The following is a 53517-nucleotide window of genomic DNA, read 5'->3' as shown; positions in this document are numbered from 1 at the left end:
CTTCAATCGTAGCTACTAAGCGCTAACAATACCGCTTCTAGCGGTTCAAGCGCAGCGTTTCAAACCTCCACCTCTGGTGGAGGTCATGACTTTTCAGCGAATTAGGATGGTGGGCGTGACAGGGATTGAACCTGTGACCCCTACGATGTCAACGTAGTGCTCTCCCGCTGAGCTACACGCCCATCCGATGGCGGCGCATAGATCACAAAACCTTGGTGGCCGTCAATAGGCTTTTTTTCGGTTTTGTGACGTGGCCGCCGAAAGCCTTACGCGGCAAGGAGTTTGTTGACTTCGTCGACGAGTTCCCGAAGGTGGAAAGGCTTGGAAAGAACCTTGGCATCCTTCGGCGCCTTCGAATCGGGATTCAGCGCGACGGCGGCAAAGCCGGTGATGAACATCACTTTCAGGTCCGGATCGAGTTCGGTAGCGCGGCGCGCCAGCTCGATACCGTCCATCTCGGGCATGACGATGTCGGTCAAAAGCAGCGAGAACGGCTCTTCGCGCAGCCGGTCGTAAGCGCTGGCTCCATTGTCAAAGGACAAGACCTTGTAGCCGGCTTTTTCGAGTGCCTTCACGAGAAAGCGACGCATGTCGTTGTCGTCTTCGGCAAGAAGTATCTTCTGGGTCATCATCTCTATCGCTAATCAACTTTGTCTGTTGGACTTGTCCAGCTTTTAGGTTAGCGCAGCGCCGTAAACAAGCCGTGAATAGTCGGCCAAAACGCGCCAATCCTGCTTTTGTTCAAAGCATGACTTCGTTCTGCGAAAACGCCCTGCGTTTCCGCCGAGCGGACATCGGGAGATTTCGAATACGGCGCTTTGGATTAAGGCCATTTCGGTCAAGTTACTATGGACTTGCGGTCATGCAACTGGCAACATGATTACTGCGACAAGTTGTTGACATGGTAAAGACGTTGATGTCCGCGGAAATGCGTAGTTTCGAGATTTTCGAGGTATCGGAGCCCGCCTCCCAGACCATACCGTTTGTCTACAGCTCGCCCCATAGCGGTCGCATTTATCCCCCCGATTTCATCGCCCAGTCCCGCCTGCAGGGCATCGCCATCCGCCGCTCGGAAGACCATTATGTCGACGAGCTTTTTTCGGCGGCAAGTTCCCTCGGCGCACCGTTGCTGCTTGCCAATTTTCCGCGCGCCTATATCGACGTCAATCGCGAGCCCTATGAGCTCGATCCGCGCATGTTCGACGGCGCCTTGCCGCCTTACGCGAACATCAATTCGCTGCGGGTCGCCGGCGGGCTCGGGACGATCCCGCGAATCGTCGCCGAGAATATGGAAATCTATGCGCGGCGCGTGCCGGTCGAGGATGCGTTGAAGCGCATCGACACGATCTACAAGCCCTATCATGCAACGCTTCGGCGGCTGATTGCGCGCACCCATGTCAAGTTCGGCTTCGGCGTGCTGGTCGATTGTCATTCCATGCCAGGCAATATCCGCATCGCCGGCAGCAATATGCGGCCCGATTTCATCCTCGGCGATCGCTATGGCACCAGCGCCTCGGCAGAGCTTTCGCGTGCCGCCATGCAGATCCTCGAGGAACTCGGCTTCAACGCCGTGCGCAACAAGCCCTATGCCGGCGGCTTCATCACCGAGCATTACGGCCGTCCCTCGCGCGGGCTGCATGCGCTGCAGATCGAGGTCAACCGGTCGCTCTATGTCGACGAGACGACGCTGGAGAAACGGCCGGATTTCAACGAGGTCGCGGCTGCCATTACGCTTTTCATGAAGCGCATGGCCGAGCATGTGGAATCCTATACGGGCGATCCGGCGTTGGCTGCCGAGTAGGGATATCTTGCCCTTGGCGGGCGAGAAAGCAAAATTAGCATGTAGCTTCAGCCAAGTGCTGGATTTTGCAAGAGAGAGGGTAGGCGGGAGCGCTCGCAATCTCCGAATTGGGCGAGCAAGAAACGGACCCTCGCTCTTGCAATTTCAATGGCTTAGAAATTGCGTCAGACTTTTGAAGGCGACACGTCCGGTATCGCAATTCCTACACCAGTGAAATTGCTTTCTCGCCCGCCAAGGGCGAGATGCCCCTGCGCTTGCCGCTCCATCCCACAAAACAAATATAGCCTTAGCAAAAAAGAACCGCGCTCGTGGCGCGGCTAAGTCTAGGGAGGAAACACCCAAGGAGGGTATTTACAGTCAGAAGACTGTAGCTGGATACTGATATCGCATTGCACAAATGTCAAGCACTTTATTGCACTGCAAAATATTTGGGCAGATTCAAAAATCCTGCCTGATTGGCGGGCAGGGCGCCTGTTGCATCATCATCCGGTTTGCTTCAGGGCCTATATGGGATATGACATCGCCCATCCTGTCATTTACGTGGATTGACCATGCTTCCCGATCGCTCGTTCTTCTATCGTCTGGCCGAGGCGGCCAAGGCCGAAACCCTGCCGCGCTTTCGTACCGGTGTCGATGTGGTCAACAAGGAAGCCAAGGGCTTCGATCCGGTGACGGAAGGGGACCGCGCCGCCGAAGAGGCGATTCGCGCATTGATCGAGGCCGAATTTCCCGACCATGGCATTCTGGGCGAGGAGCACGGCAGCGTCGGGCTCGATCGCGAGCATATATGGGTCATCGATCCGATCGACGGCACGCGCGCTTTCATCTCTGGCGTTCCGGTATGGGGAACGCTGATCGGCCTGCAGAAGAACGGCCGCGCCCTCATGGGGATGATCGACCAACCTTTTACGGGCGAGCGCTATTTTGCCGATGGCAATGGTTCCACCTATTCGGGGCCGGATGGCGAAAAGCGGCTGCAGGTCCGCGATTGCGGCAGCCTTTCGAACGCCATCCTCTTCACCACCTCGCCGCATCTGTTCGTCGGCGAGGAGCTTGCCAAATATCGCGAGATCGAAAGCCAGGTCCGGCTTTTCCGTTATGGCACGGATTGCTATGCCTATGCGCTGCTGGCCGCAGGCCATATCGATCTCGTCATCGAGAATTCGCTGAAACCCTATGATGTCGGCGGCATCATTCCTGTCGTTGAGCAGGCCGGCGGCATCATGACCACCTGGGATGGCGGTCGGCCGGAAATGGGTGGAACGATCATCGCCGCAGGCAGCCGCGCTGTTTATGAACAGGCTTTGGCTGTGCTGTCTCGCTAGAGCAGCTCAACTTTCACGGAGTTTCTAAGCCGCTCAGGCTTCCGCTTCGATCTCATAGGCATTGGTTTCGGCGTCGCTGCCGGGGATGAAGGCGTGGATCGCGGCGAGTGCCTGATTGCGATAGATGTCCCGTTCCTGCAGGATTTCATGCTTGGCGCCGTGAATGGGAACGAGCTGGGCGGCACGGAAATAGCGTGACAGCCGTTCCTGATCGGCATAGGGCACGACGCCGTCGCGCGTCGGCGCGATCAGGACGGTGGGGACGTGGATTGAAAACAGGTGTTCGGGCTTATTGACCCGTTCGATCGCCCGCAAAGCCTGCGATAGCCAGCGCGCCGTCGGCGGACCCAGGCAAAGCTGCGGATAAGCCGCGCCGATGCCGATGTTGCGGCGGTAGCGCTGCTCGTCTGTCGTCAACGGGTTGTCGGCGAAGGGTCTTTCCTTGAATTTCTTGCTGAACTGCATGCGGCCCAGGCCGATGCCGCTGACCGCACCGGAGAGGAAGCGGATAAAGCCGGGTGAGACGCCGTGCCCGGTCAAGCCGATGAAGGGGGCAGACAGCACCATGCGCTCAATTCGGCTCGCAAGCCTCGGCGCGGCAGACAGGGCAATCAGCCCGCCCGTCGAATGAGCAAGGAGAAAAAAGGGCAGACGTGTATCCGGCAGGACGATCTTGTCGAGGAAGGCGGTCAGATCCCGCTCGTAATCGGAAAAATGGCGGATATGGCCGCGCAACGGGTCTTTCAGCAGTCGCTCGGATCCGCCCTGGCCGCGCAGATCGAAGGTCGCAACCCACAGGCCCTTGGCCGTGAGGTTACGGATCGTCTCGAAATATTTCTCGATGAATTCGTTGCGGCCCTGTAGCAGGACAACGGTTCCCTTCGCGACCGGCTGCTCGCAGCGGAAGACGGCGTAGCGCAGCTTGCGTCCGTCGAAACTTTCGAAGAAGCCTTCGGTGCGGTTTTCCGGTACCGGATTGTCTGCCGTGGAATAGAGGATCGAATCCATGACGGTGTCGCGCCTCGCTGACCAATGTTTCATCTCAAGGGGATAGCGCAGGCTGGGGGAATTGCAACAGGTTTGTTGGCGGCTCCGGCAATCGATTCCGTGCTCCTAAAGACGATAATCCTCAATCGGCGATTCCGATGGCACTATCGTTTTTCTCCGTTTCATCTTCTTGCGCAGCTTTGCGAATGTTCGGCCGTTGATATCACCTGCGGGAATGGAAGACATGGCAATCACCGAAATTGCGGATTCAAGAATTCTTATTGTCGGCGGCAGCTCCGGAATGGGGTTGGCGTTGGCGAAACGCGCGCTCGCAGCCGGGGCGGAGGTCATCGTCGCTGGACGGAACGCGGATAAGCTCAAGCGCGTTTCAACGGAACTTCAAAGCCCATCGCTTTTCGTCGAGACGGTCGATATCACGCAAGAAAGCCAAGTCGCCGGTCTGTTTGAGCGCATCGGCCGGCTCGACCATATCGTAAGCACCGCCGCCGATATCGAAGGCGCTTATGAGCTGCTGCCTTCGCTGGACCTCAGGGCTGCGCAGAGGGTCGTGGAAAGTAAATTCTACGGCCCGTTGCTGCTTGCGAAATATGGGTCGCCCTTACTCTCTGCCACTGGCTCCATTACGTTCACGTCAGGCATTGCCGCTTATCGTCCGGCCACCCGGGGGTCGGTGGTCGCTGCGGTCAATGCTGGCCTGGAAGGGCTGGTTCGCGCGCTTGCAGTCGAGTTGGCGCCCATTCGGGTGAATGCCGTTTCACCGGGGTGGGTCGATACGCCCATCTGGACGTTCGTTGCCGGCGACCAAAAAGAAGAAACCTTAGGTGCCATGGCAAAACGGCTGTTGGTCGGACGGGTGGGCCAACCGGAAGACATCGCCGACGCTATCAGCTTCCTGATGGGCAACGCCTTTACAACGGGGACGGTACTGCATGTCGAGGGCGGGCATCGGCTGATTTAGCGGACGCAAAGCCGGTGCTTGCGAACGCCAGGAACAGCTTCAAAGCTGGCGGCTGAACACGCCTGCGCCGCCAGATCATCACAAGCGAAGCTGTCCGCATCGGCCCCGGCCAGGGCATTTCGTCGAGTTCGCCACGATGGAGTGCGTCCGCGACGGCAAACCACGGAACCAAGCTCGATCCTGTACCGGCAGCCACGAGGCGAGCAATGGTACCGATGCTGCCGACTTCGGCGGCGAGCTTTGGTGCTGCCATCCCTGCCGCCTCGAATGCCTTGTCGAACAGGTGCCGGTAGACGCAGCCGGCTTCGGTTGCCACGAAGTTCATCGAAGCAAGTGCTGCCAGATCGCTTGTCTTCGATGATGCCTCCTGTGCGGGAGGGGTGATGAGGATCAACGGCTCCGTCGATATCACCCGCTTTGCGAGGCGTTCATCAACCTCGCCCCTGTCAAAACAGAAGGCGACGTCGATCTCACCGGTTTCGAGCTTGCGCAACAGGTCGCCACTGCCCGCTACCTTCACCCGCAGATCGATATCGGGATGATCGCGCTGAAGGGCCGGCAGCCATTGCGGAAGCTTCATGGAAGCAATGGTCTCAAGCGCGCCGATCGTCACCGTGCCAGCCGCAGCCGCCGAGGCTGCTTCAACGGTAGCGCGCGCCTCGTTGGCGATTGCCAATAATTCCTCGGCATAGGGTTTCAGTGCCTCGCCAGCCGCCGTCAGCTCCAGGCCCGATCTCGACCGGATAAAAAGCGCAGTGCCCAATTCGGCTTCAAGCGACTGGATCTGGTCGCTCACGCTCGATTGCGCGAGATGGACCTCTTCGGCTGCGCGGGTGAAATTCCGGTTCCGCGCGACCGCCAGAAATGTCTTGAGTAATCGGGGGTGCATCGAGCCGTGCCGAACCAAAATGACAAGCGCCATTTAAAGCTGGACGGCGCTCAATATTCGTCAGGCTGCCACATCCCTTGTATCGACGTCAATGCACGACGGGATGGCCGTCGGAAGATCAGAAAAAGCGGGCCAGCGGTGTCGGCAATTCGTGGTGCCCTTGAAGGCGCCTGCGGTATGACGTCGATCGCGATGCCTTTCCGTCAAGCCTTCGGTGTCGCTCCGCGCCGCTCCAGCGCGGTTTTGCGAATGATGTCTGCGATCTCCGGGCTGCTGCTCGATAGCATCTGGAAATCCGACGCATAGAGCGACAGCAGGGAGACTTCGGTCGCGGCGCTGACGGTTGCCGAGCGGGGCTCGCCGGTGATCAGCGCCATCTCACCGAAGAAACTGCCGGAGCCGAGTTCCACCGGGTTCGGCGTCGCGACGCTGACGCGGCCCTCGACGATGAAGTACATCTGGTCGCCGGCCTCGCCCTTGCGGCAGATGATGCCGCCTGCCGGCACGACACGCGGTCTCAGCGCTCTGACAATCTCAATAAGCGCGGCCGAACCAAGTTTCTGGAAGAGCGGCACCGCGGCAACCAGTTGCCAGTTGCGCACGAAATCCTGGCGGCGAACCTCTTCGTAGAAGCCGGTGGCGAGGATGCCGGCCCAGAGCGCGAAAATGCCGATTCCGCTCATCATGACCAGGCCTGCGAGGACGCGGCCGGCGAAACTTTGCGGAATCTCGTCGCCATACCCTGTCGTCGACAGCGTCACCACCGCCCACCACATCGCCAGCGGGATGCTGCCGAACTTGTCGGGCTGAACGTCGCGCTCGATGATATAAGCTACGAGCGCCGCGCCGAACAGAACGATGCCGAAGATCGAGGTGACGCCGATCAGGTTGCGCGCTTCCTTGGTCAGGACCCTGCCGAGCAGCCGGAAGAAGATCGAGCCGCGCAGTGGCTTCAAAAGCCAGATGGCGCAATAGAGGCTTTGGTCGCGGCCGCGGACGAGAAGGAAGGCGGCCAGAGGGACCAGAACAGCCAATATGTCGACGGCGATTTCCGGTGCGCTGCCGCGAACGCCTTTCGTCCGCTGCACGATCAGCGTCTCGATCAGTTGCAGACCGTAGGCAGCCCAGATGCCGGCGAGCAGAACTTGCAGGATGAGCCTGGTCTGTCCAGTTATATCAGGCGTCGTGAGTGCCGCCACGGTCAACAGGCCGATTGCAGCGAGCACCGCGTTCAGCGATGCGGAAATCTTCGAAAAAGGGAGCGCCGACATTCAATACCCCGGGGTGGGTCGCCACTTACCTGCAACAGGATGAACTAGAATAGGATGGCTTCAATCCAAACGTAAAGGGCTCGCAGGATATGCGTGGCCGCCAAGTGTCGTCGGCTATCGCTGCCCGACCTCAAGCGGAAGGCCCTTGAAAGGCTTGATTTCCTTGAGTACGAAGGTCGTCTGCATTTCCTTGATGCGTGGCAGCCGGCGAACGACCGCCATGGCGAAATCCGCATAGCTGTCGAGATCGGTCGCCACCACTTGCAGCAGGAAATCCGCGTCGCCGGCGATGCTGTAGCAGGCTACGACTTCGTTGAGCTTCAAGACGTCGCGTGAGAATTCCTCGGCCTCCGCTTCGCTGTGGCTGTCGATCTTCACTCTGATGAAGGCGAGAACGCCGAGACCGATCCGCCGTCTGTCCAATGTTGCCGCATAACCCTGGATCACACCTGTTTCCTCCAGCTCGCGCACGCGCCGCCAGCATGGCGACGTCGAGAGCCCGACTTTCGAGGAAAGCGCCTGATTCGTCAGGCGTCCGTCCTTCTGAAGCGCTTCGAGGATACGCAGATCGACGGGCTCAAGGGGCTTAGGCATATCCGACCTCAAATTCAACGGAATTTGGTACTCTCTACCATATTCACGTTATTATTTGCAACGAAAGGTAAGAATTCCCCTGATCTCGGAGATATCCTGTACGCCCATAACTCAATAGCAGCAGGTCGCCATGCTTCCCGATATTCGTGTTGCCATCATCATCAATCCGGCATTGCCGCTCGGTCTGATCGCCAATACCACCGGTGCCATCTCGATCGGGTTGGGTGCAAAGTTTCCCGCGCTCGCGGCCAGGCAATTGACCGACAAGGAGGAGCGTACGATCGACATCAGCTCGAACATGCCCGTTCCGATACTGCAGGCGGATGCGGAGACCATACGATCTCTTGTGTTGAAGACCTTGCCGGTGGAAAACGACCGCGCGATCGTTCCGTTTCCTGCCTTTGCCCGAGCGCTGCACGATTATAGGGACTATGAGGCGACGTTTCCGGATCGCGATCTCGCCGGCGAGGCGATCGACGGCCTGGGGCTGGCGGGGCCTTCGAAATGGGTGAAGTCGTTGACCGGTTCGCTGAAGCTTTTGCGGTAGGGTCGTCGCTAGGTCGCTGCGTAGCGAGGCATGGTTTTCGGCATCGGCGAGCTTGTCGTCCTCGTCCCATGCTGGTAACGGCTATAGGATGAAACTCCCTCAACCACCCCGTGCAGTCGTGTTCGACATGGATGGACTGCTCTTTGACACCGAGTCGCTCTACATACGTTCGCTGATCACGGCGACTGCGGAGTATGGCTATGAAATGACATGGGATTTGTACCGTCCCATGATTGGTTCGCCTTGGCATGTGAACCGCCATTCGCTGCTTCTTCTCTATGGCTCCTCTTTTCCGGTCGACGATGTGCGATCTCTCTGGCTCAAGCATTTCAGCGTCTTGGGCGAAACGGAGCTTGCTCTGAAAGCAGGGGTTTCGGAATTGCTGGATCTTCTGGACGAACTCGATATTCCACGAGCGATAGCGACGTCCTCATTCCGTCATAGCGTCGATCATCATCTCGAAGCCCACGGCTTGACGCATCGTTTCCATCAGATTGTCGCGTATGGCGACTATGCGGAAAGTAAGCCCGCTCCCGATCCATTTCTGGCGGCTGCCGCCCGGCTAGGTATCGAGCCATCTTCCTGTCTCGCTCTGGAAAATTCACATAACGGAATAAGATCTGCCTCCGGAGCCGGCATGATGACAATCATGGTGCCGGATCAGATGGAACCCAATGAGGAAATCCTGAAACTTTGCTTGGGCTCGGCTTCCAGCCTGCATGAAGTACATCGGCTCATAGCCGCGGCGAACGGACGACTTTCGATCTAAGCAATCAGTCTCGGTGGATTTCCATTCAAGACGGGCTGCTATCGCTCTCGTTCTGCGAAAAAAGGCCGGCTTGCGGAGATAGAGAGATCCGCTTCGCCGGCCGAGCAAGGACTGAAGAAGAAGGGACGATACACTTCAGTCATCGGACGATGGTTGTTCCGATGATTTGAAGATATGGCCGCCAGCCTGAACGGGTTCCGAACCATGCGTTCATCTGCGGTTCACGCAGGGTTTTTCTTGGAATTTCCTCAACCGCGCGGGGTCTTGAACTCCGCAAAAGCGATCACCATCTCTTTTTCGCGGGTGCCAAACGGGCTCGCAGAACCGTCCCGAGGCTGCCCGGAGTGGGGCCGTGGGGCAAAACTTGAAATCGCAATTGTCGCTCACAGGAGGACTTCATGCGTCACGTAGACTTCTCTCCCCTTTATCGTTCCACCGTCGGTTTCGACCGTCTGTTCACCATGCTCGACACCCTTGCCCAGCCGGATCAGGCACAGACCTATCCGCCCTACAACATCGAGCGCACCGGTGAAAACACCTATCGCATCACCATGGCCGTTGCCGGTTTCGATGAAAAGGAACTGAGCATCGAGGCTCACGCCCATGTCCTTCACGTCAAGGGCGAAAAGAGTGAAGAGCCGGCTGAAACCAGCGAATATCTCTATCGCGGTATCGCCAAGCGCGCCTTCGAGCGCCGCTTCCAGCTCGCCGACCATGTCGAGGTTCAGGCTGCTTCGCTAAAGAATGGTTTGCTGCACATCGATCTGCTGCGCAACATTCCGGAAGCCATGAAGCCCCGCCGCATCTCCATCGCGGCCGAACAGGTGGATGCTCCGAAGTCCATCGAGGCTCACATCAACTAAGGCGGGCCGGCGGTCCCCGACCGCCATGTCCGGGCCGGCGGATTTAAGCCGTCAGGTCCGGGCTGACGGACTAAAGTTCGTCATGCCCTTGATCCTCCCAAGATCAAAAAAGAAGCGGCGCTCCATCCGGGCGCCGCTTTTGTTTTGTCGCGATGTCGAAAGCTTCAGGCAGCGTTGGTGGCTTCGCCGGACTTTGCACCTGCTTGTGCCTTTTCAGCCTCGCGCCGCTTGGCTGCATCGGCATATTTCTGGGCAAGCACGGCGCAGGTCATCAGCTGGATCTGATGGAACAGCATGAGCGGCAGCACGATGGCGCCGATACCCTGGCCGGCGAAGATGACGTTTGCCATCGGTACGCCGCTTGCCAGCGACTTCTTCGAGCCGCAGAAGGTAATGGTGATCTCGTCAGCCTTCGAGAAACCGAGCGCGCGGCTGCCGAACATGGTGATGCAGATGACCATGGCAAGCAGAACCATGTTGGCGACGATCACGGTGGCGATGTCGACCACCGAAAACGTGTGCCACAGCCCCTCGACGACGGCTTCGCTGAAGGCGGAATAGACGACCATCAGGATCGAGCCGCGATCGACCGGCATCAGGATCTTCTTCTTCGAGCGGATCCAGTCTCCGATCCAGGGCTGCAGCAGCTGGCCGGCGATGAAGGGAGCGAGCAGCTGCAGCATGATCTGCCACAAAACATCCCAGGAAAAGCCGCCCTGACCGCCTACGGAAAACAGGATGCCGACGAGCAGCGGCGTCAGAAACATGCCGAAGATGTTGGAGGCGGAGGCGGCGCAGATCGCGGCGGGCACGTTGCCGCCGGCAATGGAGGTGAAGGCGATGGAGGATTGCACGGTCGAGGGCAGCACGCTCAGGAACAGCATGCCGGTATAGAGCGACACGGGCAGGATGCTGTTCGGGACGATATGCCCCATGGCCAGCACCAGCAGCGGGAAGATGCCGAAGGTCGTCAGCAGGATGACGAGGTGCAGCCGCCAGTGGAGCATGCCGGCGATGACGACATCGCGCGACAGGCGCGCGCCATGCAGGAAGAACAAGAGCCCGATGGCGAAATTGGTGGCGATGCCGAAATAGTGAGCGCTTGCCCCCTGTACCGGAAAGAAGGACGCCGTCAGAACGGTGAGCACCAGCAGCATGGTGAAGGTGTCAGGAAGAAAGCGGCGCATCGTGCCTACCCAATCGCATTGCAAGTGATGATGACTCCTTGCAGATAGACCTATTGTGATCCACGATGCAAGGAATAACAGTTATCGCAATACAGGATAAGCCATGCTTGATCTCACGCAGTTGCGCAGCTTCGTCGCCGTCGAGCAGATGGGCAGCTTCACACTGGCCGCGGAGCGGCTCGGTCTCGGGCAATCGACCGTCAGCCAGCATATACAGCGGTTGGAAACGGAGATCGGACGCAAATTGCTGGCGCGGGACACACATCGCGTCGTTTTGACCGATGACGGTGAGGCGCTGCTCGGACATGCGCGCCAGATGCTGTCGATCGAAGGGGAGGTGCGGCAGCTTTTTGCCGGCAACAGCCTGCGCGGCAATCTTCGGCTCGGCGTTTCCGAGGATTTCGTCACCAGCCAGCTCCCCGACGTGCTGGAGGAATTCGTGCGTTCGCATCCCTCCGTCGATCTGGAGTTGACGGTCGCGCTCAGCGGCACGCTCTATGAAATGCAGGACAATGGCGATCTCGATCTGGTGCTTGCCAAGCGCCGGCTCGGCGATGCGAGAGGCAAGCTCGTCTATCGCGAGCCGCTGGTCTGGCTGGCGCGCGATCCGGAGCGCATTCGCAGGCTTGCGGCACCTCTGCCGTTGATTGCCTTTCCCGCGCCCAGCGTCACCCGCGCGGTGGCGCTGGAGGCACTACGCCGGCAGCAGGTGCCATGGCGGATCGTCTGTACCTGTGGCAGCCTTAGCGGGCTGACGGCTGCCGCCCGCGCCGGCATGGGCGTTCTCGTCCAGCCGCAGAGCATGGCGCCCGCCGGCCTGAGCGAAATTGCGCCGGGCTGGCTGCCAGCGCTGGAGGATGTCGAATTCGTGCTTGTGCCACGCAAGGGTGCCAATCAACTTCTGATCGACGCGCTGTCGGAAGACATTCTGACAAAGGTCCGCGGGCCGAGATCGAACTGAGAGCAATACCGCTCGCAGCCTCGCGACAAAAGCAATCCGGATCATGCGGATAGCGCTGGGAATTTTCCGGGATTTCCTTTGCCGGCTGTCGTTTTCCTTCACGCTCTGCGCCTTGCGACACCTGAGATTCAGTTCAAAGTCAGCTTCCGCTGCTATCTTGGGTGGCGATAGGTGAACTGCTGGAGGATATTCGTCTCGATGATATATGGTGCCATCTTCATTTCCGGACTTGTAGCTTGCGTCGTGGCAATGACGATGATCGTTCATCATAAACCCGCGTCCGATCGCGATGATTTATCGAACTTTGCAATGTTCGCCCATCGGAATTAAAACTAACCCTCGTTGTCGCCATTATGAGCGCCGTCCGGTTGAATCCGGCTCCGGCGCTTTTTTCATGCGGGTCACGCAAGGCAGGCGAGGAAGTTCGCCACATCGGCCTCGGTCGTGGCGAAGCTGGTAACAAGGCGGATCAGGGTTTCATCATTGCCGATCAGGTCCGGTTGGGATTCCGGGATAGGCCATTCATAGAATTTTGCTCCCTTGTCTTCGGCCGTCTTGGCGGAGGATTTCGATATGATCGCAAAAACCTCGTTGGAAGCCGTCGGCCAGGCGAGACGGGCGTCCCGCACCCTTTCGATGCCGGCGCGCAGACGATCGGCCATGCCATTGGAATGGCGGGCCAGATCGAGCCAGAGGCCGTCCTGGAAATAACCGTCGAACTGGGCGGCAATGAAGCGCGACTTGGAGAAGAGCTGGGCGGCGCGCTTGCGGATGAAATGCATCTCCTTTGCCTTCTCCGGATCGAAGAAGACGATCGCTTCAGCGCACCAGCAGCCGTTCTTGGTTGCGCCGAAGGAAAGAATATCGACGCCGCGCTTCCAAGTCATTTCGGCTGGCGTGGTGCCGAGCGCGACGAGGGCGTTGGCGAAACGCGCGCCATCCATATGTAGCGGCAGGCCGTTCGCCTTGGCAACGGCAGCGATGGCATCGATCTCCGCAAGCGAATAGACCGTGCCGATTTCCGTCGCCTGCGTGATCGTCACGGCGGCGGCGCGGCCGTGATGGACGGCATCCTGCGGGAAACGGGCGATCTTGGCGGCGAGCGCCTTGGGATCGATCTTGCCGAGAGCGCCATCGACCGTTGCAAGACGTGCGCCGCTGAAGAAATCGGGTGCGCCGCATTCGTCTTCGGCGACATGCGCCTCGCTGTGACAGAAGCTGATGCCGCCTGGCTTCTGGACGCTGGCGAGCGACAGGGAATTGGCGGCCGTACCCGTTGCGACGAAGAAGACAGTAACCTCGCGCTCGAAAATATCAGCGAATTTGGCTTCGACATGCTGGTCGAGGTCGCTCGTGCCGTAAGCGGAGGCAAAACCGCTGGACTCAGCGAGCAGACGCTCGGCGACTTTAGGATGGGCGCCGGCCCAGTTATCGGAAGCAAAGAACATGAAGGTGCACCAGATGAAGGAGGAAATTGCGGTGAGATTAGATAGGGTCAGCCGGACATTACGCCAATGCTAAAACCTATCAAGAGGATGAGTTTGAGGAATGCATCACAGAAATTGATCTACGCAATCAACAAATAAAATGATGCGCCGCAGCGAAACTTTATTGCTCTATTTATGCAGCAAAGGCAATCTTACGTCTTTCGTTGACGAATTTTTGCCGTTTTGCTCTTGCGAAGACCTGAGCTTTCTGGCATAGAGCTGATGAATTAGGACAGGGTTGCTGTCCTATTTTGGCCGCCGAGGCCGAAGATGTGCCCGAGGGTCCTGACGATGTCGGGATTTCGAGCTATAGTTATCCGGAGCGTGCCCTTTCAAGCCTTTCAGGCGGCGGGCAATGCGGCGGTGGAATAGCAAGGCGCGGAACGCTGACGACGGGCTCCATTCAAGGGGCCGCGGTTCGCGGCCGGGATCTTCACAATGCAACAGCGCAGTCGCGCGTCGGCCCCGGAAACGGACCGCGCGGGACGAAGGAGCGCCCGCGATGCGGGCCTTATCGGAGGGAAGACGATGACGAACAGGACGACGTCCACGAGTTTTGACCAGACCGCTGCAGTGAACGCTGCCGCTACGGCCAAGACGTCGAAACGCGCTGTTGGCATCCCGCCGAAACAGGGCCTCTACGATCCGCGTAACGAACATGACGCCTGCGGCGTCGGCTTCGTCGCGCATATGAAGGGCCAGAAGTCGCACCAGATCGTGCGCGACGGCCTGTTCATTCTCGAAAACCTGACGCATCGCGGTGCTGTCGGCGCCGATCCGCTGATGGGCGACGGCGCGGGCATCCTCGTGCAGATCCCCGACCGCTTCTTCCGCGAGGAGATGGCCAAGCAGGGCGTGATCCTGCCGAAGGCCGGTGAGTATGGCGTCGGCCATTTCTTCCTGCCGCGCGACGAGGCGCTGATCGAGCATTTCAAGACCGCCATCACGCAGGTCGTTGCCGAGGAAGGCCAGGTTTTGCTCGGCTTCCGCGACGTGCCTGTCGACAACTCCTCGCTGTCGAAGGCGCCTGATATCGCCGCCACCGAGCCGCACCATGTGCAGGTCTTCATTGGCGCCGGCCGCGATGCCGGTACGAACGAGGAGTTCGAGCGCCGCCTCTTCACCCTGCGTAAGGTGATCTCCAACCGCATCTATGCGGAATATGAGGGCGAGGAGAGCAGCTTCTACCCCGTGTCGCTGTCGAGCTCGACCATCGTCTACAAGGGTATGTTCCTTGCCTATCAGGTGGGCGCCTACTATAAGGATCTCTCCGATCCGCGTTTCGAGACGGCGGTTGCCCTCGTGCACCAGCGTTTCTCGACCAACACCTTCCCGTCGTGGAAGCTTGCGCATCCCTACCGCATGGTCGCGCATAACGGCGAAATCAACACGCTGCGCGGCAACGTCAACTGGATGGCCGCCCGCCAGGCTTCGGTCTCTTCGCCGCTGTTCGGCGAGGATATCTCCAAGCTCTGGCCGATCTCCTATGAGGGACAGTCGGATACGGCGTGTTTCGACAACGCGCTCGAATTCCTCGTACGCGGCGGATACTCCCTGGCGCATGCCATGATGATGCTCATCCCCGAGGCGTGGGCCGGCAACCAGCTGATGGCGCCGGAACGCAAGGCGTTCTACGAGTATCATGCCGCCCTGATGGAGCCTTGGGATGGCCCTGCCGCCGTCGCCTTCACAGATGGCAAGCAGATCGGCGCGACGCTCGATCGTAACGGCCTGCGGCCGGCCCGCTATCTCGTCACCAGCGACGACCGCATCATCATGGCGTCCGAAGCCGGCGTTCTGCCTGTCGAGGAAGAGAAGATCATCCAGAAGTGGCGCCTGCAACCGGGCAAGATGCTGCTGATCGACATGGAAAAGGGCCGCATCATCTCCGACGACGAGGTGAAGTCGGAACTGTCGACCAAGCATCCCTATCGCAACTGGCTGAACCGCACGCAGTTGATCCTGGAAGACCTGAAGCCGGTGGAGCCGCGGGCGCTGCGCCGCGACGTGTCGCTGCTCGACCGCCAGCAGGCGTTCGGCTACACGGCTGAAGACACCAAGCTCCTGATGTCGCCGATGGCGACGACAGGGCAGGAAGCCGTCGGCTCCATGGGCACGGATACGCCGATCTCGGCCATGTCCGACAAGTCGAAGCTGCTCTATACCTACTTCAAGCAGAACTTCGCGCAGGTGACGAACCCGCCGATCGATCCGATCCGCGAGGAGCTCGTCATGAGCCTTGTCTCCTTCATCGGCCCGCGTCCGAACCTGCTCGATCACACCGGCATGGCCAATGCCAAGCGCCTGGAAGTGCGCCAGCCGATCCTGACCAACGGCGATCTCGAAAAGATCCGCTCGATCGGTCACACCGAGGATCGCTTCGACACCAAGACGCTCGACTTCACCTATGATGTCGAACGTGGCGCCGAAGGCATGCCCGAGATGCTCGACCGTCTCTGCGAGCGGGCGGAAGCGGCCGTTCGCGGCGGCTACAACATCATCGTGCTTTCCGACCGCCAGATCGGACCGGACCGCATCGCGATCCCGGCGCTGCTGGCGACGGCTGCTGTCCACCATCACCTGATCCGCAAGGGCCTGCGCACCTCGGTCGGTATCGTCGTCGAAACCGGCGAGCCGCGCGAAGTGCATCACTTCTGCCTGCTGGCCGGCTACGGGGCGGAAGCGATCAACCCCTATCTCGCCTTCGACACGCTGCTCGACATGCATCAGCGCGGCGAATTCCCGAAGGAAGTGGACGCGACGGAAGTCGTCTACCGCTACATCAAGGCGGTCGGCAAGGGCATCCTCAAGGTCATGTCGAAGATGGGTATCTCGACCTATCAATCCTATTGCGGTGCGCAGATCTTCGATGCCGTGGGCTTGCAGCAGGAGTTGGTCGACAAGTATTTCTTCGGCACGGCGACCATGATCGAAGGCATCGGCCTTGAGACGATCGCCGAGGAAACCGTCTCCCGTCACAAGGCTGCTTTCGGCCGCGATCCGCTGCTGGCAAGCACGCTCGACATCGGCGGCGAATATGCCTACCGCATGCGCGGCGAAAGCCACGCCTGGACGCCGGATGCGGTGGCTGCCCTGCAGCATGCCGTGCGCGGCAATGCCGAGGATCGCTATCGCGAATTCTCCGAAATGGTCAACGAGTCGGCACTCCGGATGAACACGATCCGCGGTCTCTTCAAGATCAAGGGTGCGGAAGCGCTCGGTCGCAAGCCGATCTCGGTCGACGAGGTCGAGCCGGCTGCCGATATCGTCAAGCGTTTCTCCACGGGCGCCATGTCCTTCGGTTCTATCAGCCGCGAGGCGCATACGACGCTGGCCATCGCCATGAACCGCATCGGCGGCAAGTCGAACACTGGCGAAGGCGGCGAGGAAGCCGACCGCTACATGCCGCTTTTCGACGGTTCGCCGAACCCGGAACGTTCCGCCATCAAGCAGATCGCCTCCGGCCGTTTCGGCGTGACGACCGAATATCTCGTCAACGCCGACGTGCTGCAGATCAAGGTCGCGCAGGGCGCCAAGCCCGGCGAAGGCGGCCAGCTGCCGGGCCACAAGGTCGATGCGACGGTTGCCAAGACCAGGCATTCGACGCCGGGCGTCGGCCTTATTTCGCCGCCGCCGCATCATGACATCTACTCGATCGAAGATCTGGCACAGCTGATCTACGATCTGAAGAACGTCAACCCGACCTCGGATGTCTCGGTCAAGCTCGTCTCTGAAGTCGGTGTCGGCACGGTTGCCGCCGGCGTTGCCAAGGCGCGCGCCGACCACATCACCGTCTCGGGCTATGATGGCGGCACCGGCGCTTCGCCGCTGACCTCTCTGAAGCATGCCGGATCGCCCTGGGAAATCGGCCTTGCCGAAACCCAGCAGACGCTGGTGCTGAACGGGCTGCGCTCGCGCATCGCCCTGCAGGTGGATGGCGGTCTGAAGACCGGCCGCGACGTCATCATCGGCGCGCTGCTGGGTGCCGACGAATTCGGCTTTGCGACCGCGCCGCTGATCGCGGCCGGCTGCATCATGATGCGCAAGTGCCATCTCAACACCTGTCCGGTTGGTGTCGCCACCCAGGACCCGGTTCTGCGCAAGCGCTTCAAGGGCGCGCCAGAGCATGTCATCAACTACTTCTTCTTCGTGGCCGAAGAAGTGCGCGAGATCCTCGCCTCGCTCGGCGTTGCCAAGCTGGACGATATCATCGGCGCTTCCGAGCTTCTCGAAAAGGATGAGATGCTTGCCCACTGGAAGGCTAAAGGCCTCGATTTCAGCCGTATCTTCCACAAGGTCGATGCGCCGAAGGAAGAGACCTACTGGACGACGGTGCAGAAGCACCCGATCGACGACATTCTCGACCGCAAGCTGATCGAGAAGGCGGAGCCGGCGCTCGCTTCCAAGACGCCGGTCGCCTTCGAAGTCGACATCAAGAACGTCGATCGTTCGGCCGGCGCGATGCTGTCGGGTGCGGTTGCCAAGCGCTATGGCCATCGCGGCCTGAAGGACGACACGATCAACGTCACCCTGAGGGGCACCGCCGGTCAGTCCTTCGGTGCGTTCCTGGCGCGGGGCGTGACCTTCAACCTCATCGGCGACGGCAATGACTATGTCGGCAAGGGCCTTTCGGGCGGCCGCATCATCATCCGTCCGCCGGAGAATTCGAAGATCGTTGCCGAAAACTCGATCATCGTCGGCAACACCGTGCTCTACGGTGCAACCGAAGGCGAGTGCTACTTCCGCGGTGTCGCGGGTGAGCGCTTTGCGGTCAGAAACTCCGGCGCGATCGCCGTCGTCGAGGGCGTGGGCGACCATGGCTGCGAATATATGACCGGCGGCGTCGTCGTGGTGCTCGGTGAAACCGGGCGTAACTTCGCGGCCGGCATGTCGGGCGGCGTGGCCTATGTGCTCGACGAGAAGGGCGATTTCGCCCGCCGCTGCAACATGGCGATGGTCGAGCTGGAGCCGGTTCCTGAAGAAGACGAGCTGCTGGAGAAGCTGCATCATCACGGTGGCGACATCATGCATAAGGGACGCGTCGACGTCTCGGATGACATGACGCGCCATGACGAAGAGCGTCTCTTCCAGCTGATTTCGAACCACGTCCACTATACGGGCTCGACGCGAGCCAAGGAGATCCTCGATCACTGGGCCGACTACCGCCCGAAATTCCGCAAGGTCATGCCGGTCGAATACCGCCGCGCCCTTGAGGAAATGGAGCGCAGCCGGATGAGCGTGGCGGCGGAGTAATCCGCCCCGGTTCTGAAACCAGCCGAGGGTTTCGCCTCGCATTGCGATCGCCATCATGGCGATCGCGACTGTCGAATAGCGGAATCGGATTTGAATTAAAGTGCCGGACAGGGAAACCGAGATGACCCTCAGGCACGGGAGCCATGAGCTCCTCTTTTAGAGTGAGGAAACGAAAGCATGGGCAAGGTAACAGGCTTCTTGGAAATCGACCGGCAGGTGGCGAAGTATCAGCCGGCGTCGGATCGCATCCGGCATTTCCGTGAATTCACGATCCCCATGTCGGACCAGGAAGTGCAGAAACAGGCAGCCCGCTGCATGGACTGTGGCATTCCCTATTGCCACGGCCCGACCGGCTGCCCGGTGCATAACCAGATCCCCGATTGGAACGACCTCGTCTACAACAACAATTGGGAACAGGCGATCCACAACCTGCATTCGACCAACAACTTCCCGGAATTCACCGGCCGCGTCTGCCCCGCGCCTTGCGAGGAAGCCTGCACGCTGAACCTCGAAGATGCGCCGGTCGCAATCAAGACCGTTGAGCAGGCGATTGCCGACAAGGCCTATGAGCTCGGCTTCATCCGGCCGCAGCCGGCAACCGTGCATACGGGCAAGAAGGTCGCGATCATCGGCTCGGGTCCTGCCGGCATGGCAGCCGCCCAGCAGCTCGGCCGCGCCGGTCACGACGTCCATGTCTACGAGCGCGAAAGCAAGCCGGGCGGCCTGCTGCGTTACGGCATTCCGGACTTCAAGATGGAGAAGAACTTCATCGACCGCCGCGTCGAGCAGATGAAGGGCGAGGGCGTGACCTTCCATTGCGGCGTCAATGTCGGCGTCGATATCAAGGTCGAGCAGCTTCTGGCCGACCATGATGCCGTGCTCTATTGCGGCGGCTCGGAAACCCCGCGCGAAGCCGGCATTCCAGGCACGACGCTGGCCGGCGTCCATGACGCCATGCCCTATCTCGTGCAGCAGAATCGCCGCGTCGGCCGCGAAAACATCGACAGCGTCGGCTGGCCTGCCGATCCGATCCTGGCCGGCGGCAAGCACATCGTCGTCGTCGGCGGTGGCGATACGGCATCCGACTGCGTCGGCACGGCGTTCCGTCAGGGCGCAGTGAAGGTGACCCAGCTCGACATTCGTCCGCAGCCGCCGGAAAAGGAAGACAAGCTCGCCGTTTGGCCGTTCTGGGCAACGAAGATGCGCACCTCGTCCTCGCAGGCCGAAGGCGCGGTTCGCGAATTCCAGGTCGCGACGCTCGAATTCATCGGCGAAGACGGCGTTCTGACAGGCGTGAAGTGCTGCGAAGTGGACGATCGCCGCAAGCCGATCGCCGGCACGGAATTCGTCATCCGCGCCGACCTCGCCTTCATCGCCATCGGCTTCCGCGGCCCGTTCACCGACAGCGTGCTCAAGGAACTCGACGGCAAGCTGACTGTGAATACCGACCGCCGCGGCTCGACCAACGTCGTTGCCAACGACAAGGACTACAAGACCTCGGTCGACAAGCTCTGGACCGCCGGTGACGTTCGCCGTGGCCAGTCGCTGGTGGTCTGGGCGATCCGCGAGGGCCGCCAGGCCGCGCGCGCGATCGACGAGGCGTTGATGGGTTCGACGGTTCTGCCGAACTAAGTTTCGCTGTCCTCTCGCTCAAAGTTATCGAAGGCCGGGTTCGTTACAAACCCGGCCTTTGTCGTTACCGGCTTGCGGCGATATTCCAGCTGTAGACACAACGGTCGAGTCCGATGGCGATTTCGAGCACCGCGACGTCATGGTCTATCGCCGGCCCCTTCTTCGGCTGGCTGCGGTAGCGCTGAGGGAAATCCGTGCGTTTCGAGATCGAGCAGACTTCCATCCATTTGTCGCCATTGTCGACCTCGATATCCATAGTGATTTCGGAATAGGCCGGGAGACGGTCGGAAGGCACGATTCGCGTCGGCAGATGGATCACCGAGGCGATCATCCGGCGGACCGGTTCGAGGGAGGCGGCATGATAGTCATTGCCGCTATCGGCGGTGAAGGCGCATTGGAATTCGAGCTGCCAAAACTCCTTGAGCCGCACATGCTTGCTCGGCTGGTCCTGTTCGCGGCGATAGGATTTCCCGGCCTGCCAGACGCACAAGGGCAGCCGCGTTCTGGAATGGTTTCCGAGAAGATGCTGCATGTAGACATAGGTTGACGGCGTCGTTTCCGGCCGAAGCACAAGTTCGGTCTCGGTGTTCGACATTCGCTCCTGCACCCATATGTCCGAATTGGAATAGGCATCTGAGACAAGGCTTCGAGGCATCAGGGTCGGAGCCTCGATCCTGCGGAAATCCCAGGCGGGGTTTGCGGATCGCAGGAAGTTCGCGACTTCATCGGAAAAGAAGCGGACGAAATCGTCGCGCAGCTTGATGTCCCGCTCTTCCCAGTGAACGAGCGAATTGACGTTATAGATATTGAGCACGTGCCATTCTCCATGGGCAACGTTGATATTTTGAGGTTGAGGGCTTTACGTCCAGCAGCCGCCGGACGCATCAACGCCTCCGGCTGTCACGACTGGACGCGGAGACCTCGGCCGGAGAAAGCGCACAAAACCGCAACCTGCAGGCAGGTGCGGTAACGATCGATCTGATCTGCGCTGTTGGTGCTCATGCAATTCTTCTATTGGCGGTCCGCGAGCTTGTCAAACCGCTCCGGCGCACCTATCGCGCCACCGATCCCGGCAACCGGTAGTCGTCCACGCGGCCGGCCGGCGCCGGATCCATTCGGCCTTTGTCGACGAGCAGATCGCGGGGCGAAGGTGTCGTCACGGCGGGGGCGGGCGCGCTGCCCAGCAGTTGCGAGCCGCCATCGAGATCGGGGTCGGAAAGGCTTATCGGCTGCGTGCGGGTTATTTTTTCCATCTCGGTTGCGGGCAGGTTGGCCTGCTGCGCCGGCAGTGGATTGCCCGTGTCGAGGCGGGTGATGTCGGGGCTCGCCTGATCTCCCAATATCCGGCGTGCCGGCTTTTCGACATAGAAGGCGACCTTGCGCTTGCCGGCCACCGTCAGGTTGACGCCATCGGCCGTCCTCAATCGAACTTGCTGGCCGTTTATATCGGAGCCGGTGACGATGAATTCGCCGTTCTGGTCGGTAAAGCCGTCCCATATGTCGATGAACTCACCGCCGACGCTGGTGGTCTGGCTCTGGTAGATCTGGTTGAGCTTGACCGCACCGGCGCTCAGCTGATCGGAGCCGAAGGAGGGCAGCCCCACCCAGAGCAGCGGGATATGGCGGCTCGTCACCAGCTTGGCGAATTGCTGCACGCGCTCTTCATAGGCGAGGAACCACGGATCTGTGCCGTATTTCTCGTTGAGCCCGTCGCCGATCATCTGCTGGCGGTCATTGGCGCCGATCATGACGACGACCATGGCCGGCTTCAGCTGATCGATCATCCCGGGCAGCTGCTGCGGCCAGTTGTAATAATCCTGCCGGACGAGGCCGGAAGCGACATTGCCGCGGGCCTGAATGACGACGCCGGGGGAGGTGGAGAAGGCATCCTCCAGTCCCGCCGCCAGGCCGCTCGCCAGGAAGTCGCCGACGACGAGGATGGTTTTGGCATCGGGAAGCTTCTCCGCCGGTGACGGCGTTTCCGGCTGTACGACTGGCTGCCGAGGCGGTGGGGTCGGCCGTTTGCGCGGTTGGACCTTTCGACGCGGTGGCGGCTGCTCGGCCGGCTGATCGAGGTAGTCGGGCTCGCGGGTGCCGAACAACATATCGAACAGGTTTCTGCGCGGCCGCTCCTGCGCTTCGGCTGTGCTCCACAAGCCGCCGAACATGATGATGATTGCAAGGAATGCCGTAAGGACAATCCTTGCTGTTGCCATGGTTGCGCGGGCAGGTCGTTTTGTCATAGCTATTTTTCCGCTGACGCCCCGCGATCGCATGAGGATAAATTTCCCGCCAAGCGATCTCCGGTTCGTTCCAGGCGGCCTACTTGCGCAGCGCCTTTAGCAGGCCCATCGAAGGCTCGCCATCCGCATCCATGCCCATGCGTTGCTGAAGGGCTGATATCGCAGCCTTGGAACCCGAGCCGAAATTACCGTCGACGACGCCGTCGTAATAGCCGAGCTCTTTCAGGCGCGTCTGCAGCTCGAATTTCTGCTTGACGTCGAGCGCGCCGCTCGGGCGCGGCCAGGATTGCTGCATGCCGCCATAGCCGGCGATCTGGTCCGCGAGCAGGCCGACGGCCAGCGCATAGCTGTCGGAAGCGTTGTAGCGCTTGATGGTGAAGAAGTTGCCCGTCATCAGGAAGCCGGGACCATCCGGGCCGCCTGGCATCTTCAGCTGCGCGCGGTCGGAGGTCGTGCGGAAACCCTTGCCGTTGGGACGCACGAAGCCGAGAGCCGCCCATTGAGCGATGGTATGGGTCTTGCCGGCCTGCGCGGCGCCGCCGGGCGGCACCACGACTTCATAACCCCATGTGCGCCCAGTATCCCAGCCGTTCTTGGCAAGAAGATTGGCCGTGGTCGCCAAGGCGTCGGGAATGGAGTTCCAGATATCCGGATGGCCGCTGCCGTCGGCATCCACGGCGTAGAGCAGGTAGCTGGTCGGGATGAATTGCGTATGGCCCATGGCGCCTGCCCAGGAGCCGTTCAACTCCTTGCGCGAGATATCGCCCTTCTGCAGGATCTTCAGCGCGGCGACCAGCTGCTTCTTGGCATAATTGGCCCGCTTGGGATCGGCGTAGGCGAGCGTCGCAAGCGCGCGGGGCACATAATGCAGCCGATCATTCTTGGCCAGGACGGCGCCGTAGTTCGATTCCATCGACCAGATCGCCAGCATGATATTTCTGTCGACGCCGAAGCGCTGTTCGAGCGCGCGCAGCGTGGATGCATATTTGACCGCCATCTTCCGGCCAATATCCACGGTATAGGGATTGACACGGGAGTCGAGGTAGTCCCAGATTTGGGACTTGAACTCCGGTTGATACTGCGCTTTTTCGAGGACCGTGGGGTCTGGGTCCGTCACGCCGGCAAATGCATCGCGATAGGTCGATTGTGTGATGCCGCTCTTTGCAGCGGTGGCGTAGAAGCCCGCGATCCATTTCTGGAACCCAGGGTCAGCATTGGCGTTAACGGGGAAGAATCCCGCAAAGGCGCCGAGCGCGAGCGCCAGAGCGAGACCACGAAGGGAGTTTTTGCGGTTTAAGGTCATCTACAGCCTGGTCCATCAATCGTTGGATTTCGGTGCGGCGAAGCAAATGGCATTCGCCCAAGCGTGACACTAAAGGAACGAAGTCAACAAATTCTTTACCATGGAAGTGAGGGCCAGTCATTATTTGCAAAACAGTAGCAAATCTAATCTACTGACGTTTCGAATGGCTTGGCGCCAGCGTTTAATGCCCAGGAGGTATGAGTGGGACAGCATAAGAAGGTGCGTAAGGCAGTATTTCCGGTTGCCGGACTAGGGACGCGGTTCTTGCCGGCGACCAAGGCGGTGCCGAAGGAAATGCTGACTGTCGTGGACAAGCCGGTGATCCAATACGTCGTCGACGAGGCGATGGAAGCGGGCATCGAGCATTTCGTCTTCGTGACGGGCCGCAGCAAGCACGTCATCGAAGATTATTTCGATATTCAGTTCGAACTCGAGCAGACGCTGCGCCAGCGCAACAAGAATGCCGAACTGTCTCTGCTGAACGGCCTGCTGCCGAAGGCCGGTACGGCGAGCTTCACACGCCAGCAGGAGCCGCTCGGCCTCGGCCACGCCGTCTGGTGCGCCCGCGAGATCGTTGGCGACGAGCCTTTCGCGCTTTTGCTGCCCGACATGGTCATGCGCGCCGAAAAGGGCTGCATGAAGGGCATGATCGAGCTTTATGAGCATAGCGGCGGCAACGTCATCGCCGTCGAGGAATGCGCGCCCGACCAGACCCATAAATACGGTATCGTCGGTGTCGGCGAAGCGATCGGCAGCGGTTTCCGCATCACCGAAATGGTCGAAAAGCCTGCCAAGGGCACGGCTCCGTCCAACTTCTTCATCAACGGCCGCTATATCCTGCAGCCGGAAATCTTCCGCATCCTGGAAAGCCAGGAACGCGGTGCCGGCAACGAGATCCAGCTGACCGACGGCATGCTGAAGCTCGCACAGACGCAGGATTTCGCCGGCTATCACTTCCAGGGCCAGACCTTCGACTGTGGCGCAAAGGATGGCTTCATCCTCGCCAACGTCGCTTTCTCGCTGGCGCGCGCCGATATCCGCCCGACCATCGAAAACGAGCTGAAGGCGCTGATCGCCGCCCTGAAATAAGCGCTTGCAATCTTCACAGGCAAAGCATCGAGGCCCGGTCATGCCGGGCCTCATGTCGTCTGCGCGGACAAAATTCACGGTACGGAGTGCAGTTTGAGGTCAGCGCTTCACCGTCAAGCCGACGCCGGCCTGAAGCTGGTGCGTGTCGTCGCCGGCCTTTCTGGTGGTCAGCTGATAGCCTATATTGCTGGTCAGATCGAGGTAGCGGTTGATCCCCCAGGTCAGGCCGAAAGCTGTGTCGTATTCGGTTTCGTCGGAGGCGCCGCCGTTGGAAGGATAGTCGCGCCAGATCGTTCCGCCCGTCACTTTGGCGGTCAAGTCGTCGCGCAGCTGATGGCTTACGGTGCTTGTCAGCTGGTAGGCGGTATAGCCGCTGAGGCCAGCCGTGGTGGAGGGCTGGACCGTGGTCGAGAGACCGATGCTGATATCCGTGCCGCGCTGCGGCGACCAGGCAAGATTGCCGTCGATCGTCGGCGAGTCCACGGACGCGAGGCGCGAATCATCGAATTGCGTGTGCTGATAGCCGAAGCCGAGCTCGCCCCTGAACTTTTCGCCAAGGTCGAATTCGACGCCGCCCTTGCCGCCATAGCTTTGGTTCGAGCGGGCATAGCCGTTGCTGTCGCGGGTCTGATCGTAGATTGCGCGGCCGAGATTGACTTCCACGAAGGGAATGATGGCGGGCGAGAGCTCGTAGCCGATACGTCCGCGCCAGGTGCCGGCCGTCTGGTCGCGGTCGCTGAGCGTGACCTTGGTTCCGTCGGAAAGCACGGCATCGGAATAGACCGTCCGCGTCAGCGCCAGTGCCGTCGTGCCACGCAGCAGGCCGAAGTCACGTTCCAGCGAAAGTCCGGTCGTGAATTGGTTGACCGCCGATTGCTTCGAGGCGCCGGCGATCGCGTTCGGGTCGCTCGTATCCTCGCGGTAGAACTGGTAGCCGGCGGTGAGATGCGCCGTGGTATCGGCGGGAAGATCGAGCCGCAGGTCGGCATTGAGATTGATGGTCGGCTTTTCTTCGCTCGTGCCGCTGAGGTTCTTTTGCCAGACGCCTTCGCCGGTGACGGTCAGGGCATGACGATCCCAATCCGAGGTCAAGGTGCTGCGCAGGTCAGTCTGCAGGAAAGTGCGATTATCCTTGGTCGAGCCGGTGCGATCCCGCTCGACATTGATGGACTGGTTGACGGAAGGGCGCAGGGTGAAGGTGCCGAGCGGTATGCCCTGGGCATCTGCGCGATCCGGATACTGGCGCGCCTTCAATCCATCGACGGTCGGTTCCGGCAGGTTGACGCGGCGCAGGTCGTTATCGAGCGTGGAGCCCGTGGTGGTGGGATCGACGCCGTCAAGGCGAAGGCGCATGTTCGGGGGTGAGTCGCTGTTCGACGCGCTGGCGGAGGCCGCGTTCGTCGGCTGGACCGGCTGCGCGCCGCTTGCGGAGGTGGTCGTCGGATCAGCCGGCGATGCCGATGCAGGCAGGCTGTCGTCGAGGTTCTGATCGGGCGAGAGAGATTGCGCATAGGCCGACATCGGCGCGGCGAATGCGATGCCCCAGCCGAGAACGGCAAAGGTCGCCCATGCCGTTAGCTGGAGGGCACCATGACCCGCCTTATCCTTGCCGATGTTCATTTTATTTATGTCTGACCCTGCTGGAAATGTCTTAAAATTCTTACCCAAGTGTAAAGCGGCGTGGTTAACGCTTGGTTGCCAAAGGACTACGCGCCGATGTGGATCGGCAATATTATCGACATGATATGGCCGGCCGGCGCTGCGGGCATAAGTCGATCTTTAGTGGACAGATTTGCAGAAAAGCGTTAGGCCTCGCTCATGAATAAGAGAGCTGTAAGACTCATCGAGAACGGTGCGATCGAATCCGCGATACGAACGATCGAGACCGAGAGACGGGGCATGGAGGCGCTGGAACGCGCTCTGACCAACGGTCTGGCCGAGCCCTTCAGCCGCGCGGTGGAGATCATCGGCGATATCAGCGGCCGTGTCGTCATCACCGGCGTCGGCAAGAGCGGCCATATCGGCAACAAGCTCGCCGCAAGCCTGGCCTCTACTGGAACTCCTGCCTTCTTCGTGCATCCGGTCGAGGCCAATCATGGCGATCTCGGCATGATCACCCAGGATGATGTGATCATCGCCATCTCCTGGGGCGGCGAAAGCGCGGAACTGCGCGGCATTATCAGTTATTCCCGCCGCTTCTCGATCCCGATGATCGCCATTACCTCAGGCGAGGCTTCCACTCTTGCACGCGAATCGGATGTGGTTCTGCTGCTGCCGAAGGAGCAGGAGGCTTGCCCGCACGGTCTGGCACCGACCACATCGACGCTGCTGCAGCTTGCCATCGGTGACGCACTGACCGTGGCGCTGCTGGAGGCGAGGGGCTTCACGGCCGAGGATTTCCGCACCTTCCATCCGGGTGGCAAGCTGGGCGCCAGCCTGTCGCATGTCGCCGATATCATGCACAAGGGTGATCGCGTGCCCCTGGTCAAGCTTGGCACCGGCATGCCGGAGGCGGCGATGACGCTGTCGCAAATGCGCTTCGGCTGTGTCGGCGTGATCGATGACGACGGTTGCCTCTGCGGCATCGTCACCGACGGCGATATTGCCCGTAATCTCGGCACCAGCCTCGCCGAGATGCGCGTGGACGAGGTGATGACCCGCAATCCGAAGACGGTCAAGGAAACGACGCTGGCAACGAGCGCCATGGCCGTGCTCAATCGCCACAATATCTCGGCGCTGATCGTCGTGGACGATGCACGCCGGCCGATCGGCGTCGTGCATTTCCACGATCTGCTGCGGATCGGTGTAGCCTGATCAGACGGGTTCGACCGTAAGCTCGCGGCCATTGCTGGCGACGACCTTGACGCGCGCGCCGATGGGCAGGTCCGGCCCGCTGACCGTCCAATAGGTATCGTTCAAGCGAATGCGACCCCGGCCCTCGCTGATCGGCTGATCCAGTGTTGCCGTTCGTCCGACCAGGCTGGCGCCGCGCTGATTGAGGAACGGCTCGTCCGTAACCTGGTCGTTGTTGTAGAGATAGCGTCGCCCGATCAGGGTGACGATCACGGCCGTGGCGGCGAAGACGAGCCCTTGCACCTGCCAGACCCAGAAGGCGCTGTCCCAGAAAAGCAGCGACAAAGCGCCGACGATGATGCCGGCCAGGCCGATCCAGACCAGGAAGAAGCCCGGAAGGATCAGCTCGGCGGCGAGCAGCACCAATCCGAACAGCCACCAGCTCCAGGGGCCGAGTTCCACGGCAAGATTGTCGAACATCTCAGCTCTCCCGAGATGGCAGCGGATTGACGGAAGGCGTGGTGCGAACCGCGCCCGACCGGGGGCGGGACGGTTGCGGGGCGCCATTGCCGTCGCCATTGTCACCGAAGACTTCGCGGGCGATGGCGCCGATGCCGCCGAGCGAGCCGATGATGGAGCTGGCCTCCACGGGCATCAGCACCACCTTCGAATTGCCGGCGGAGCCGATCGCGGTCAGGGCTTCCGTGTATTTCTGCGCAATGAAGTAGTTGATCGCCTGCACATTGCCTTCGGCGATAGCTTCGGAGACCACGCGAGTCGCCTTCGCTTCCGCTTCGGCGAGACGCTCGCGCGCCTCGGCATTGCGGAACGCCGCCTCGCGCTGGCCTTCCGCCTGCAGCACGGCTGCCTGCTTGGCGCCTTCGGCGCGTAGAATCTGTGCGTTGCGCAGGCCCTCGGCCTCCAGAACCTGCGCGCGCTTTTCACGCTCGGCCTTCATCTGCCGCGCCATGGCATCGACCAGGTCCTTCGGCGGCTGGATATCCTTGATCTCGACGCGCGTCATCTTGATACCCCAGGGTTCGGCCGCTTCGTCGACCACGCGCAGCAGCCGCTCGTTGATCATATCGCGGTTCGACAGCAATTCATCAAGGTCCATGGAGCCCATGACCGAGCGGATGTTGGTCTTGGTTAGATTGAGGATCGCATTTTCGAGATTGGTGATCTGATAGGCGGCCTGGGCCGCGTTCAGCACCTGAAAGAAGGCGACTGCATCGGCCGAGATACTGGCATTGTCCTTGGTGATGACTTCCTGCGTCGGCACGGATAGAACCTGTTCCATCACATTCATGCGGGCGCCGACCGTTTCGATGAAGGGCACGATCAGGTTGAGCCCCGGTTCCAGCGTGCGGGTATAGCGACCGAAGCGCTGGACCGTGTAGCGATATCCCTGCGGCACGGTCTTGATCCCCGCGAACAGGACCAGGATGACCAGGACGATCAGGGCAATCACGACGATGCTGAAACCACCGACTACCATCGAATTCCTCCATGGACGCGCCCGCCTGCGGCGGAACCGCGTCGCGTCAATCGCTGCCGCTCTGCCTCCAATCGCTCGCCCGAGCATAAGAGGCGGCAGCTCAATCAGATGTGGTGGGTTAGCATGTTCTCGACAAGTGAGGAATGGGCACCGAAGGGGAGGTGCTTGCAAACTCCAATCAATCAATTGCGACCGGGTCTTGCTTCCGGCGGTTGATCTTCATACTTTATTATGGAAATTTCCGGCTCCGCTGTTCCGCAGCCTTTCGAGCCAAGTCATCGCGCATCACCAGGGTGGAGCTATGAATATCGATAGGACCTTACGGTCGGTCGTGGCCGTGCACGCCTCAATTCCGGAAGATGCTTTCACAGCGGCAACGCTCGGCACCCGCAGGGAAGGCAGCGGCGTGGTTATCCGGGGCAATGGGCTCGTCTTGACCATCGGCTACCTGATTACGGAAGCCGACAATGTCTGGCTGACGACCAATAGCGGCCGCGTCGTGCCTGGCCATGTCCTGGCTTACGATCAGGAAACCGGCTTCGGCCTGGTGCAGGCGCTCGGCCCGCTCGACGTGCCTGCCCTGGAGTTCGGCGACGCCGACAAGGCCGAGATCGGTGATGAGGTCGTCGTGGCCGACGGGATCGGCCAGTTCGTCGAGGCGAAGATCGTCGCCAAGCAGGAGTTTGCCGGCTATTGGGAATATCTCGTCGATGAGGCGATCTTCGTTGCACCGGCGCATCCCTCATGGGGCGGCGCGGCTCTTCTCGATGAGGATGGCAAGCTTCTCGGCGTCGGCTCGCTGCATTTGCAGATGGCGACCCAGAATGGCGACAGCGCCGACATCAACATGATCGTGCCGATCAACCTGCTATTGCCGATCCTGGACGATCTCATCAAACGCGGGCGGGTCAACAAGCCGCCGCGGCCCTGGCTCGGCGCCTTCTCGGCCGAAAGCAATGGCGATGTCGTTGTCATGAGCGTCACTGAGGGCGGCCCGGCTGCCAAGGCAGGGTTGCGCCGGGGCGATATCATTTCGGAGATCCGTGACGGCGAGGTCGACGGTCTCGCCGACTTCTACCGCAAGGTATGGGAGAGCGGGCCGGCTGGCGCCGAGATCCCCATGCGGGTGCTGCGCGACGGCCGCGAAGCCTGGCTGCGCGTCAAGTCGGCGGATCGCAGCAGCTTCCTCAAGAAGCCGCAGCTGCAATAGGTTTCGAGCGGTTCAGCTTTTCACGGAATCTCTGAACCGCTTCATCTCTTTGTGCCGCGCTATTCCGGCCGGCCTCTTACACCCAGCCGAGCAGTTCCCGCCGCACGACCTTTTCCAGCACCTTCATGCCGTCTTCGCTGTCGTTGAGACAGGGAATATGGGTGAATTTCTCGCCGCCATTGTGATGGAAGGATTCAGCCGCCTGTTCGGCGATCTCTTCCAGCGTCTCCAGGCAGTCGGAAACGAAGCCGGGATTGAGCACCGCGATGCGCTTGGTGCCGTTCCTGGCAAGCTCCTCCACCGTCTTGTCGGTGTAGGGCTGCAGCCATTCCTCCGGGCCGAAGCGGGACTGGAACGTGACCATGAACTGATCTTCGGAGAGGCCAAGCTTCTCGCGCAGCAGCCTGCCGGTCTTCTGACAGAAACAGTAATAGGGGTCACCAAGCTTGAAGTAGGACATGGGTATGCCGTGGAAGGAGGCGATGATCTTTTCCGGCTGCCAGTCCAGCGTCGAGAGGTGACGGGTCACGGAATTGGCAAGCGCCTCGATATAGGTCTCGTCGTCGTGATATTGCGGCACGGTGCGGATCGCCGGCTGCCAGCGCATCTTCTGCAGTTTTTCGAACGCCTTGTCGTTGACCGTCGCCGTCGTAGCCGCCGCATATTGCGGATAGAGCGGAAAGAGCACGATGCGCTCGCAGCCATCGTCCTTCAGTGCCTGGATGCGATCGGCGATCGAAGGCTGGCCGTAACGCATGGCCCAGTCGACCTTGACGTTGGGCAGGTCGCGCAGCCGCTCGGCCATCAGGTCGGACTGGTTGCGCGTATAGGTGCGCAGGTAGCTCTCGTTCTTGTCCTTGTTCCAGATCGTCTCGTAGGCCTTGCCGACTTTCTGAGGCCGGGTATTGAGCACGATGCCGAACAGGATCGGGTACCATTTCCAGCGCGACCATTCGATGACGCGGCGGTCTGTCAGGAATTCGCGCAGGTAGCGGCGCATCGAGGAATAGTCTGTGCCGTCAGGCGTTCCCAAATTGATGAGCAGCACGCCGACCTTGCCGTATTTCACGCTGGGGTGATCGGGCGAAAGCGTGGTCAGGTCAGCTGTCATCGATTGAATTCCTCTCAAGATACGAAGCACTTCACATAAGAACAAAAGCCGGCCCGGGAAAGCCCGGACCGGCCCTCTCATACGAGACAAATCGTCCTCACTTGGTCGGGACCCTCAACTTTTCGCCGATCGTCAGGTGGTGCGGCTTGATATTGCGGTTGGCGGCCACGAGTTTGTGCCACTGATTGGCGTTGCCGTAATAGGTCTTGGCAATATCCCAGAGCGTATCGCCGGCGACGATGACATGAGTCGTCGGTGTCGTCGTTGGTGTCTTGGGCGGCTCGCTGGCGGCAGCTGCCGGTGCGGTTGTCTCCGGCGTTGTTGCCGCGGGCGCGCTCGTCGCGGGTGCCGACGTTGCCGGAGTTTCGGTCGCGGGTGCTGCCGTGGCGGGTGTTGACGCCGCCGGATCCGACTTTGGCGGAGTGGATGGCGTCGCCGTCGGATTTGTCGGCATGGTCGTGCTCGGTGTCGTGACGGTCGGTGGCGAAGAGGCGGGCGGCGTCGTGGAAGAAGCTGCGCCGCCATCCGCGGCCGGTGCCGGCTTCTGCTCGGGCGCGGCCTGCTGTGTCGCATCGGCCGGTTTTGCCGGCGCGGGCTGCGCCGTTGCCGCGACGGTGCCGACCTGGGTTATGCGGCCGTCTGTGTAGGGCTTGTAGGGGTTGTGGGCGCCAAGATAATCGGCGACCACCGATTCCAGATTGGGGCCGAAATCATAGGCGTTCTTGCCATCCTTGGCGAAGACCGCATAACCGTCGCCGCCGGCGCGCATGTAATTGTTGCTGACGATACCATAGGTTTTTTCCGGATCGATCGGCTTGAATTCCGTGCCTTCCTGTACCTCGACGGAGACGAGACGGCTGCCTGCGGGCTTGGTCTTGTCGAAGCTGTATTTGAGGCCGGCAACCTGGGGGAAGCGGCCGGCGCCCTCATCGATCTGGCTGAGGCCGTTTTCCAGCGCCGCCTTTACCTCCGCGCCGGTCAGCTGGAAGGTCGCAATCGTGTTCTGGAAGGGCAGCACGGTCAGAACATCGCCCATGCTGACATCGCCGGCGCCGATGGAGGCACGCAAGCCGCCGCCGTTCTGGATGGCGATGGAAATGCCCTGCGTCTTGGTGCGGTCGAGCATTGCATCGGCTACGAGATTGCCCATGGAGCATTCCTGAACGCGGCAGACTTCACGCGCGCCTTCAATGGGTCCTTGCGAGCTGCCGATGACCTTCTTGCGCAGTTCCTCGATCGGCTTGGCCATTTCCTGCACGCGGGCTGCGATCGCCGGATCGGGCTTGATGGAGGCATCGAGCAGGATCGGGTCGCCCTTGGCATCCTTGACGATGCCGTTATCGTCGAAGGTGACGACGAGGTCACCGAGATACTTGCCATAGGAGGCGGCCTGGACGACCGGCACCTTGTAGCCCGCCGGATTGTCGACCATGGTCGGGTAAGGGCCGGCTGCCTTCGGGTCGGTGTTCGACAGGAGCGTGTGGGAATGGCCGCCGACGACGATGCTGACGCCGGCGATCTTGGCGATCTTCTCGACATCGCGCGGATAGCCGACATGGGTGAGAGCGATGATCTTGTTGATGCCCTGCGATTTCAGCGCATCCACCTCGGCGCTGATTGCGGCGGCATCGTCGGTGATCTTCACATGCGGGCCGGGCGAGGCCAGTTCCGGCGTTTCGGTCGTTACCGCACCAACGATGCCGATCTTCTGGCCGCCGACATCGAGCACGATGGATTTCTTGATGCGCTCGCCGAGCTTCGACTGATCGTCGACCACCAGATTGGCGGTTACGACCGGGAACTGTGCCTTGTCGAGGAAAGCTGCAAGCGGGCCTTCGCCATCGTCGAACTCATGGTTGCCGACCGTCATGGCGTCGATCTTCACAGCGTTGAGGAATTCGACCTCGGCCGCGCCCTTGTAAGTGGTATAGAACAGCGAGCCCTGGAAATTATCGCCGGCATCGAGAACCAGCACATTCTGGCCGGCAAGTGCGGCGCGGCGCTGGTCGATGATGGTCTTCAGCCGGGCTGCACCGCCGAAGCACTCATTCTTGGCTTCCTCGGCTGCCGAGCAGGTCGCATCGAACTTGTTGATCGATTCCACGCGCGAATGGAAATCATTGAAATGCAGGATGTTGAGCTGATAGTCCGCGAAGGCGGCGCTGGTGCTGAGCGCCAGCAGCGTGGCGGCCAAAAGGCCCACTCCGAAGGGCTGCTTCATCTGTCTCTCCTGTTGGTCATCGCAATCCGGCCCGCCCGTGCCCATGGCGGTCCCCCCTGCCGATGTTTTCATCACGGGCAAGCGAGTGCAAGCAAAAGCTGTTGGCTTCATTAGGATTTTTACAAGCAGGGAAATGTGCGCCGGATCAGGCGCATGCCTCGGCGGAGGCGGGGCCGTAGGATTCCCGCAATGCCGCAGCGGCACTCCAGCCGGCGGCGCAGAAGATCAGCAGGCAGCAAAGGGAGGCTGCAAGATGAAAGCGCCGTTTCCGCTTCCGGTAGAGAAGGATCGCGCCGGCGCCATAGACCAGCAAGGCGGGCAAGGCGAAGATCAGGACGCCGATCGGGCCGTCGCAATCGAGCGCATCGATGCCCTGAGCCCGATAGGTATTGACAGGGAGAACCGTCGCCATAACAGCGGCGGGGAGAGCTGCGACAAGAGCGAGATAAAGGACCAGCACGCCGCGCATGATGCCTTATTCATCCGGCAGGCCCATATCAGCCCTGGCGATTGAGCGAGAAATGCCCGCCGGTTTCGGAGGTGCAATTGAGCTGGCTCGGATTGGCCAGGAAGCAATTCACCTTCGACGACGTGCGCTTGACGTTCGAATAAAGATTGATCTGGATCATGCCGGATGGATCGGTCGTGTAGGTTCCCGAGGCCATCTGCTGGTTCGTGCCATCAGTGGTATGCGTTTCGAATCGGCCGCTCGAGAATGTCGAGTTCAGCCCATTCGAATCGGCCCAGCGGCCTTCAACGGAATTCCCTTGCGGTTGGCCGCCGGTGTTCATTCCCATCGGCGGCGGCCTCGATCCGCCGAAATCGACGCAGGCGGACAAGGCTGACGCGGCAGCAACGAGGGCAAGCATGGTTCTTATCTTCATAAATGTCTCCCGCGAATAATGGCGGACTAAAGGCGCATCGGTTGCAAGGAAGATGACGCGACCATCGGGCTAAAGCAAGGCTCCACCACCGATCTGCTTGATTTATCTGGCTTGCGTAACAAAAATGCCCGCACGACTTGTGCGGGCATTCGGGTCTGGCATCAAGCTGACACTATACCCTTAGCGAACCAGAATGTTCCGGAACTGCCAGGGGTCCTTGGTGTCGATGTCCTCCGGGAAAAGGCCCGGGCGGCCATCGAGCGGGGTCCAGTCGGTGTAGTGACCTTCGACCGGGCCGAGATAGGGCAGCTGCACTTCGAGGCAGCGCTTGTAGTCGACTTCGTCGGCTTCGACGATGCCGGCCTTCGGGTTTTCCAGTGCCCAGACCATGCCGGCGAGAACGGCTGATGTCACCTGCAGACCGGTGGCGTTCTGGTAGGGGGCGATGCGGCGGGTCTCTTCGAGAGACAGGCGCGAGCCGTACCAGTAGGCATTCTTGGCATGGCCATAAAGCAGCACGCCGAGTTCGTCGATGCCGTCCTCGAGCTCGTCCTCGTCGAGAACGTGATGGACCGGCTGCGGCGTGCCGCCGTTGCCGAACATCTCGTGCAGCGAGAGCACGGCGTCGTTGGCCGGATGATAGGCATAGTGGCAGGTCGGGCGGAAGGTCACTTCGCCGTCCTTGTCGCGAACGGTGAAATAGTCGGCGATCGAGATCGACTCGTTGTGGGTGACGAGGAATCCGTATTGCGGGCCAGGCGTCGGGCACCAGGTGCGGACGCGGGTGTTGGCGCCCGGCTGTTCCAGATAGATGGCGGCCTGGCAGCCCTTCTTGTGCTTCTTGGCGTTCTTCGGCATCCACTCTTCATGGGTACCCCAGCCGAGCTCGGCCGGCTGCAGGCCTTCGGAGATGAAGCCTTCGACCGACCAGGTATTCCAGAAGACGTTGAGCGGCTTCGGATGCTTGGTGCGCTGCGTGTCCCGCTCGGCAATATGGACGCCCTTGACGCCGACTTTCTTCATCAGCTTGGCCCAGCCTTCGCGGTCGTGCTGATCCGGCTCGTCGAACTTCAAGCCGATATCCTTGGCGAGGTTGACGAGCGCCTGCTTGACGAACCAGGAGACCATGCCCGGATTGGCGCCGCAGGTGGAAACGGCCGTCGTGCCGCCCGGGTTCTTCGCCTTTTCCTTGCGGACGGTTTCGCGCAGCGCATAGTTGGTGCGGTCGGCATTCTTCATGCTCTTGTCGAAGTAGAAGCCGAGCCAGGGTTCGACGACGGTATCGATGTAGAGCACATCGAGCTTGCGGCAGAGCTTGATGAGATCGAGCGAGGAGGTGTCGACCGAGAGGTTGACGCAGAAGCCCTGGCCGCTGCCTTCCGTCAGGAGCGGCTTCAGGAGATCCTTGTAATTGTCCTTGGTGACATATTCCTTGATATGACGGACGCCATGCTTTTCGAGGATCGCCAGGTGCTCGGCGTCCATCTGCGGGTCAATGACGACCATCCGGCTTTTGTCGAATTTGAAATGGCGCTCGATCAGGGGCAGGGTGCCGCGGCCGATGGAGCCAAAGCCGATCATCACGATCGGACCGGTAATTTCGGCATATACCGGATAGTTCTCTTCCGTCATTCTTTTCTCCTTCGAAAGGCAGGACGCCGTTCGGTTTGCGAAATTCAATCAGAGTTGGCGCGAAAACGCGAGATGAGCGGCTCTAATCATAATTTGATGTCACAATAAAGAGCTGTTCAGGGTTAGCCGGGCAAAGTCAAGAAGGCCAACATACACGCCATATGCGACGAGTTTGTTGCCTTCAAGGTTTGTTTTTACTGACCTATGGGAAATGCAGCGCCGGCCGCGCTCAGCCTTTCAAGGCTTCCAGGTCATCGGTAACGGTGGTCAGCGCGATTTCCTGGATCTCATAGACGGCGATGCCATGAATGGTGAAGGGGTCGGCTGCAGCATAGGCCTCCAGTTCGGTACGCTCGCCGCGGGCGAAGATGACGCCGCCGGTGCGCGGCACCTTGCGGCCGGAGGCCAAAAACCATCCCTTGGCATAGCCTTCCTTCACCCAGGCCATGTGCGGCTCCATATACCTGTCAGCTTCGTCATTGCCCTTGAGATAGGTGAGTGAGAGGATGAACATTCAATCATTCCATAGGAGTTGCGCGCGGATCAGGCCGCGCAGGGAGTTTCCGACGTAAAGGGTATGGTCTTTAAGGTCGTCGACGCGGATGCGGCCGACGCGGGCCTTGCGCTGGCAGATGAGTTCCGTGCGCAAGACGCCGGCAAGCAGTCCGGCGGAAATCGGCGGAGTGCGCAGCGCGTCCGGACCATCCTCGATGAAGACCGAGGTGATCGTGCCCTCGCACAACTCGCCCTTCTCATTGAGCAGCAGCACCTCGTCTGCTTCGTCAGGCCGATATTCCGCGCGCGCTGCCTCATAAACTGCGCGGCGCGTGGTTTTGACGCGCAGCAGCTTGTCGGCGGAATCGAGCCGGGTTGCGGCAATGCGGACCCGCCAGACGGTGTCGGGTGGCAGCGGGACAAAGGGGGCCGTCGTCACTGCCGTCTGGCCTTCACGATCCAGCGTCAACCGAACCCTCAAAGGCACAGCGGTACCGGCAATCGCCTGTTCCAGTTTTCCGAGCACGTTCTTCGGAGCTGAAAAGCCGAGGCGGCGGGCGGAGCGCTGCAGGCGGGCGAGATGCAGGCGCAGGCGAACGAAGCCGGTTTCCGGCTCGTAGCGCAGCGTCTCGATCAGGGAAAAATCCTCTACCGGTCGATCCATCGGTCCCCCACGGCAAAGCGCGCCTTGAGGAGGCATTCCTCATATTCCGCTTCCGCCGTCGAATCGAAGACGATGCCTCCGCCGACATTGAACACCGCGCGGCCGTCTTCGAAAAGCGTGATCGTGCGGATCGCCACCGAAAAACGCATGGCACCACCAGGCGAGATCATGCCGATCGCGCCGCAATAGGCGTCGCGCGGGCTGCCTTCGAGGTCGTGCAGGATTTCCATCGCCCGCATTTTCGGCGCGCCGGTGATCGAGCCGCAGGGAAAAAGTGCTGCGAGGATATCGCGAATGGTGATGCCGGGAAGCAGCTTCGCCTGCACATGGCTGACCATCTGGTGCAGCGTGGGATAGGTCTCGATTTCGAAAAGCTTGGGAACGTCCAGCGTGCCGACTTCGGTGATGCGCGAGATATCGTTGCGAAGCAAGTCGACGATCATGCGGTTTTCGGCCTGCGTCTTCTCGTCGGCGAGCATGGCGGCGATGATCTCGTCGTCATCGGCGGCATCCTTGCCGCGCTTGGCCGTGCCCTTCATCGGATGCGTCTCGATCCAGCCATCCTCGTCCGTGCGGAAGAAAAGCTCCGGCGAGCGCGACAGGATGATCGGCCCGCCGAGATCGACGAGCGCGCCGTATTTCACCGGCTGCCGTTCGATCAGCGACCAAAAGGCAGCGCGCGGATCGCCGTTCCAGCGGGCACGGATCGGCATGGTGAGGTTTGCCTGATAGCAATCGCCCTGACGCAGATGCCAATGCAGCCTGTCGAAGCGCTCCTTATATATCTCGAAATTCCAGCCGGCCTTCGGCTCTGTGAGAAACTCCTGGTTTTCCGGGCGCTGCGCCGGCTGACCGAGTGGATGGCCGTCGGCGGCCGGCGCATCGAAAACGCCGAAACATAGCAGCGGTGTTTCCCTGTTTTCCTCGGCGAAGGATGCGAGTTTTTCCTCGAAGAGATGCCCGGCCTCGTAGGCCATGTAGCCGGCCAGCCATTTTCCCTCTTGCCTGGCCCTTTCCATGCGATCCAGCGCATCGAAAAACTGCACGCGCGTATGGGCCATGATGACCTCGGCCGGTTCGGCGAAGATCATCACCTGTCCTGTGCTGTCGTCCCTGAAGAGGACGTAGGGTATGGCATCGGCCATGCGCGGATTTCGATCCAGTCTTTGTTCAGTGATCCCGAGGCATGATTGCATATGCCGTTACGCTTGGCCTCTCACCCCAACTCTCTCCCCGCATCGGCGGGGTGAGGGGCCAAGCGCAAAGCTTCGGCAACAGCGAAGATGCCTGGCCTGCTTTTCCTTAGAGCAGACGGGATTTCAGTTCTTATCTAGCGCTTCCAGCTCGTCGATCAGCCCTTCGATCATCGACAGTCCCTTGCTCCAGAACGACGGATCGGTCGCGTCGAGGCCGAAGGGCTTCAGCAGTTCGGAGTGGTGCTTGGTGCCGCCGGCCTTCAGGAGCTCGAAATACTTGTCCTGGAAACCCTTTTCGGCGTTTTGGTAGACGGCATAGAGCGAGTTCACCAGGCAATCGCCAAAGGCATAGGCGTAGACGTAGAAGGGCGAGTGGATGAAATGGGGGATATAGGCCCAGTAGGTCTCGTAGCCCTCGGAAATCTTGATCGCCGGGCCTAAGCTCTCTGCCTGTACCGAGAGCCACAGCTCGCCGATATTGTCCGATGTCAGCTCGCCATTCTTGCGGGCAGTATGAACCTTGCGCTCGAATTCGTAGAAGGCGATCTGGCGGACGACCGTATTGATCATGTCCTCGACCTTCTGGGCGAGCATGGCCTTGCGTTCGCGCTTGTCGGTGGTCCTGTCAAGGAGCGCGCGGAAGGTCAGCATCTCGCCGAAGACCGAGGCGGTTTCCGCGAGCGTCAGCGGCGTCTGGCACATCAGCGCGCCCTGGCCGCCGGCCAGCACCTGGTGCACGCCATGGCCAAGCTCGTGCGCCAGCGTCATGACATCGCGCGGCTTGCCCATATAGTTGACAAGAACATAAGGGTGGGCCGAAGGGACCGTCGGATGGGCAAAAGCGCCCGGCGCCTTGCCCGGGCGCACCGGCGCGTCGATCCATTCCTCGTCGAAGAAGCGCTTGGCAATGGCGGCCATTTCCGGCGCGAAACTGCCATAGGCGGAAAGAACCGTGTCTTTCGCTTCGGTCCAGGGGATCAGGGCGTTGGGCGTCTCCGGCAGCGGTGCATTGCGGTCCCAGAAGTTCATCTGGTCCATGCCGAGCCACTTGGCTTTCATCTTGTAATAGCGATGCGAGAGGCGCGGATAGGCCTCGCGCACGGCCGCCGCCAGCGCATCCACCACCTCGCGCTCGACGCGGTTGGCCAGATGCCTGCTGTCGGCGATATCCTCGAAGCCGCGCCAGCGATCGGCGATTTCCTTGTCCTTGGCGAGCGTATTAGTGATGAGCGTGAAAGTGCGCAAATTGGCCTTGAAGGTTTCGGCAAGCGCCATGGCGGCCTTGCGGCGTATCTCCGGATCCTGCTCCTGCAGCATATTCAAGGCGACTTCCAGTGGCTGCTTCTCGCCGTCGATCTCGAAGCGCAGTTCCGCCATCGTTTCGTCGAACAGGCGGTTGAAGGCGGCGGCACTCGTCATGGATTTTTCCAGGAACAGCTGTTCCAGCTTGTCGTCGAGCTGATGGGGCTTGTCCTTGCGCAGGTCGACGATCCACGGGCGATAGTGGCCGGCGGCGGGGTCGTTCGCCATGCAGGCGTCCATCACCGCATCGTCGATACGGTTGAGTTCCAGCGCGAAGAACAGGAGATGCGAGGAGTAGTCCGTCAGCTTAGCCTGGACATCGCCATAGAGCTTGCCGTTGGCCGGATCGGCCGTATTGGAGAAATAGGTGAGCCCGGCATACGAGCCGAGGCGGCCCATGATGTCGTCAAGCGCTTCATACTCCTTGAGGGCCGCGCCGATACCGGCATCGCCCGATTTGGCGGCGGCATCGGTAAGCTTTCCCTTCCACTTTTCCTCGAAGGCGACGGCCATCTTGCCCGCCCTTTCCATGTCATTGAGGAAGGCCGGCGAGGTCGCGGACGGATAGAGGTCGCTGAGTTTCCAGGCTGGCAGGTCGCCAAGCGCTTGTCCGACGGCCTGGCTTGCGGAAAAGTTAAGGGATCGATGGAGCGAGGTCGGGCTCATGGGCGATATTTCCTCTGCTTTTATTTTTCGGAACGTCCGGTCCGTTCGTGTCTAATCGGCCGAAAAGCATGCTGCAAGGCCTGATTTCCTTGCATTGGCGCTTGAAACATAAGCGATATTACATTCGTCATAATGATTAAAATGCGATGATTTGGCAAAACTTCATGTTCAAGCCTTTCTGCGAGTGTTCGCTTCAGGTTTCGCATGAAGTGAGGCACCAATGACCGTTTACAATAGCGCCAAGGGGGGCGCGCAGATTCTCGTTGTTGAGGATGATCCGATTCAACGCCGTCTGCTGAAGAATGCCATCGAGCGGCACGGACACGTCGCTCATTTGGCAGAGAATGGCCGTCTCGGCCTCGAAGTTTTGAAGCGCAGCAGCGATCAGATCAATGTGATCGTGCTCGATCTCATGATGCCGGAAATGAACGGCATCGAGTTCCTGGGCGCCCTGAACGATATGGGCATCGATCTGCCCGTGATCGTTCAGACGGGGCAGGGCGGCATCGATACCGTGGTGCAGGCCATGCGGGCCGGCGCCTTCGATTTCGTCGTCAAGCCGGTATCGCCGGAGCGTATCGCGGCGTCGATCGCCAATGCGCTGAAGCTGGACCAGCGCGAGGCCAAGGCCCGCGCCGGGCGCAAGTCGCGCTCGAGCAGCATCACTTTCGACGATATCGTCTCGGCAAGCCCGGCGATGATGCGTGTGATCGACCTTGCCCATCGCGCGGCGCAATCGAATATTCCCGTGGTACTGGAAGGCGAATCCGGCGTCGGCAAGGAACTGGTCGCGCGCGCCATCCAGGCAGCCAGCGACCGTGCCGGCAAGCCGTTCGTGACGGTCAACTGCGGCGCCATTCCGCACAATCTGGTCGAAAGCATCCTTTTCGGTCATGAGAAGGGCGCCTTTACGGGTGCTGCGGAGCGCCATGTCGGCAAGTTCATGGAGGCCGATGGCGGCACGCTATTCCTCGACGAGATCGGCGATCTGCCGCTTGATGTCCAGGTCAAGCTGCTGCGCGCCGTTCAGCAGGGCGAAATCGAGACCGTCGGCGCGCGCGTCGCGCAGAAGGTCAATGTCCGGCTGATCTCGGCGACCAACAAGGATCTGATCGAAGAGGTCAAGGCAGGGCGGTTCCGCGAGGATCTCTATTATCGCCTCAACGTCTTCCCGATCACCATGCCGGCATTGCGACGCCGCAAGGAAGATATTCCCCATCTGGCACGCGCCTTCGCTGACCGATTCGCGCTCGAGCAGAAGCTCGACCATCCGCTCGGAATCAGCAACGACGCTCTTGCGCTGCTGACGGCCTATGATTGGCCGGGCAATATCCGCCAGCTCGAAAACGCGATCTTCCGCGCCGTCGTTCTGTCTGAAGGGCCCGAACTGCGCGATACGGATTTCCCGCAGATCGCCGCGCAGTTGCCCGGCTACTTCGCCGCCGAGCACCCGACGTTAGTTGTGGATAATTCGCAGGCGCACGCGGCGGATAACATTGCAACGGAGAGAGCGGAACGGGCCGCACGCCCCCTTCTTCAGGCTGCGGCTGCAACCTCTTCTCTTCCGGGCGGCGATGCTTCCGAGAGCGCTTCCGACAATGTCATCGTCAGCACCAATACATCGGGCGATGTCAGAAAACTGGCGGATGTCGAGGAAGAACTCATCCGATTTGCCTTGAAATTCTATCGCGGACAGATGAGTCAAGTGGCGAGAAAGCTCGGGATCGGCCGCTCAACTCTCTACCGAAAGTTGAAGGACTACGGCATAGACCCGGATGACCCGCAAAAAAACGCCGCATGAGTGGTGATTTAACGTTTAGGCAAGCATATTTTGTTACCCGTCGTAAAGCACTTGTTAGTGCATCGTTCACCATGTATGAAGAGGGCGACCATGTGTGGCATTTTTGCCATCGTGTCACCGCAATTGACAGCCATTTGGAACACGATGCGACATTGTCTGTCGGACGGGGATCGAATTGCCGAATTTGAGTGGAAATACCAAGCCTAAAAGCTTGAGCTGGCATTCTGCGTGCTCTGACTTATTTCGCAAGGTGGCCAAGGTTGCAGCCGTTGGCCTCCTTGCCTTGGCCGTTTCCACCCCTGTTTTCGTCGGCACCCCTTCGCAGGCCGGCGGTGAAACCCGCAGCCTCAAGATCTATTACGTCCACACCGGCGAAAAGGCCGTCATCACCTATAAGCGTAATGGCAAGTTCGATCCGGACGGCCTGGAGAAGCTGAACCGCATCCTGCGCGACTGGCGCAAGAATCAGCCGACCAAGATGAATCCGCGCCTGTTCGATCTGATCTGGGAAGTCTACCGCGAAAGCGGTTCGCATGAATTCATCTACGTGATCTGCGGCTTCCGTTCGCCCGGCACCAATGAGATGCTGCGCACGCGCTCCGCCCATACAGGCGTTGCCAAGAAGAGCCAGCACATGCTCGGCAATGCGATGGATTTCTATATTCCAGATGTCAAGCTCACCAAGCTGCGCGAGCTTGGCATGAAGCTTCAGGTGGGCGGCGTCGGCTATTATCCGACCTCCGGCTCCCCCTTCGTCCATATGGATGTCGGCGGTGTGCGCGCCTGGCCGCGCATGGATCGCCAGGATCTTGTCCGCCTGTTCCCGGACGGCAAGACCATGCATATTCCGGCGGATGGCCGGCCGCTGCCGGGCTATCAGCAGGCAGTTGCCGACTATAAGCGCCGCATGTCGTCCGACGATATTCAGATCGCTAGCTCCTCGTCGCCGCGCCGCGGCTTCTTTGCCCGCCTGTTTGGCGGCGGCGGTGCGGATGAGGAAGAGGACAATGCGGAAAGTGGCACGGCGGCAGCGCCGGTGGCCGTGGCTTCGGCAACGCGTAAGGGTCAGCCGGCTCCGGTTGCGAGCGATGATGGTGACGATAGCGCCGCTCCGGTCCAAACTCCCGCTCAGGTTCAGGTTGCGAGCGTAAACGCTCCCGTTCCGCAGGTTCGTCCGGCCTTTGGCAATCAGCCTGCCGGCAGCGATGTTGCGTCCGCCCTTGTCTCGCCGTCGCGTAACGCCGCGCAGGACGCGCTTGCGGCGGCAATGCCGAACACGGACGATCAGCCGCAATATGCCGATCTTCGCTCCTATCACGTGCCCGTTCCGGCCTTGCTCGATCGGCGTGCGCCTGGCGATGCCGAGCTGGCCTCGGCCGAGGCTGATATGAAGGGCCAGGTCGCTTCCGTACCGGTGCCGGCACAACGCCCCGAACTTGCTGAAAACCTTTTGGCGTCCACTGACGCGGATCAGGAAGCGCTCGACGATCAGGCCGATGTCGCCGCCCTTTCGCCTTCGGTCGTCGCCGCCCTCGAGCAGAGCCGTCCCGATCGGTCCGATGCGACTGCTGCGGTTACCCCGCCGCTTAATGATGTTGCCTCGAAAGATCAGATTGCGCCGGTCAGTGACGGGGCAGCGGGCGGGAACGGTGCCGCTCAGGCTATCGCGTCGGTCCTGCCGCAGCAGCGACCTGCGCAGCAGATGCCGATGCAGGTGGCGGCGCTCGCGCCGATCCGCAACGAGGTCAAGGCCAGCAGCCGTCGCTTCAACGACAGCTTCGATACTGTGACGCCGCAGGAACGTCCGATTGCCGCCGGCATAGCAACCAAGGGCTCGCGGCCGAGTAAACAGGATGCGGTAGAGGCCGATGCTGGCCGCGCTACCGTGACGACCGCGCCGACGCTGACGGAGAAGATGATTTCGCAGTGGGCGATCGCAAAGGCCCGCGTCGAGATCGTCAATCGCCCCGTCAAGGCGCCACGTTTCGTCAGCGCGACGCTGCGTGCCCAGCCGACCGCCGTCTACACGGATGGCTTCAAGATGCAGACGGCATCGATCGATCCGGAGCGTTTCAGCGGTTCCGCCGTGAACTTCCTTCAGGTGAAGAAGTTCAATTCGGTCGAATAGGCTGAGATTCCTATTCTATGCAGTCCTCGCGGAGCCGCTTGGGCTCCCTTTGCATATGGCGGGTGCAGCTGAGATACAGTGCTGTTGCTCACAGGTGACACCGCATCCGCTTTCAGGTTCAAGTCAGCTTTTATTCATCCTGGCCTCACGCTTCATTCAGCGTCGTTTCATTCAGCCGGATTAGGGCGGCAGTCTTTCCAAGGCTGGATATCCGCGTTTGAATCGAAAGACAGCAATCATCATCGGCAATGGCAAGCTGCCGCGCGATCTCTCGGAGATCGTGGACAGAGCGGATTTTACAATGCGCTTCAACGAGCCGAAGGCGTCGATCGGCATGAGCGGATCGCGCACCGATATTCTCATGCTCGCAACCTCCAGCAAGCCGATGCAACGCCGGCTGACGGATCCGGCCTTCCTGGCCAGCGCCACCTTCAGGGCCGCAAAGGAGGTCGTGCTTGCCTACCATCCCGTCATCATCGGCAAATATCACCCCAAGCCCAACTTCCTTTCGCGCCTGAAAGGCAGGAGAAGCGACTGGACGATGCGGACGATCGAACTCGTCGGCGCTGCCGGCAAGGAGATCCGCATCATGCCGCCACAATTCTATATCGAAGGCTGTGAGGAGCTTGGCGTGAGCGAATGCCGGATGCGCCAACTCTTTCCAAGCACCGGCTTTTTCGGCATCCGCTATGCCCTGTCGCGTTTGCCCGCCGACGAGTGGGATGTCAAGCTGTGCGGCTTCAGCTGGGAAGGATGGAAGCGTCATGCCTGGCTGGACGAGCGCCGCTGGGTCGACGACAAGATGGCGAGCGGGCGCATCAGCCTGCTCGTCTAACCTTCTTTCAGTTGTCGAGTCGATTGAAAACAACCGTTTTCAGTTTCGGCTCAGGTTAGCCTAAGTTCGCTTTCATTCACGGTTGCTAGAGCCTCGCGAAAAGGACCGAGGTACTCTTAATGCAAACCCACGAATTCAACCCGTCTTCGGCGCTGCCGCTCGAAAGATCTCATGCGGGATTCGAGTTCGATCATGCGCCCAATCCCGCCGACGCCAGACTGGAAGAAGCCAAGCAGCCCGTCATTCGCGGCTTTATCATTCATCTGGAGCGCGCCCGTGACCGCATGCCCCAGGTCGAGCGGCTTGCAGCCAGACTGCCGGTGCCAAGCGAGGTCATCGAAGCGGTCGATGGGCGCACTCTGACGGATAGCGCGGTCGAGCGCGTCTATCGCCGCCGACTGCAGAAGCCGTATTATCCCTTCGAAATGAGCATGGGGGAAATCGCCTGCTTCCTGTCGCATCGCAAAGCATGGGCCGCCATTGTCGAGCAGGGTATCGATGCTGGCCTCGTCTTCGAGGACGACGTCGAGATCGATGATGCGTTCCGGGCTGCCTTTGCCGCAGCCAAAACTTGCCTGAAGCCCGGTTCGTTCATTCGTTTTCCATTCCGCATGGGCAGGGAGCATGGCAAGTGCGTTCTCTCCGAGGGCGGGACCAATGTCATCCAGCCGATCCGGATCGGTCTCGGCATGGTGGCCCAGCTCGTCAGCCGCGATGCGGCTATCCGCCTGCTGGAGGCGACATCGGTTTTTGATCGCCCCGTGGATACGACCGTGCAGATGAGCTGGTTGACCCGCGTATCTCCGCTGGCGGTCCTGCCAGGCGGTGTACACGAGATTTCTCCGCAGCTTGGCGGCAGTACCATCAAAAGCGACAGGACGTTGGCGGAACGGCTTTCCCGAGAGGTGTTGCGGCCACTCTATCGCGCGAAAATTGCCCTTCGTTCGCGCCGCTTCATCTGAGACGCCATATCGTGACCGTTCCAATTCTCGCTTATCATCAGATTGCGGTGCCGCCGTCGCGCAAGGCGCCGTATAGAAGCATGGTCGTTCATCCCGAAGCCTTCCATCGTCAGATGGAGTGGCTGAAAAGGCTTGGCATTCAGGGCATGACGCTGCGTGAGGCAATGCCCTACGTCCGGGGAGAAAAATCCGGCAGGGTCGCCGCCATCACCTTCGACGACAGCTATGCCAATGTTTACGAGAATGCATTGCCGGTGTTGCAGGAGTTCGGCTTCACGGCCACGAATTTCGTGGTGGTGAACCAGATCGGCGGCAGCAATGTCTGGGATACGCCCATCGGCGTGGCGCATGCGCCCTGCATGTCGGTCGAACAATTGCGCCACTGGCACAGCCTGGGGCACGAGGTAGGATCGCACACGCTCGATCATGTACGCCTCCCGCGATTGCCGATGGAAGAGGCACGGCGCCAGATCACGCATTCGCGCGAGCTGCTGGAAGACCTGCTCGACGAGGGCATCTCGTCCTTCTGCTTTCCCTATGGTGACGAAACGCCGCTCGATCGCGTATTGACCTATGAGGCGGGCTATAGCGCCGCAACGACGACCCGGCGCGGCCGCGCGCGGTCGGCCGACGATCCGTTCGGTTTGCCGCGAGCGACCATCCGGCGCAACGACAGCTGGATGCATTTCGTCAAAAAATGCATCCTCGGATAACGGGCGGTCGCCAATTCACGGCGGCACCGGTCATGGCTGCTTTTCCGGTGCAGGAGCGCGATCCGCAATGGTCTGCCCATTGTGATCGGTGAGCGTGATGGGGCTGCCGACATGGTTTCTCATCGGCGTGGCCGGTGGCATGAGGGTCCATGTGAAATAGGCGATCAGGCCACAGACACCGAACAGAAAGACGGTGAGAATGGCCGGAAAGGACCATTCTTTCGTGAACATCGGTGTCTGCGGGTGAGGCTTGAACGTGGCGCGGCGGCCGGCGGCCGTCTTATTGAGCTGTGTCGGCATCATTGCCTCCAAAACTAGGCGTCCAGGCGGATTGGGAGCCGAGATATTTCAATGCGACGGCGCACGGGATGCGCACCAGCCATTGCCTTGTTGCGAAGACCCGCTTGCGCATGATCTCTCTCCATTGTCTGCCTGGATGAAGCACGTACGACATTCGCCGTTTCAGCTCAATGCGGCAATTTGGTATGGGCAACCGTGCCCGTTTACATGCTGTGTCGAGGTCGGCTACAGATGAGCGATGAGGCCTGCGCTGGCGGATTGGCGGGCCTCCCATCGTCTATTATCGTGCGCGGCGGATCGCTCTCCGGTGCATGCGCGCAAAGGAATTGGAATGCCCATCGAGTCCTGGAAAGGCGGCGAGGTCGACGTTGCCGTGATCGGTGCCGGAGCCGCAGGTGTGGGCGCTGCCCGGCAATTGCAGCGGCTTCGTCCGGATCTCTCTATCCTGTTGCTGGAAGCCTCCGATCGCGTCGGCGGTCGCGCGCGCACGGTCCATCCGTCCGGTGTGGGTGGAACCGCGCTCGACCTCGGCTGCGGCTGGCTGCATGGCGCGCGTACCAATGCCTGGACCGGAATCGCCGAAGAAGTCGGCCTGACCGTCGATCGCACGCCCGCGCCCTGGAGCGATGGCGGGCATCGGCTCGAGCAAGACGATCCCGGGGTAAAGGCCGCGGGCGCCGCCGTGAACGGATTTTTCGGACGCGCCTATGCTTATGAAGGCGAAGATGATGCGGATCTTTCGACCCTGGTGGCACCGGACGATCCTTGGAGTGAACGGATCCATGCCGTCGGCGCGTTCATGACCGGAGGAGAGCTCGACAAGTCCTCGGTGATCGACCTTGGCCGCTATGATCCCGGTCCTGGCCCGGATTGGCGGGTGCGGCAGGGCTACGGAACGCTGGTTGCGACCTATGGCCTGCCCGTGCCGACCGTCCTTGGCGTCGAGGTCGGTCACATCGACCATAGCGGCGCCGCCCACATCGTGCTTTCCACGAGCAAGGGCGAGCTGCGGGTAAAGACCGTCATCGTCACCGTCTCCACCAATGTCCTGGCGGCCGAACGCATCGCCTTCTGGCCGCATTTGCCGGAGAAGATCGAGGCCGCATCGCGTCTGCCGCTCGGCCTGGCCAACAAGCTTTTCATTCGCATTGCCGAGCCGGATATGTTTCCGGAGGATACGCATGTCATGGGATCGCAGCACAATCGCCGAACAGGTGCCTACCAGCTGAGGCCGTTCGGCGCGCCTGTGATCGAAGCCTATTTTGCCGGTGATCTTGCGCTTGATCTGGAACGGCAAGGCATGGAGGCGATGTTTGCTTTTTCAGTGGAACAGCTGAAGCGCGTCTTCGGTTCGGATGTCGGCGCAACATTGTCGCCCCTTATCAGGTCCGCCTGGGCGGGCGAACCCTTCGTCGGCGGGTCCTATTCCTACGCGACGCCCGGCGCGTCCGATCTTCGCGGGGTATTGGCCGCCGCCCGCGATAATCGGTTGTTCTTTGCCGGGGAAGCCTGTTCGAGGGCGCGATACTCGACGGCGCATGGTGCCTACGAGACCGGGGCGGCGGCCGCCGAAGCGGTTGCGAAAGCGCTGTGACAGGAGGTTGGTATGAGGGGCGCGCCGGCTGGGGAAGGGAAATGACGATTTGCCTCATAAATTTCTGAAAATCACTCTTAAACTTGCGCAGGAACAGGCGTAAACGCAATCAAATACCACCCGATTTGATTTAAACCATCCTTCGGGAGATGGGCGGCGAAAACCGCGATAAAAGAAGCATTGGAGGAGCCATGAGCAACGGCGACACGTTAACCTTCGCCATCGAGAAAAATCCGAATCCTGCAACGGCCAGCGAGCGCGAAGCGCTGCTGCAAAATCCGGGTTTCGGTCGCATCTTCACCGATCATATGGCGACCATCCGCTATTCGCAGGACCGGGGCTGGCACAGCGCCAAGATTGAGGCGCGCAAGGCGCTGCCTCTCGATCCAGCGACCGTGGCGCTTCATTATGCGCAGGAAATCTTCGAAGGCATGAAGGCCTACCACCTGCCCGATGGTGGGGCAGCCCTCTTCCGTCCGAGCGCCAACGCACGGCGTTTCCAGAATTCGGCCGAGCGGCTGGCCATGCCGCGCTTGCCGGAAGAGCTCTTCGTCGAGTCCGTTCGCGAGCTGGTCAAGATCGATCGCGAATGGATCCCGACTGCGGAAGGTTCGTCGCTCTATCTCCGGCCGTTCCTGATCGGCACGGAAGTCGCTCTCGGCACAAAGCCATCGGCAGAATACATCTACTGCGTCATTGCTTCCCCGGTCGCCTCCTTTTTCAAGGGCGGTGGATCGGCTGTCACGCTCTGGGTCTCGGAGAATTTCACCCGCGCGGCTCCTGGCGGCACGGGTGCGGCCAAGTGCGGCGGCAATTATGCGGCAAGCCTTGCCGCATTGGCCGAAGGTCAGCGCGAAGGCTGCGATCAGGTCGTCTTCCTCGATGCCGTCGAAAAGCGCTGGATCGAGGAGCTTGGTGGCATGAACGTCTTCTTCGTCTTCGATGATGGATCTCTGCAGACGCCGCCGCTGACCGGCACGATCCTGCCGGGCATCACGCGCGATTCGCTGATCAAGCTCGGGCGCGACATGGGCCTGACTGTCCGCGAAGAGCCCTATTCGATCGAGCAGTGGCAGGCCGATGCCGAGAGCGGGCGCCTGCGCGAATCCTTCGCTTGCGGCACGGCGGCTGTCGTGACGCCGATCGGCAAGGTCAAGGGCCGCAAACATAGCTTCATCATTGGCGATGGCAATGCCGGCGTGACGACACAGCGCCTGAAGGCCGCGCTGACCGATATCCAGTTCGGCCGGGCGCCGGATAAGAATGAGTGGCTGGACCGCCTGTTCTAAGCGGACCATGAACCGATACCCGGCGGGAAAGGCATATGAGCTCTCCCGTCGGCTCTGACACAAGAACGGTTCAGCTTTTCGTAAAATATCTGAACCGCTCAATCTCTTTGTTTCACGCAATTCCGGACGGAAAACAGCTGCGCACTTTTCCTGGAATTGCTCCAGAGATCGCATCGTCACCCGAAACATCGGAGTTGTTGTGATGACCAGCGTCAGCGAACGTTCCGGCGGTGAGCCGGGCGAGGAGATCGGTTTTGTCGGCCTTGGCGTCATGGGCCAGCCGATGGCTCTCAATCTTGCAAAATCAGGCACTAGGCTGGTGGTCTGGAACCGCTCTGCGGCAGCGGCCGATCCGTTGCGCGAGGCGAATGCCGCGGTGGCGGCGAGTGCCGAGGAGGTGTTTGCGCGCACGCGCGTCGTCATTCTGATGCTCGTCAACGAAACGGTGCTGGATGAGGTCCTGCAGCGCGGGACGCCGGGCTTTGCCAAGCTGGTCATCGGGCATGTCGTGGTTTCGATGGGAAGCAATTCGCCGGGCTATTCGCGTGGGCTTGCCGCCGATATTCTCGCCGCCGGCGGGCGCTATGTCGAGGCGCCGGTTTCGGGCTCGCGCAAGCCTGCAGAGACGGCGCAGCTCGTCGCGATGCTCGGCGGCGACGCGGAGACGGTCGCCGAAGTGCGACCGCTGCTTGCGCCCATGTGCCGCGAAACGATCCTCTGCGGTCCCATCGGCAATGCGCTGCTGATGAAACTGACAGTCAATCTCTATCTTTGCACGATGCTGGCGGGGTTGGCCGAGGCGGCGCATTTTGCCGAGAGAAACGGGCTCGATCTCACCACCTTCCAGGCCGCGATCGATTCCGGTCCCATGGCGAGCGACCTGACACGCGTGAAAATTCCGAAGCTCATCGCCAGGGATTTTTCAGTGCAGGCCGCAACCGCCGATGCGTTCAACAGCACAAACATGATCGCCCAGGCGGCGCACGCCGCCGGCATGGCGTCGCCAGTTCTCGATCTCTGCCGCACGCTCTATGGAGAAAGCGTGGACCTCGGCAACGGACGGCTCGATATGATGTCTGTGATTGCCGCCATCGAGGCTCGCACATCGGCCCTCGACCGATCCTAGGAAAGCGCTGTGCCGGCACCTATGTTGCATTGAGACGGAAACAGACACTGCCGAAAGGAAGACGGATATGCCGGCTGCTGCGGACCACAATCTCTTTCGCCAACTCGGTTTGAAGCACCCGCTGATCGTTGCGCCGATGGCGGGCGGTCCCTCATCGGTGGAGCTTGTGGCGGCTGCGTCGGCTGCAGGAGCGCTCGGTGCCATGGGGGGCGCCTATTCCAATGCCGCTGCCATCGAGGCCTTTGCGGATCAGGTGCGCCAGCGAACCGATCGTCCGTTTTCGATCAATCTTTTCATTCCGCATTCGATTCCCGAAGTTGCGGCCGATCGGCTTGAGCGCGCAGTGGCGGCGACCGCCCGGTACAGACAGGAACTGGAGCTGCCTTCGCCGCAGCTTGCGGCTCCCTATGAGGAGGATTTCGACGCGCAATTCGAAGCCGTGTTGCGCGTCAAACCGGCATGTTTCAGCTTCGTCTTCGGTCTGCTCCCCATCGACCATATCCGCGAGGCGAAAAAGGCTGGTATCCCGCTGATCGGCACGGCGACGACGCTTGAGGAGGCGAGGGCACTGGAAGACAGCGGCGTGGATGCGATCGTGCTGCAGGGCTTCGAAGCGGGCGGGCACCGCGGCATTTTCGATGCCGGGGCAGCGGATCCGGAAATCGGCATGCGCGATCTCCTGGCGCAATGCGTCGGCACCATTCGCGTGCCGCTGATTGCAGCCGGCGGTATCATGACCCCGAGCGATATCCGGGCGGCGCTGCAGGCGGGTGCGCAGGTCGTGCAGATGGGCACGGCCTTCCTTGCCTGCACGGAGGCCGGAACGTCGGCTCCCTATCGCAAGAAGCTTGTCGAAACATCGGAACGCAGGACGCGCACGACACGCGCCTTTTCGGGCCGCTTTGCGCGCGGGATCGAGAACCGCTTCATGGACGAGATGGATGGGAAGCCGGACGCCATCCTTGCCTTTCCGGCGCAGAACAAATTCACGCGGGACATACGTGCTGCGTCGACGGCGAAGGGATTGCCGGATTTCCTGTCTCTCTGGTCGGGAACCGGCAGGGGCGAGCTGTGGCAGGGGAGTGCCGCCGAATTGATCGGTCGTCTTTTCGCAGAGTGATGCGCTTAAAAAGAAAGGAGCCGGCAAACCGGCTCCCGATCGTCTCGCAAGGCTTGTGAAGCCTCGATTATTCCATGCCGAGTGCGGCCATGTAGGTCTGCAGGATGGATTCTTCTTCCAGACGTTCGTTCGCGTCCTTCTTGCGAAGGCGGATGATGGTGCGGATCGCCTTGGTGTCGTAGCCGCGGCCCTTGGCTTCGCCCATCACATCCTTGATATCGGACTGGATGGCGGCCTTTTCTTCTTCGAGGCGCTCGATGCGCTCGATGAATTGACGCAGTTCCGCCGCGGCCACGTTCTCGACGCTGTTCTCTTCCATGCACTTCTCCTAAAGGGTCTCAAAGGGTCGCTTACAGCCGGTCGCAGATGAGATCGGTCGGTCACCGATAGGGGCACATCGCTTCAGGGCTTGCGCGGGATTTCGAATTCGATCGGGCAGTTGACGTGCCGCGAATGGCGCGCAAGGTCAAGCCGGATTGGTGAAGGGAGCGTTAATCTTTTGGCTTGTTCTGCTCGAAAGCGGCTTTTTGCACAGGCGAGGCTTCTTTCTGGTGCAGGTTTTTCCAATCCTCGTAGGACATGCCGTAGATCATTTCCCGGGACTCATCCTTGCTGACGGGGAGGCCTGCCTCTTCGGCCGCTTCGCGATACCAGTTGGAGAGGCAGTTGCGGCAGAAACCGGCCAAGTTCATCAGGTCGATGTTCTGAACGTCGCTGCGTTCGCGCAAGTGTGCCACGAGGCGGCGGAAGGCGGCGGCCTCAAGCTCGGTCTCTTGTTCCTTGGTGAGCGTGGTCAT

At 60.6% G+C, this 53517-nt stretch carries 46 protein-coding genes and 1 tRNA gene; 21 read left to right on the top strand and 26 right to left on the bottom strand.

Translation table 11 applies throughout. The features are described 5' to 3' along the window. Positions 1-107: 107 nt before the first annotated feature. Both FHT84_RS25205 and cpdR1 read right to left on the bottom strand, forming a co-directional pair. Positions 108-182, bottom strand: a tRNA-Val gene (locus tag FHT84_RS25205). An 84-nt stretch (positions 183-266) separates the two neighbouring features. Continuing rightward, the gene (cpdR1, locus tag FHT84_RS25200) at positions 267-629 is read right to left on the bottom strand and encodes a response regulator CpdR1 (protein WP_004117561.1); all 363 of its coding nucleotides are present in this window, start codon (positions 627-629) and stop codon (positions 267-269) included. A gap of 272 nt (positions 630-901) precedes the next feature. Here cpdR1 and FHT84_RS25195 point away from each other — a divergent pair, with 272 nt between their 5' ends. Further along, positions 902-1801 carry an N-formylglutamate amidohydrolase gene (locus tag FHT84_RS25195; protein ID WP_245430399.1) on the top strand — a complete coding sequence of 300 codons (900 nt, stop codon included), beginning with the start codon at positions 902-904 and terminating at the stop codon, positions 1799-1801. A gap of 551 nt (positions 1802-2352) precedes the next feature. Further along, the gene (gene hisN, locus FHT84_RS25190; RefSeq protein ID WP_112343308.1) at positions 2353-3126 is read left to right on the top strand and encodes a histidinol-phosphatase; all 774 of its coding nucleotides are present in this window, start codon (positions 2353-2355) and stop codon (positions 3124-3126) included. Positions 3127-3159: 33 nt separating this feature from the next. Here the strand turns inward: hisN and FHT84_RS25185 are convergent, their stop codons facing one another. Then, positions 3160-4134: an alpha/beta hydrolase gene (locus FHT84_RS25185; RefSeq protein WP_183764897.1), complete on the bottom strand. Its 975-nt coding sequence runs from the start codon at positions 4132-4134 to the stop codon at positions 3160-3162. Between the two features lie 223 nt (positions 4135-4357). On the opposite strand from FHT84_RS25185, the gene FHT84_RS25180 reads away from it, so the two are divergent. Next, complete coding sequence (locus FHT84_RS25180) at positions 4358-5092, top strand: SDR family oxidoreductase (RefSeq protein WP_112343423.1); 735 nt, start codon at positions 4358-4360, stop codon at positions 5090-5092. On the opposite strand, the gene FHT84_RS25175 is transcribed toward FHT84_RS25180, so the two are convergent. From FHT84_RS25175 to FHT84_RS25165, 3 genes are all read right to left on the bottom strand, one after another. Further along, positions 5043-5981: a LysR family transcriptional regulator gene (locus FHT84_RS25175; RefSeq protein ID WP_112343424.1), complete on the bottom strand. Its 939-nt coding sequence runs from the start codon at positions 5979-5981 to the stop codon at positions 5043-5045. The genes FHT84_RS25180 and FHT84_RS25175 overlap by 50 nt on opposite strands. Before the next feature lie 203 nt (positions 5982-6184). Beyond that, positions 6185-7252: a cyclic nucleotide-gated ion channel gene (locus FHT84_RS25170; RefSeq protein WP_183764894.1), complete on the bottom strand. Its 1068-nt coding sequence runs from the start codon at positions 7250-7252 to the stop codon at positions 6185-6187. 114 nt (positions 7253-7366) lie between these two features. Beyond that, the gene (locus FHT84_RS25165; RefSeq protein ID WP_112343311.1) at positions 7367-7846 is read right to left on the bottom strand and encodes an Lrp/AsnC family transcriptional regulator; all 480 of its coding nucleotides are present in this window, start codon (positions 7844-7846) and stop codon (positions 7367-7369) included. Positions 7847-7976: 130 nt separating this feature from the next. Here FHT84_RS25165 and FHT84_RS25160 point away from each other — a divergent pair, with 130 nt between their 5' ends. The 3 genes from FHT84_RS25160 to FHT84_RS25150 all read left to right on the top strand — a co-directional run bounded on the left by FHT84_RS25160 (position 7977) and on the right by FHT84_RS25150 (position 10025). Further along, positions 7977-8393, top strand: a complete 417-nt coding sequence (locus FHT84_RS25160; protein ID WP_112343312.1) for a DUF2000 domain-containing protein — start codon at positions 7977-7979, stop codon at positions 8391-8393. Between the two features lie 118 nt (positions 8394-8511). Then, positions 8512-9162: an HAD family phosphatase gene (locus FHT84_RS25155; RefSeq protein WP_348649339.1), complete on the top strand. Its 651-nt coding sequence runs from the start codon at positions 8512-8514 to the stop codon at positions 9160-9162. Between the two features lie 398 nt (positions 9163-9560). After that, positions 9561-10025: an Hsp20 family protein gene (locus FHT84_RS25150; RefSeq protein ID WP_183764891.1), complete on the top strand. Its 465-nt coding sequence runs from the start codon at positions 9561-9563 to the stop codon at positions 10023-10025. Between the two features lie 164 nt (positions 10026-10189). Here FHT84_RS25150 and FHT84_RS25145 read toward each other — a convergent pair whose 3' ends face one another. Then, positions 10190-11212 carry a bile acid:sodium symporter family protein gene (locus tag FHT84_RS25145; protein ID WP_112343315.1) on the bottom strand — a complete coding sequence of 341 codons (1023 nt, stop codon included), beginning with the start codon at positions 11210-11212 and terminating at the stop codon, positions 10190-10192. Positions 11213-11315: 103 nt separating this feature from the next. Between FHT84_RS25145 and FHT84_RS25140 the strand changes: the two genes are divergently transcribed. Further along, entirely contained in the window at positions 11316-12173 is an 858-nt protein-coding gene (locus FHT84_RS25140) for a LysR family transcriptional regulator (RefSeq protein ID WP_112343316.1), read from the top strand. Between the two features lie 401 nt (positions 12174-12574). Here FHT84_RS25140 and FHT84_RS25135 read toward each other — a convergent pair whose 3' ends face one another. Then, positions 12575-13621 carry a low specificity L-threonine aldolase gene (locus FHT84_RS25135; protein WP_183764888.1) on the bottom strand — a complete coding sequence of 349 codons (1047 nt, stop codon included), beginning with the start codon at positions 13619-13621 and terminating at the stop codon, positions 12575-12577. A 567-nt stretch (positions 13622-14188) separates the two neighbouring features. Between FHT84_RS25135 and gltB the strand changes: the two genes are divergently transcribed. Together gltB and FHT84_RS25125 are read left to right on the top strand one after the other, a co-directional pair. After that, positions 14189-18913, top strand: a complete 4725-nt coding sequence (gene gltB, locus FHT84_RS25130) for a glutamate synthase large subunit (protein WP_183764885.1) — start codon at positions 14189-14191, stop codon at positions 18911-18913. Between the two features lie 177 nt (positions 18914-19090). After that, positions 19091-20545, top strand: coding sequence for a glutamate synthase subunit beta (locus tag FHT84_RS25125; RefSeq protein ID WP_113250010.1), 1455 nt, complete (start codon positions 19091-19093; stop codon positions 20543-20545). 64 nt (positions 20546-20609) lie between these two features. Here FHT84_RS25125 and FHT84_RS25120 read toward each other — a convergent pair whose 3' ends face one another. From FHT84_RS25120 to FHT84_RS25110, 3 genes are all read right to left on the bottom strand, one after another. Beyond that, positions 20610-21359, bottom strand: a complete 750-nt coding sequence (locus FHT84_RS25120) for an aminoacyl--tRNA ligase-related protein (RefSeq protein WP_183764883.1) — start codon at positions 21357-21359, stop codon at positions 20610-20612. Positions 21360-21597: 238 nt separating this feature from the next. After that, positions 21598-22788: a DUF459 domain-containing protein gene (locus FHT84_RS25115; RefSeq protein WP_183764881.1), complete on the bottom strand. Its 1191-nt coding sequence runs from the start codon at positions 22786-22788 to the stop codon at positions 21598-21600. Between the two features lie 79 nt (positions 22789-22867). Next, positions 22868-24091 (bottom strand): lytic murein transglycosylase, encoded by a 1224-nt coding sequence (locus tag FHT84_RS25110; protein ID WP_112343321.1) that lies wholly within the window; start codon positions 24089-24091, stop codon positions 22868-22870. A 201-nt stretch (positions 24092-24292) separates the two neighbouring features. Between FHT84_RS25110 and galU the strand changes: the two genes are divergently transcribed. After that, positions 24293-25180, top strand: coding sequence for a UTP--glucose-1-phosphate uridylyltransferase GalU (galU, locus tag FHT84_RS25105; protein ID WP_183764879.1), 888 nt, complete (start codon positions 24293-24295; stop codon positions 25178-25180). 99 nt (positions 25181-25279) lie between these two features. On the opposite strand, the gene FHT84_RS25100 is transcribed toward galU, so the two are convergent. After that, a complete protein-coding gene (locus FHT84_RS25100; protein ID WP_183764876.1) occupies positions 25280-26800 on the bottom strand; it encodes an outer membrane beta-barrel protein in 1521 nt (506 codons plus the stop codon). 198 nt (positions 26801-26998) lie between these two features. Here FHT84_RS25100 and FHT84_RS25095 point away from each other — a divergent pair, with 198 nt between their 5' ends. Beyond that, entirely contained in the window at positions 26999-27994 is a 996-nt protein-coding gene (locus tag FHT84_RS25095; protein ID WP_113250004.1) for a KpsF/GutQ family sugar-phosphate isomerase, read from the top strand. Here the strand turns inward: FHT84_RS25095 and FHT84_RS25090 are convergent, their stop codons facing one another. Further along, the gene (locus FHT84_RS25090) at positions 27995-28453 is read right to left on the bottom strand and encodes an NfeD family protein (RefSeq protein WP_113250003.1); all 459 of its coding nucleotides are present in this window, start codon (positions 28451-28453) and stop codon (positions 27995-27997) included. Position 28454: 1 nt separating this feature from the next. After that, complete coding sequence (locus FHT84_RS25085) at positions 28455-29471, bottom strand: SPFH domain-containing protein (protein ID WP_113250002.1); 1017 nt, start codon at positions 29469-29471, stop codon at positions 28455-28457. A gap of 301 nt (positions 29472-29772) precedes the next feature. On the opposite strand from FHT84_RS25085, the gene FHT84_RS25080 reads away from it, so the two are divergent. After that, positions 29773-30681, top strand: a complete 909-nt coding sequence (locus FHT84_RS25080; RefSeq protein ID WP_183764872.1) for a S1C family serine protease — start codon at positions 29773-29775, stop codon at positions 30679-30681. Positions 30682-30757: 76 nt separating this feature from the next. Here FHT84_RS25080 and hemH read toward each other — a convergent pair whose 3' ends face one another. The 9 genes from hemH to FHT84_RS25035 all read right to left on the bottom strand — a co-directional run bounded on the left by hemH (position 30758) and on the right by FHT84_RS25035 (position 40852). Next, entirely contained in the window at positions 30758-31792 is a 1035-nt protein-coding gene (hemH, locus tag FHT84_RS25075; RefSeq protein WP_113250001.1) for a ferrochelatase, read from the bottom strand. A 97-nt stretch (positions 31793-31889) separates the two neighbouring features. Beyond that, positions 31890-34013: a 5'-nucleotidase C-terminal domain-containing protein gene (locus FHT84_RS25070; RefSeq protein ID WP_183764869.1), complete on the bottom strand. Its 2124-nt coding sequence runs from the start codon at positions 34011-34013 to the stop codon at positions 31890-31892. A 145-nt stretch (positions 34014-34158) separates the two neighbouring features. Beyond that, positions 34159-34482, bottom strand: coding sequence for a hypothetical protein (locus tag FHT84_RS25065; protein WP_113249999.1), 324 nt, complete (start codon positions 34480-34482; stop codon positions 34159-34161). Positions 34483-34510: 28 nt separating this feature from the next. Next, positions 34511-34897 (bottom strand): hypothetical protein, encoded by a 387-nt coding sequence (locus FHT84_RS25060; protein WP_112343331.1) that lies wholly within the window; start codon positions 34895-34897, stop codon positions 34511-34513. Between the two features lie 180 nt (positions 34898-35077). Then, positions 35078-36529 (bottom strand): homospermidine synthase, encoded by a 1452-nt coding sequence (locus FHT84_RS25055; protein ID WP_169645664.1) that lies wholly within the window; start codon positions 36527-36529, stop codon positions 35078-35080. Positions 36530-36758: 229 nt separating this feature from the next. Next, complete coding sequence (locus tag FHT84_RS25050) at positions 36759-37043, bottom strand: YciI family protein (RefSeq protein WP_183764867.1); 285 nt, start codon at positions 37041-37043, stop codon at positions 36759-36761. Continuing rightward, positions 37044-37688 carry an aminotransferase class IV family protein gene (locus FHT84_RS25045; RefSeq protein ID WP_183764864.1) on the bottom strand — a complete coding sequence of 215 codons (645 nt, stop codon included), beginning with the start codon at positions 37686-37688 and terminating at the stop codon, positions 37044-37046. Beyond that, positions 37673-38833 carry an aminodeoxychorismate synthase component I gene (locus FHT84_RS25040; protein ID WP_113249996.1) on the bottom strand — a complete coding sequence of 387 codons (1161 nt, stop codon included), beginning with the start codon at positions 38831-38833 and terminating at the stop codon, positions 37673-37675. The genes FHT84_RS25045 and FHT84_RS25040 overlap by 16 nt, the downstream gene beginning before the upstream one ends. A gap of 174 nt (positions 38834-39007) precedes the next feature. After that, the gene (locus tag FHT84_RS25035; protein ID WP_145644489.1) at positions 39008-40852 is read right to left on the bottom strand and encodes a M3 family oligoendopeptidase; all 1845 of its coding nucleotides are present in this window, start codon (positions 40850-40852) and stop codon (positions 39008-39010) included. 220 nt (positions 40853-41072) lie between these two features. Here FHT84_RS25035 and FHT84_RS25030 point away from each other — a divergent pair, with 220 nt between their 5' ends. From FHT84_RS25030 to FHT84_RS25010, 5 genes are all read left to right on the top strand, one after another. Next, on the top strand, positions 41073-42653 hold the full coding sequence (locus tag FHT84_RS25030) for a sigma-54 dependent transcriptional regulator (RefSeq protein ID WP_112343337.1): 1581 nt from the start codon (positions 41073-41075) through the stop codon (positions 42651-42653). 175 nt (positions 42654-42828) lie between these two features. Continuing rightward, complete coding sequence (locus tag FHT84_RS25025) at positions 42829-44781, top strand: DUF882 domain-containing protein (protein WP_145644490.1); 1953 nt, start codon at positions 42829-42831, stop codon at positions 44779-44781. A 217-nt stretch (positions 44782-44998) separates the two neighbouring features. Further along, positions 44999-45616 (top strand): hypothetical protein, encoded by a 618-nt coding sequence (locus FHT84_RS25020; RefSeq protein ID WP_113249993.1) that lies wholly within the window; start codon positions 44999-45001, stop codon positions 45614-45616. 119 nt (positions 45617-45735) lie between these two features. Further along, on the top strand, positions 45736-46578 hold the full coding sequence (locus FHT84_RS25015) for a glycosyltransferase family 25 protein (RefSeq protein ID WP_183764861.1): 843 nt from the start codon (positions 45736-45738) through the stop codon (positions 46576-46578). A gap of 11 nt (positions 46579-46589) precedes the next feature. Further along, positions 46590-47291 carry a polysaccharide deacetylase family protein gene (locus tag FHT84_RS25010; protein ID WP_113249992.1) on the top strand — a complete coding sequence of 234 codons (702 nt, stop codon included), beginning with the start codon at positions 46590-46592 and terminating at the stop codon, positions 47289-47291. Positions 47292-47321: 30 nt separating this feature from the next. Here FHT84_RS25010 and FHT84_RS25005 read toward each other — a convergent pair whose 3' ends face one another. Further along, a complete protein-coding gene (locus FHT84_RS25005; protein WP_112343342.1) occupies positions 47322-47591 on the bottom strand; it encodes a hypothetical protein in 270 nt (89 codons plus the stop codon). A 331-nt stretch (positions 47592-47922) separates the two neighbouring features. Between FHT84_RS25005 and FHT84_RS25000 the strand changes: the two genes are divergently transcribed. The 4 genes from FHT84_RS25000 to FHT84_RS24985 all read left to right on the top strand — a co-directional run bounded on the left by FHT84_RS25000 (position 47923) and on the right by FHT84_RS24985 (position 52720). Next, on the top strand, positions 47923-49185 hold the full coding sequence (locus tag FHT84_RS25000) for an NAD(P)/FAD-dependent oxidoreductase (RefSeq protein ID WP_145644494.1): 1263 nt from the start codon (positions 47923-47925) through the stop codon (positions 49183-49185). 191 nt (positions 49186-49376) lie between these two features. Then, a complete protein-coding gene (locus FHT84_RS24995; RefSeq protein ID WP_113249990.1) occupies positions 49377-50474 on the top strand; it encodes a branched-chain amino acid aminotransferase in 1098 nt (365 codons plus the stop codon). A 202-nt stretch (positions 50475-50676) separates the two neighbouring features. Further along, positions 50677-51600, top strand: coding sequence for an NAD(P)-dependent oxidoreductase (locus FHT84_RS24990; protein WP_145644496.1), 924 nt, complete (start codon positions 50677-50679; stop codon positions 51598-51600). Between the two features lie 67 nt (positions 51601-51667). After that, a complete protein-coding gene (locus FHT84_RS24985) occupies positions 51668-52720 on the top strand; it encodes a nitronate monooxygenase (RefSeq protein ID WP_113249988.1) in 1053 nt (350 codons plus the stop codon). A 67-nt stretch (positions 52721-52787) separates the two neighbouring features. Here FHT84_RS24985 and FHT84_RS24980 read toward each other — a convergent pair whose 3' ends face one another. Both FHT84_RS24980 and FHT84_RS24975 read right to left on the bottom strand, forming a co-directional pair. After that, a complete protein-coding gene (locus FHT84_RS24980) occupies positions 52788-53039 on the bottom strand; it encodes a DUF2312 domain-containing protein (RefSeq protein WP_069613239.1) in 252 nt (83 codons plus the stop codon). Between the two features lie 172 nt (positions 53040-53211). Further along, positions 53212-53517, bottom strand: coding sequence for a DUF1244 domain-containing protein (locus FHT84_RS24975; RefSeq protein ID WP_112343347.1), 306 nt, complete (start codon positions 53515-53517; stop codon positions 53212-53214).

The organism is Rhizobium sp. BK289 (assembly GCF_014193575.1).
In the GTDB taxonomy this organism is placed as follows: Bacteria; Pseudomonadota; Alphaproteobacteria; order Rhizobiales; family Rhizobiaceae; genus Rhizobium; species Rhizobium tropici_C.
The sequence above is the reverse complement of the archived record's forward strand: the minus strand, read 5'-3'. Positions and strand labels throughout refer to the sequence as shown.

Excerpts from the sequence above, each read along its gene's own strand:
- cpdR1 (WP_004117561.1), bottom strand. The coding sequence starts at position 629 with ATGACCCAGAAGATACTTCTTGCCGAAGACGACAACGACATGCGTCGC.
- FHT84_RS25195 (WP_245430399.1), top strand. The coding sequence starts at position 902 with ATGGTAAAGACGTTGATGTCCGCGGAAATGCGTAGTTTCGAGATTTTC.
- hisN (WP_112343308.1), top strand. The coding sequence starts at position 2,353 with ATGCTTCCCGATCGCTCGTTCTTCTATCGTCTGGCCGAGGCGGCCAAG.
- FHT84_RS25185 (WP_183764897.1), bottom strand. The coding sequence starts at position 4,134 with ATGGATTCGATCCTCTATTCCACGGCAGACAATCCGGTACCGGAAAAC.
- FHT84_RS25180 (WP_112343423.1), top strand. The coding sequence starts at position 4,358 with ATGGCAATCACCGAAATTGCGGATTCAAGAATTCTTATTGTCGGCGGC.
- FHT84_RS25175 (WP_112343424.1), bottom strand. The coding sequence starts at position 5,981 with ATGCACCCCCGATTACTCAAGACATTTCTGGCGGTCGCGCGGAACCGG.
- FHT84_RS25170 (WP_183764894.1), bottom strand. The coding sequence starts at position 7,252 with ATGTCGGCGCTCCCTTTTTCGAAGATTTCCGCATCGCTGAACGCGGTG.
- FHT84_RS25165 (WP_112343311.1), bottom strand. The coding sequence starts at position 7,846 with ATGCCTAAGCCCCTTGAGCCCGTCGATCTGCGTATCCTCGAAGCGCTT.
- FHT84_RS25160 (WP_112343312.1), top strand. The coding sequence starts at position 7,977 with ATGCTTCCCGATATTCGTGTTGCCATCATCATCAATCCGGCATTGCCG.
- FHT84_RS25150 (WP_183764891.1), top strand. The coding sequence starts at position 9,561 with ATGCGTCACGTAGACTTCTCTCCCCTTTATCGTTCCACCGTCGGTTTC.
- FHT84_RS25145 (WP_112343315.1), bottom strand. The coding sequence starts at position 11,212 with ATGCGCCGCTTTCTTCCTGACACCTTCACCATGCTGCTGGTGCTCACC.
- FHT84_RS25140 (WP_112343316.1), top strand. The coding sequence starts at position 11,316 with ATGCTTGATCTCACGCAGTTGCGCAGCTTCGTCGCCGTCGAGCAGATG.
- FHT84_RS25135 (WP_183764888.1), bottom strand. The coding sequence starts at position 13,621 with ATGTTCTTTGCTTCCGATAACTGGGCCGGCGCCCATCCTAAAGTCGCC.
- gltB (WP_183764885.1), top strand. The coding sequence starts at position 14,189 with ATGACGAACAGGACGACGTCCACGAGTTTTGACCAGACCGCTGCAGTG.
- FHT84_RS25125 (WP_113250010.1), top strand. The coding sequence starts at position 19,091 with ATGGGCAAGGTAACAGGCTTCTTGGAAATCGACCGGCAGGTGGCGAAG.
- FHT84_RS25115 (WP_183764881.1), bottom strand. The coding sequence starts at position 22,788 with ATGACAAAACGACCTGCCCGCGCAACCATGGCAACAGCAAGGATTGTC.
- FHT84_RS25110 (WP_112343321.1), bottom strand. The coding sequence starts at position 24,091 with ATGACCTTAAACCGCAAAAACTCCCTTCGTGGTCTCGCTCTGGCGCTC.
- FHT84_RS25100 (WP_183764876.1), bottom strand. The coding sequence starts at position 26,800 with ATGAACATCGGCAAGGATAAGGCGGGTCATGGTGCCCTCCAGCTAACG.
- FHT84_RS25095 (WP_113250004.1), top strand. The coding sequence starts at position 26,999 with ATGAATAAGAGAGCTGTAAGACTCATCGAGAACGGTGCGATCGAATCC.
- FHT84_RS25090 (WP_113250003.1), bottom strand. The coding sequence starts at position 28,453 with ATGTTCGACAATCTTGCCGTGGAACTCGGCCCCTGGAGCTGGTGGCTG.
- FHT84_RS25085 (WP_113250002.1), bottom strand. The coding sequence starts at position 29,471 with ATGGTAGTCGGTGGTTTCAGCATCGTCGTGATTGCCCTGATCGTCCTG.
- FHT84_RS25080 (WP_183764872.1), top strand. The coding sequence starts at position 29,773 with ATGAATATCGATAGGACCTTACGGTCGGTCGTGGCCGTGCACGCCTCA.
- hemH (WP_113250001.1), bottom strand. The coding sequence starts at position 31,792 with ATGACAGCTGACCTGACCACGCTTTCGCCCGATCACCCCAGCGTGAAA.
- FHT84_RS25070 (WP_183764869.1), bottom strand. The coding sequence starts at position 34,013 with ATGAAGCAGCCCTTCGGAGTGGGCCTTTTGGCCGCCACGCTGCTGGCG.
- FHT84_RS25065 (WP_113249999.1), bottom strand. The coding sequence starts at position 34,482 with ATGCGCGGCGTGCTGGTCCTTTATCTCGCTCTTGTCGCAGCTCTCCCC.
- FHT84_RS25060 (WP_112343331.1), bottom strand. The coding sequence starts at position 34,897 with ATGAAGATAAGAACCATGCTTGCCCTCGTTGCTGCCGCGTCAGCCTTG.
- FHT84_RS25055 (WP_169645664.1), bottom strand. The coding sequence starts at position 36,529 with ATGACGGAAGAGAACTATCCGGTATATGCCGAAATTACCGGTCCGATC.
- FHT84_RS25050 (WP_183764867.1), bottom strand. The coding sequence starts at position 37,043 with ATGTTCATCCTCTCACTCACCTATCTCAAGGGCAATGACGAAGCTGAC.
- FHT84_RS25045 (WP_183764864.1), bottom strand. The coding sequence starts at position 37,688 with ATGGATCGACCGGTAGAGGATTTTTCCCTGATCGAGACGCTGCGCTAC.
- FHT84_RS25040 (WP_113249996.1), bottom strand. The coding sequence starts at position 38,833 with ATGGCCGATGCCATACCCTACGTCCTCTTCAGGGACGACAGCACAGGA.
- FHT84_RS25035 (WP_145644489.1), bottom strand. The coding sequence starts at position 40,852 with ATGAGCCCGACCTCGCTCCATCGATCCCTTAACTTTTCCGCAAGCCAG.
- FHT84_RS25030 (WP_112343337.1), top strand. The coding sequence starts at position 41,073 with ATGACCGTTTACAATAGCGCCAAGGGGGGCGCGCAGATTCTCGTTGTT.
- FHT84_RS25015 (WP_183764861.1), top strand. The coding sequence starts at position 45,736 with ATGCAAACCCACGAATTCAACCCGTCTTCGGCGCTGCCGCTCGAAAGA.
- FHT84_RS25005 (WP_112343342.1), bottom strand. The coding sequence starts at position 47,591 with ATGCCGACACAGCTCAATAAGACGGCCGCCGGCCGCCGCGCCACGTTC.
- FHT84_RS25000 (WP_145644494.1), top strand. The coding sequence starts at position 47,923 with ATGCCCATCGAGTCCTGGAAAGGCGGCGAGGTCGACGTTGCCGTGATC.
- FHT84_RS24995 (WP_113249990.1), top strand. The coding sequence starts at position 49,377 with ATGAGCAACGGCGACACGTTAACCTTCGCCATCGAGAAAAATCCGAAT.
- FHT84_RS24990 (WP_145644496.1), top strand. The coding sequence starts at position 50,677 with ATGACCAGCGTCAGCGAACGTTCCGGCGGTGAGCCGGGCGAGGAGATC.
- FHT84_RS24985 (WP_113249988.1), top strand. The coding sequence starts at position 51,668 with ATGCCGGCTGCTGCGGACCACAATCTCTTTCGCCAACTCGGTTTGAAG.
- FHT84_RS24980 (WP_069613239.1), bottom strand. The coding sequence starts at position 53,039 with ATGGAAGAGAACAGCGTCGAGAACGTGGCCGCGGCGGAACTGCGTCAA.
- FHT84_RS24975 (WP_112343347.1), bottom strand. The coding sequence starts at position 53,517 with ATGACCACGCTCACCAAGGAACAAGAGACCGAGCTTGAGGCCGCCGCC.